The sequence below is a fragment of the Bradyrhizobium sp. STM 3566 genome, assembly GCF_045571445.1.
Classification (GTDB): Bacteria; Pseudomonadota; Alphaproteobacteria; order Rhizobiales; family Xanthobacteraceae; genus Bradyrhizobium; species Bradyrhizobium vignae.
On record NZ_CP120692.1, the window covers coordinates 5,882,114 to 5,939,784 of the forward strand.

Sequence of the window (57,671 nt, forward strand, 5' to 3'; positions counted from 1 at the left end):
GTGTCGATCGACGTTGCGCGCCTGACCCGCGAGATCAAGGTGATCGGCATCGTCTCTTCCCTTCCCAAGGAAGGAAAAACGACCGTCGCGGCGAATTTCGCGCAATTGATCGCTCTCACGGGGCATCGCACGGTGCTGATCGACGGCGACCTGCACACGCGCTCGCTGACGCGAGAGCTCGCGCCCAACGCCAAGAGCGGACTTGTGGAGGCGCTCAACGACCCCGCGAGCCTCGGCTACCACGTGCAGCGGAGCAAGGAAACGGGACTGGATTTCCTTCCCTCCGTCGTGGCTTCCCGCATGGTGAATTCGGCCGACGTGATTGGATCGAAGGCGATGGCCGAGCTGCTCAAGGTGCTGAGAGAGCACTATGAGTATATCGTGATCGATCTTGCCCCGGTGATGCCGGTGGCGGACTCCAAGGCGGTCAGCCTCCTGATCGATGCCATGGTCTACGTCATCGAATGGGGGCAGACGACACGAAGCGCTCTTCAAGAGTCGGTTTCGGGGTCGGAGGTGCTCCAGAAGAAACTGCTCGGTGCCGTGCTCAACCGCGCCAATCCGAAGATGCTCAAGCGCATCGAGGCCTACAAGGGTAAGCACCACAACAGCTACTACGTCGAGCACGCCTAGGCGGAGGCGCGGCGACGCGCCCAGCCGAACCGGAACGACCTCGGGCCCGCTGCCATTTGGCAGCGGGCCTTATTCTTGTTTCGTGGAATTGTCGCTTGAAGGGTACGCCTCCGACGAGGACCGTCTTGCGTGACGGGTGGTAATTCGCGAAGCGTGTGACCTTAAGTCTAGCTTTAAGGTCATCAGGCGATGCGGGTCGAGGTTTTGGGCGGGCTCGAGCGGCGGCGGCGTTGGTCGCAGGACGACAAGGCACGGATTGTCGAGGAGACGCTGGCACCGGGCGCGAAGGTAACTGAGGTTGCGCGGCGCAACGGAGTAGCGGCCAGCCTGGTGTTTACCTGGCGTCGCCAAGCACGGACATCGGAACAAGTTGCGCCATCTTTTACGCCGGTGCAGATCGCCGCCGTAGCAGCCTCGGCTGAAGAAACTCCGAAGCTTTTGCCTACGGTTGATGGCCGAGTTCGTTCGGCGGCAGCTGCGCGTACTGGATTGATAGAGATCGATCTCGGCAACCGACGGTGCATCCGGGTGGATGCGCACGTCGATCCGGAGGCGTTGGCGCGGGTCCTCGATGTGCTTGGACGCCGATGATTTCTGTACCAGGGAATGTGCGAGTGTGGCTGGCTACAGGCTACACGGATATGCGCAGAGGCTTTCCATCGCTGGCCCTCCAAGTGCAGGAGGTGCTGCACAAAGAACCGCTTAGCGGTCATTTGTTTGTCTTCCGTGGTCGCCGCAGCGATCTTGTGAAGGTGATCTGGCACGATGGTCAGGGAGCCTGCTTGTTCACAAAAAAACTCGAGAGAGGAAAGTTTATCTGGCCATCGGTTGCCGGTGAAGCGGTAACGATCTCGCTGGCGCAGTTGAGCTACCTGCTGTCCGGGATCGACTGGCGCAATCCGCAAGAAACCCAGCGCCCGACGCGGGTCGGATAATCGTTTTGGGTTTGAATCTGATGCTCGATCTGATTCAATGACTTCATGACATCGAAGCCGGACGATCTTCCGTCGGATCTCGCAAGCGCCTACCTTGCGCTGCTGGCCGAGCGCGAGGCGTTGCAGGCTGAACGCGATGTGGCAGTCGCGGATGCCGCCAACGCGCGGGCGGAGCTGTCGGACAGCGAGGTGCTGATCGCTCATCTTGAGCTACGGATCGAGAAGCTCAAACGCGAACTGCACGGGCAGCGCTCCGAGCGCACGGCGCGGCTACTCGAGCAGTTGGAATTGGAGCTCGAAGAACTCGCCACCACGGCGACCGAGAATGAGCTGGCTGCGCAGGCTGCCGCGGCAAAAACCCAGAGCGTGAGCGCCTTCACGCGCAAGCGGCCGGTGCGCAAACCGTGGCCGGACGACATCGAACGTGAGCGCGTCGTCATCAAGGCTCCAACGACCTGCGCCTGCTGCGGCGGATCGCGGCTGGCGAAGGTCGGCGAGGATGTGACCAAGACGCTGGAGGAGATTCCGCGTCGCTTTAAGGTCATCGAGACGGTACGCGAGAAGTTCACCTGCCGCGATTGCGAGAAGATCAGCCAGCCGCCGGCACCGTTCCATGCGACGCCCCGCGGCTTCATCGGCCCACAATTGCTGGCGACGATTTTGTTCGACAAATTCGGCATGCATATCCCGCTCAACCGCCAGAGCGTGCGCTTCAAGGCCGAGAGGATCGATCTGCCGCTGTCGACGCTGGCCGACCAGGTCGGCCACGGAACCTTCGCCGTCATGCCGCTGTTCCAGCTGATCGAGCGTCATGTGCTCGCGGCCGAGCGCCTTCATGGCGACGACACCACCATCCGCGTCCTGGCGAAGGGCAAATGCACGACCGGCCGGATCTGGACGTATGTGCGGGATGACCGGCCGTTCGCCGGGCCTGCGCCGCCGGCGGCGGTCTATTATGCCTCGGGCAATCGACGGGGCGAAAATCCTCAGAGGCATCTGGCCGCCTTCGTCGGCATTCTGCAGGCGGATTGCTATGGCGGCTTCGAGCCGTTGTTCGACCCAAAAAGGAAAGCAATGCCGATCACGCCGGCATTTTGCCTGGCCCATGCGCGGCGGGGATTCTTCGAGCTGGCTGACATCGAGAAAGCCGCCCGGGAAGGCAAGGGCAAACCGGTCTCTCCGATCGCGCTGGAGGCGGTCAGGCGTCTGGATGCGTTGTTCGAGATCGAGCGCGCCATCAACGGCCGTAGTGCCGACGAGCGGCGTGCCGTGCGCCAGGAGCGGAGCAAGCCGCTGCTCGACGACATGCACGACTGGCTGCTCCGCGAGCGAGAAAGCCTCTCGCGCTCCGCCGAGGTCCTGAAGCCCATGAACTACATGCTTAAGCGCTGGGACGACTTCGTCCGCTTCCTCGACGATGGCAGGATCTGCTTGACCAACAATTGCGCTGAGCGTGCATTGAGAGGCATTGCCTTGGGAAGGCGCAACTGGACCTTCGCTGGCAGCCAGCGTGGCGCCGATCGTGCAGCTATCATGCTGACGATGATCACGACCTGTCGCCTCAACGACGTCGATCCCAAGGCTTGGCTCGCCGACGTCCTCGCCCGGATCGCTGATCTTCCCACCTCGCGTCTGCGCGAACTGCTGCCCTGGGAATGGAAGCTCCTGCACCAAGCCGGCAAGTCCGCCAATCAGCAAGCCGCCTGACCCTTCACGCAACGCCATCGTAGAACTCGCCGTGCTCGCGCGCATGCGTCAATCAGGCGGCCTTCGTCGTATGCGTACCTTGAAGGCGATCGAGCGCGCCTTGCACGCGAGACAGCCCGAGCCCGTCGGACGGTCGGAGATTGTGCCCAGGCACAGCCGAGCTGCTTGGACGTCCGTATTCATCCGGAATCCACAACTTGCAGTTATTGCTCTAGCCAAAAGCAAGGATTGACCAAGACGGTGCGCCATGGGCAACCATCTGTCGCTAAGACGAGACAATCCGGGCTTGATGCCTCAAAATGACGAAACTTTAGGCATCTTTCCTTCTCGGTTCCCCGGGGCTAATCTCGGCCCATACTCACTCACAGCTCTTTTCCGGTGGGCTCGGATGCTGATCGTCCTTACGATTTTGACTATTTGGGTTCTGCTCAACATTCTCTTCGTATTGGTCGTGATCCCCCCGCGCAAGCCGCTTCGGCAGCCCATGGCAACGACGCTCTCACCGGCGCCCATCGAGCCAAGCCGGCGCGAGATCGAGCAGGATGAACCTTTCTCGATCCGCCACGTCATCGTCTCCCTTGCAATGGGGGCCTTCTTCGTGCTCGTGCCGCCGCTGCTTGCCCTGCGCGATGCGATCATGCGGCTCCTCGGCAAGCCGCCGCGCAATGGAACCTGAGGCGCCTCGGGTCAGCGCTCTCAGGCGGTTGCGACATCAAGCGACTAGTAGGCTTCCTGGAACATCACTGCGGACGCGGTGCGGGCCATGATCTTCAGGTCGAGCCAGATGCTCCAGTTGCTGACGTACCAGACATCGTACTCGACCCGCTTCTCCATCAGATCGATCGTCGGCGTTTCCCCCCTGAATCCGTTCACCTGGGCCCAGCCCGTCAAGCCGGGCTTCATGTGATGGCGGTAGACATACTTGCTGATGAGCTCGTCGTAGTAGTTGTCGTGGGCGAGCGCGTGCGGACGCGGTCCGACCAGTGACATGTCCCCACGCAGCACGTTCCAGAGCTGCGGCAGCTCGTCGATGCTCGTCATGCGGAGGAAACGCCCAATTTTTGTGACACGGGCGTCCTTCTTCGTCGCCTGTGTCACCGTCTCACCATTCTCGCAAACGGTCATGGTTCGAAACTTCCAGATCTCAAACGGCCTGCCGTTGAAGCCGCGGCGCGACTGCCGGAATATGACGGTTCCAGGTGAATCCAGCTTGATCAGCATGGCAACGGTCAGCAGCAGCGGCGTCAGCAGCACGAGCGCGAACAGAGCGACGCCGACGTCGAGACAGCGCTTTTGCAGCCGTTCGAGAATTGTGAGCGGCGGTCGCTGGATCTCGACCGCGACGGTTCCGCTGACCGGCAAAAAGGGACGGGTCACGAGGTCAGCAACCGGGTCGTCCGGCAGCAGGCGAATGGGCTGCGGGACGGCGCGCAAGTATGGCCCCAGCTTGCGCAGCATCGGCAATTCGTTCCAGTCGATCGCAAGCAGATATTCATCGACATCAGCCGAGCGCGACTGACGGATGACGTCGCGAATCTGTCGCTCCCACTGGCCATCATCCCGGTCGTCTCCGAGCACGAAATGGCGCATGACGTCGAAGCCATTCCTGCGCAGATCCTTGAAGCGGCTCGAGGTGAAGTCGAGCGGCTTCAGGCTGAGCAGGATCACCTTGCGATCGACCAACCGGCTTCGCGCAAAGCTCGTGCCGAACACGGCCTGCCAGACGAAGCGCAGGCTGATCAGGCCAAGCCCGCCGATCACGGCGAAGACGATGACGGTGCCGCGCGATAGATTGTCGGTCGATTTCAGCAGGAAGGCCGCAACGGCCAGGATCGTGAGCGACGTCAGCCAAATGAACGCCGCCATTCGAAGCTGCCATACGAGATTGAGCAGGCGGTGCGTGGAATAGACGTCGCGGAAATAGGCGATCCCGACGAACACCACGCCCACGAACAACCCGGCTCCCACCGATGCGCCGTCGGCAGGCGAAGCGACAGCCACACCATACAGCGAAGCTCCCGCCGCATAGCTCAACAGGATCAACAGAAAGTCAGTAGCGATGACGACGATCTGAAAAGGCCTCTGAAGAGCGCTGCCGCGCGCAGATGAAAGCGCATGGGCGTTTTCAGAACCATAAGTTGCAACAGCCATTCGAACCTCTGCCTATCGAGAGAGTGCCTGACGCTCATCGTGATGCTGAAGACTCGTCAATTCCCCGCGCGAAAGTGTTGAGTGATCGCAGCGACATTGTGGCGCTGCACGCAAAACTTTTGCGGCGCACGGACGATGCGTCGTGTCGAAGTACGCAGCGAAATTCGACGCGCCGAAAATGTCGTCACAGTGCTGACATACGAGTGAACGGACTGCCCTATTTTGACTCAAGTTCCGCATCCGATGCGCCTCTCCGCTCAACTTTGAGGCGCTGCATTGCTCCCGCCGAAGCACACAGAGTCGGCTGCGAGAATTTCTTCGGATTTCTATCTGTGGCTGAATATGAAGATTCCACGAGTCATGCAGCTTTGCCGCACACTTCGGCACAGTGATGCAATTCCTGCGGACCGATCTTGTTCCTGCAGTCCGCCACAAACAAGGTCGGCAAAAAATGCCGCCCTTCTTTTGGCATGATCAGGTCGGAGAACGAAGTCGCGGCCCCACCGAATTCACGTTGTTCGTGTTGGATGGAAGCTCTCCGGTGCCGGCGACTTGGGGATAATTTTTCGACCACCCGATCGATGAGCGCCATGAAATCCCTCGCGCGACCACACTCCTCCATTCCCAAGCCGCAATTGCCGGACGGAGTTCGCATCTACGCGATCTCGGATATTCACGGCTGCGCGCATTTGCTCGAGCCCATGCTGCGGGTGGTCGATGCCGACGTCGCCCGCAGCCGGCCGCATTATGCCGTCGAAGTCTTCATGGGCGATTACATCGACCGCGGCCCGGATACGCGCTCCACCCTCGACATCCTGGTCGAGCGGAGCCGCCGGGGAAATACGGTTTTCCTCAAGGGCAATCACGAGGCCTTTCTGGTGAGGGTTTTCGAAGATCCTTCACTGTTCGAGGACTGGATTGCCTTCGGCGGGACCCAGACATTGATGTCATACGGGCTTGCGCCGCCGGATCTCAAGCGCGACGAGCCGGCATCGATCCTGCGCGATTTGATTCGCGCCATGCCGACCGAGCACCTGGAATTCCTGGACAATCTGCGGCTGAGCTTCAGTTGCGGAGACTTCTTCTTTGTCCACGCTGGCGTGCGCCCAGGCGTTCCATTGGCCGCGCAGACCGAGCGCGATCTGCTCTGGATACGCGAGGAGTTCCTGCGGAGCGAGGAGCATTTCGGCAAGTATATCGTCCATGGTCACACGCCGGTCCGCAGCGCGGAGTTCATGGCCAATCGCGTCAACATCGACACCGGCGCCTATGCGACCGGCAACCTCACCCTGATGAGCATCCAGGGAAGCCGCATGATCGCGGTGTGATATGAGGCCCCCCTACCTGCCACTAACGGGCGAGGTGGCTTCGCGGCAACGATGCAGTGGCCTTGGTGTTATCGTGCCCTAGTTGAGCAAAGGCGGCTTCTCCAGACGCGCACGCGTCTGGGCCATCCAGTCGCTCCAGGCTCGCTCGTGCTTGACGTAGAGTTCCACCCAACGTTTGTCATGCTTGGCCTCACGGACACGAGCCGCCTCTCCAAGCAAGTCTGCGCCAGGGCGGGTGTCCGGCTTGTCCAGCGCTTCGAACTCGATCGTTTCCGAGATCGTCAAACCAACGAGCACGCGCTGTCCGGCACCGTCCACGATATAGCGTCGCGGCGCATCCTTCTTGGGCCCACTCATTTCATCATGTCCCAACGTTCCAGTATGAGGCTGGATGCTGCAACGAGTTGGACGATGCCTAGAAGGCTCGTCGGGCGTGGCCGAACGTCGAGGTGGGAGCGGGCTCGGACGTACGGCGTGAGGCGCCGCAGGATGAGTTCACGGTTCTTCGTTGGACGCGCCAGGCGCGCAGCGCGTATCCCAGAATGAGGCCAGCACCAAAGATGGAAGCGGAGACAAACGCAGAAGTCATGGGAGTCGTCCTGGATCGTACGCCTCCTATCAAGAGCGAGCAGTGTGTCGACATCATGGTTCTCGAAGACTCCTCGACGCCGAAAGATTGTTCAACCTGCGATCTCTTCTAGGCAGCCAGATCTGGCGGCACTGCTGCATCTCGCCTCGCCCGGCGGCAATCATCGGACGCTCTATATGAGTGCCGCTCCATATAAGAGAGACGCAAGAGAGACGTTTCTCGCAGCCTGACATGTCCAGACCCGTCGCGGCCGAGCAGGCGTGCGTCGCGAGACCGCGCGCCTCCGCAACGGGAGATTGGGGTCGATCTGTCGGCCGATGCTCTTGCAACCGTAAGGGACCCGTCGCATTATTTCGCATCTCATTCTGAGAGGGATTATTCCAATGAACTTCCGCGCCCTTATTCCATCCATTGCCCTGTCTGCTCTCGGCCTTACCTTGTCGGCATCCGTGGCGTCCGCCGCCGAGCTCTCCGTTGCTCCGGCCCATCATCGGGCGGCCGCCGTCCAAGGCGGACTCGTGCTGTGGGATGATGTCTATCCGCCCGCGATCTATGGCCCCCAGTTGCGCCCGGTCGAGGAAGTCGCAGCCATGAAGGCAGCGGCGCGGCCGGTGTCCCAGCGCTGGTGGGGATATTGGTACGTGCGGTAACGTGCCGGAGCGACGGGCTAACCGCAACCCAGACGCCCTCAACCATCAACCGCCGCGCCGAGCAAACGGTAGCGGCGGTTTTCATTTGGGCGGCTGAGAAGATTGCCAAGGCGAGCGCGGCGACTCGGGCCTGCGTTGCCAGCCTGTCGAGCCCGACCTGAAACGACCGGCGTATCAGATCATACCTCGCGGCCAACCCCGCCTGCGTCGAGCGCGATGCGCCAAATTGCACCACCTTATGATGGTCGCATCGATGCGGTCAGCTGGGGCTGGACAAGCGTCAGAAACGCGCCCAACGCGGCAGGCGGCTTACATGCGCCTCGACCGAATGCAGACGCGTGTACTTACCGAGACAATCGCTAGGGCTGGTTGTTCGGCGGCCTTTCAATGAAGCGCCGGCTGCCGTTGAGAAGCTCGAGGTTGTTGGCGATGACCGGATTGCCTGGATCGAGCGAATAAGCCTTTTCGAACTTCCGTCGCGCCGCACTCAGATTGCCGCGCAGCATGTACGAATACCCCTGATCATTCAGGATTTGAACGGTTTCGCCTCCCAGCCGGATCGCACGGGCATAGGCCTGATCCGCGAGGTCAAACCGGCGGAGGCGGTCATAGCTTGCGGCGAGCCCGATCCAGGCCGTCACGTCCTTCGGTGATTTCTCGACGGCGTCCTTGAAATAACGCTGGGACAGCCCGTAACTGCCGCGGTTGAAATGCTCAAGCCCCAGCCGCACGGGTTCGTCCGACGGGTAGTACTTGACGTCGGTCGGCTCCTGCACGGGGTCGCCGCCCGGCGGATCCACGGGGGCCACGATTGCGGCTTCCCTCGTCGTGTAGTCACAGGCCGCAAGGCCCAGCGCCAACCAGCAACAGGTCAGCATTAAAATGATGCGCCGCATCAATCTTCATCCCCCGCGGCCCAGCGAACCCGCTGCGCCGTTCGCAAACAAAAATTCACTTCCGGCCCCGTTACCTGGCCCCGGGCGCGCCGACCGGTACCGAGACGCCGGCTGACGTACCTGCGCCCAATCCCTCGATGTTGACGTTCTGCGTCGGTAACGTCCGCACGCCCATTTGTTTCGTCGGATCACCATTGTCGGGGAGCTGATCCACCGGCTGTTGCGTTTTGCCGTAGCGTGTGACCGCGGCACCTACGCGCCGGGCGTCGTAGGCGATCCTGCGATCACCGACGTATCGCGGCCATGGATGGATCGTATGGGTGACGGCGTTGACCTCTTTGGCATTGCCGGCACTCATCGTGATGGTGTCGGAACGCTGGAAGTAGCGGTCCACCTCGTCATGACCGGCCACCCCGTAACATCCCCCGAGCAGGAGCGGTGCGAACAGAGCCAGATACCTCATGGTCATCTCCCGCTTGCTCTCAGTTGAGTGTTTTCACGACCGGCTGCTCGACGGCAGCGGCCGGAGCTACAACGGGCGCCCTGACTTCAGGAGCGATGATGTGCCCGTACGGTCCCTTCACGTCGCCACCCGAATTGACATAATCATCGTACCGCTTGCGGACTTCCATCTGGCCGTTGAGGAAGAAATCGACGTCGTTGGCCGGAAGGCGCGAATCGAGCGGTGAGGCCAGTTGCTGGCCGGGTGCCGCCGGCGCGACCAGCCGCGGCGTCACGATGATGACGAGATCGGTTTCCTCCTGCTGGTACGACTTGCTGCCGAACAAGGCTCCAAGCACGGGCACCGAGCCAATCCATGGCAATTGCGAAACGTCCTGGCGATTACGGGTCTGTAGCAGGCCGGCAATTGCAAAACTCTGGCCGTCGCGCAGTTCGACCGTCGTGCGCGCATCGCGGCGGGTCAATGCTGGAACGGTCGTCCCCTGAATGGTGATCGCATTGCTGAAATCAAGTTCGCTGACCGAAGGCTCGACTCGAAGGTTGATCACACCCCGCGAAAGAACGGTAGGCACGAAGGCCAACTCAACACCGAACTTCTTGTAGTCGATCGTGATGGTGGGAAAACCGTTCGACGTCTGGGTCGGTATCGGTACCGGAAACTCGCCGCCGGCCAGGAAGCGGGCGGCATCGCCGGAAAGCGTGGTCAAGTTCGGCTCCGCTAACCGGCGAGCCAATCCCTTGGTTTCCAGCGCCGAGATCAACAAGTCCACCGAGCCGCCGTTGCTCGTTCGGACGATACTGGTCAACAAGCTTCCGAACGGTGCCGGAGCTACACCGCCCGCAGTGCCAATAAGCGTATTCAATGTTCCAAGTACCGGAAGGCTGCCCGTTGGGGGAGCACCGACATCGCCATTGACGCCTCCGATAGGTTGCCGGCCGGTCGCGCCAGTCAGCACTCCGCCACGCCCGGTATTTGCGACATTGGTTCCATTGGCGTTCGCTGCGTAAAGGTTCACACCGAGGTCGCGGCCAGCCTGCCTAAAGACCTCGAGAAAGCGCACCTCCAGCATCACCTGCTGCGGGGCCGCGACGCTCATTGCGTTGACGACAGTGCCTCCCTTTGCAACCGTGCTGGTGGCGATCGCCATGGCCCGCTCGGCCGTAACCGCGTCGGCCGCCGTTCCGCTGAGCACCACCTGCCCCTCGGACGCCGAGACGCGGATCCCGTGTCCGCCAGTGCTGCTGCGGATGTTCTGCTGCAGATTGCCGGTATCGATCACGACCTCGACGTCGAGGATCCCGATCTGCTTCATCGAGGAGTCGAGCAGGATGACGTTGGTGGTGCCGGTCTGCTTGCCTTGGACGTAGATCAGGTGATCGCTCAGTGACTTCACGTCGACGATGTCGGACGAGCCCGCCACGATGGTCGCAAAGGGTGTGTCGACCTTGAAGGTGCGCGACTTGTTGACGACGACCTTGACCCGCTGGACGTCGTTCATTTCGCTGACGATCACGCCGCCGGAGGAGCCCCGCCGGTCTGCGGCGGCTGCACGATCAACGAAATTAAATTGCGCCAGCGTAGCAGCCAGCACGCTCAAGGCGAGGAGCCCTGCCCCTGTCCTACTCGAAACGCGACCCCCATCCATTCCGATTGCCCCCCGCCGCCTTCTGCAGCTGTCCCGTAAATCTACGACCTCGGCAGCCTCACAACTCCACCTCGCGCACGTCGTAGAGTTTACAGTTTCTCCCACTACAAATCCGTTACCGCTACTTCCCAACGCATCTCAGTTGAGGCAGAAATTTACCTTCGGCTCCGCGCGGCACACTCCCAGCTGACGCCGCGAATGATGCGGTAGATCATCATCCCTCATACTACCTCCGTGCAAGGAGAGACGTCTGCTGCAGTGCCGCAAGGCCCGAGAAACCTTACGGATGTTGCCCCCGCGCACCACTTTTCCGCCGAATTGGAACTTTCGTGCAGGCAGGTGCGTGTAGGGACCCTGCCCCTCCTCTCGATCTTCGGAAAAATTGCGCGGACACCGGACCTGGCTTTCATGTTCTTTGTCGGGGCCGCATGCAGGCCGGCACCGCTAGAAGGGAATGCTCGTGGACGCGCTCGGCGCGTTCAATGTTGTGCCCCATATCGGCATCAGCATTTTAAAGGCTGTTTGCGACGCTGTAACGGTCAACTTGTTGGTGCTGGCCCCGACGGTCAGCGTGGGTGTGAGGTGGCCGAAATACAGGAATGGCGCCGCATTCTGCTTGGCCGTTGCGGACAGGGGATCCCCAGTGCAGCCGGCCGGGGACTGCGGCGGGCTTTGAACCATGGCAGGCGTATAGCAGCTAATCATGACCGCCCGGGCACCGGCGCTCGCGAGCGTCCGCAAGGACTGCATCGTGATGGCATAGCGTCCGAGATCGAAGATGGCGAACATCAATGTGAAAAGCGGCACGAACACGATGATAAATTCAAACGACGCGGTACCTCGATTGTCGAGCTTTCTCATCACTGCACCAAAGAGACGACCTGGGTGTAGGCGATTACGGTTGGAGCACATCCATCCGTGCTCAGGTAGCCGCCACCCGTCATGTTGAGTGTTTTGGCGATCACTTGTGAGCAGGTCGTGTTGGTGGGTTGGGCTGTCCCGCCGAACGACACATCTGCCTTTGGAAAGTACATCGCCCCCGCAAGCCGAACCGCGCCGTTGCCGTTGATGGTGACGGCCGCGGTCGATTGATCATCGATCAGAACGCCGTTCAGAGAAGAAGAGAAATTGTTCGTCGCAGGGGCGGAGAGGTTAACCGTGCCACCGTTGATAGTGAACTTCGAATTTCCGAGCAACACGAGCGTCACGTTTGTGCCAGTGACGGTCCCGCCGAGATTAACGTCACCATTGGAAAAGTACGTTCCTGCGGCAAGGATGACGGTCCCGCCGTTAACAGTTATGCCCGACTTAAAGTAGGTTCTTACGGGGGAGCCTGGATTACAAGCGAAGGTGCCGCCGTTGTTAACGGTTATGCTCGTGTTAAAGTAATATGTTGCTTGGGTTGTTGCCGAACAATAGTAATAGTCTCCGTTCGACACATTTGGGATTTTGTACGCCGTACTCGCAGTGTTGGGATTTATCGGAAAACATCTGGAGCCCGCAGGTGCGGAAGCGGGGCAGGTTGATTGTACGGGGGTAACATTGCCAGTTATAGTTGTACTGGTGAAGGTGTTGTTGAACGACGCAGTCTGCAGTCCCTGCAGCGGATCCAACGCAGGAGGCATGAAGTAGTTGTGTGGCACGCTGACATTGCTGCAGGTACTGTTTGGACTACAGCCAGTTGCACCAAACACGGCCCATCCTGAGTCGGGAGGGGTGAAAGATGGTGTGCTGGCAAATTGGACGCTGTAATCCGACATCAGCGGACAACCTGTTCCGTTGTTGCTGGAGTTACCCGAAATTTTGAGCGCCCCTCCGCCATTCGGATTAGGCCCAAGCGCCAGGGCGCACACCTTGCTCGGTAGCTGAACCAGAGCGATGGCTTGAGCGGGGATGTTGATGGTCAAGAACCCCAGCACGGCGGACAAGTAGGCCGGTTGTTGCTGGCTGACCCTGGCGCGAACGGCGTTGCCGGTGCCTGTTGGTGGCGTTGTGAACGTGCCTCCACTGTAGGTGCCGATATCGATCTGCACGGCTCGCGAGACTCTGGTCGGAAGGCTGGGCGGACACTGGCTGTCGGGATAGGGCGTGCTGTCCTTCGGACTCGAGTTGCAAAACCCGTTCTGTGCCGCGAATTCCTTGCCACGATAATCCACTGACTGCGCGTCGCAGCTCGCGCCAGCAATCGTGCACGCAAGCCGCAAGGCGCCCGAATAGGCCCCCGAGTCGGCGGCGTTCTGTGCGTGCTTGCGGGTGACGTACCACGATCCGGCCTCGGCCCCGAGCGCGACCACGCCGATGAGCGGCACGAGGGCAATGCCAGTTGCGAATGCGGTCGAGCCTCGCTGGCAACGGAGCAGATTGCGCATGGAAGCACCTACTGGAAGCGTTCTGAGTAGGCCAGCGTGTATGTACACGTGGTGGGACACAACACGGACCTCCAAAAAGGCACACGCGCCCCAATTGGAGCCAAGGTGATGGTTGTGGAAAACGTGATGTATTTCGGAGAAGCAATATTGCTGGGGGAGCAGGTAGCGCCCGCGTCTCCGCATTTAACCTGAAGGTTACTGATCGTATGACCCGAGACTGTCGTCTGTAGCCCCGACCTCCAGGTCACTGTGCCGTCGGGGCCGAGTGGATTGTAGTATTGGACGTACTGCCCGAAGGAGCGCAACGCGCTCCACGCCGAAATGAACTGGAAGCCCGCGGCGGCGACGTCGGCGAGCGGCACAAGCAGGAAGGAAGCCAGGAATATGTAAACGATCATGGTCTCAAGCGCGACGGCGCCACGCTGATCCCTGATCAAACATCTTCTGAGGCTCATGAACCTACCTCGACCGTTACTCGCCACTCCGGTCGTCGACCGGGTCGACCGCACTCACCAAACGTAAGGGATCAGTCTCCAGCGTGATGCTTCGTAACCGGAATATTCAGGGCAGTTACGCCGAAGCAGATCCTCCTCGTAATGAATTCGGCAGATCTGGACGCCGATATGCAGGACGAGCAGGATCACTGTCAGCGGCGTCAGACTTCTCAGCACCACACCCAACAGTGCAACCTCTTCGGCTAGATAGAGTGGGTGCTTGATCCATCGGTACGGACCCGTTTGCACCACGTTACGCGCCTGCGGCACCAGACTGAACGACCTGCCGAGATGCCTGATGGTGATCAGCATCATGATCATGCCGATCAGCACGCAAGCAGTGGACGCCAGGTTCGGCAGCGCTTTGTCGGTCTCGCCGAAGAAGGCGATGGTCCATGGCATGTAGGTGCCGACGAACGCCGCTATTCTCGGGAGGAGGCCATCCGCTTGCGCCTTTGCCGGCGGCCGCGTGGTGATCAACAGCGCCAGCAGCACGTAGAAGACGGCAAGGCAAAAACTCGACAGGAGCGACGGCCAGGAATCCCCAGCCGACGATCCGAGCTTGATGGCCACGCCAAGTGCCAGCAACATGAACCACATGCCGCCGAACAATTGCATGGCCCGGTCGTAAGCGGAGGTTTTCGACAGGACGATTGTGCTCATGGCTACTTACCGAAGCTGGCAAATGAACGTACGAGGTGCAGGATGGGGCTGCCTCCCAGAATGACGAACATGGCTGGAAGCAGGAACAACACCATCGGAATGGTCAGCTTGGCGCCCAGCTTGTGCGCTCTTTCCTCGAGCTTGGTGATGCGCTCTCGGCGGAGATCGACGGCGATGCTCCGCAGCGCCTGACCGATCGGCGTCCCGTATTGCAGGCTTTGGGCGACCATGATTCCGAACCGGCGCAGCCCATCCGACGTAGCTCCCAGCTTCTCGAACGCCTCGCTGCGGCTAGGCAGTACCCGGAGATCATCAAGAAGATTCCTCAAGACCCCAGCTATGGAGGGATTGGTCTCGTCCATTTCCTGCGCAACGCGTGCCAGCCCGCTCTCCAGGCCCATTCCCGCTTCGCTGCACACGACCAGCAAATCGATCATATCCGGGGTGCCCAGACGAATGGCAGCATCAAACCGCCGCTTCAGTGCGGCCAGGATCAACCGCGGTCCCACGATTCCGACCGCCATGCCGATCAGCGTGAAGACCAGCACGTCCAGCAACGGCTTTCCCAGGAGCTGAGCGACCCCTCCGGAGATGATCGGGCACAAGAACATGCTGACGGCCTTGACGCCGATCCAGGTCGGCAGGGCTCGACGATGATTGAAACCGGCTGATTGAAGAATCGCGCGTAGCTGATCCAGATTTTCCTCCGCGTAGAAGCGGCGGTACCGCATGCCGAGCGACGAGAACCAACCCGTCATGTCTTGGAACGGCGCCGATCGTCCGGCAACGCCCATCACGGCGTTCGACACCCGCACGTCCAAAGCGCGAATGTGCATTTCGCGGATGATCAACACACAGCTCGCAGCACCGGCTGCGAATGCGAGGGCCACCAGACCAAGGCCAAGAGTCATAGTGCCGTTTCCCGTCTGACCATCCAACTTATCACCAAGGCCCCGACAAGCACCGAGACCACCGCGTAAGCCAGCAGCTTGTTTCCAACCGGATCAGTGAACAACAGATCGACCGTTTGCGGATTGGCTGCGTATAGCGCCCCGCCCCCGAGCAAGGGCGAGATTGTCAGCGCCCGCGAGGAAAAGATCACCTCTCCCGCCAGGGCCTTGGCCCGCGCGGCCAGTGCAACGCGTTGCCTCACGGTGTCTCCCAGGTTCTGTAAGGTCTCCGCAAGGCTACCACCCGACTTCAACTGAACCGCAAGGGTCACCGCGAACATCGCATATTCCGCCACTTGGGTTCGCCGATAGACACTTTGGACGGCGTCCTCGGGAGATCTTCCGAGATTCACCTCGCTGCATACGATGGCAAACTGCCCAGCCGTTGGCTGTGGCATGTCGCGCGCGAGGGCGCGAAAAGCTTCGTGCACGGGCAGACCCGATCGAACGGTGCTCGTCACCAGCTGGATCGCATCAGGCAGCTGTCGAAAAAGTTGCCTGGCAAAGCGGCGCTGCTGCCATCCAAAGAGGCCGCGAACCACGACTATGGCGGCAATGGCCGCCGCGACGGACAGGTAGAGAATGGAGAATCCCAGCAGGCGATTGGTGTAGAGGATCGCTGCTGCTGCGATGGCACCGGCCAGCAACACATAGGCTGGATGCCAGATGTAAGGTATCTCGCGATTGTAATTGGCCAACCGATGGAGCAACAGCGACGGAGACCCGGCCTCCAACCGGCGAATGGATGGTAGGTTGGCCGGATGGGAAGCTGGCAGAGCAACCGCCAGCCGGCGATTGATGCGTCGCTCCCGAGCGTCGAGCCACAGCGCAATGGCTGCTGCGCACATCGCGAGCGCCAGAAAAGACGCGATTACCGACTCCGGCATCATATTTGCCTCATTGCCTCGGCCCATGCTCCATCCAGTCCATAATAGACAAGACGGCTCTTGAATTTCGGAGTGGCAAGGTTGCACCTGTAGGTGCCCGATAGGCGACCCTGCTCATCCTCCTCCTTGTATTCGAAGGCTGCGATGTCATTGGTGGTGATCACCTCCCCTTCGAGGCCGATGACCTCGCTGATCTGAACGATACGGCGCTGTCCGTCCCGCATGCGTTCGACCTGCACAATGAGATCCAGCGCAGCAACAATCTGAGCTCGAATGGCGCGCGACGGCAGGTTGACCTGTCCCATCTGCACCATGTTTTCGATGCGGGTCAGGGCATCCCGGGTACTATTCGCGTGGACCGTGGAGATCGAACCATCATGGCCGGTGTTCATCGCCTGCAGCATGTCGAAAGCTTCTGCGCTGCGGACCTCGCCAACGACGATCCGGTCGGGACGCATGCGCAGGGCGTTCACCAGCAGATCCCGTTGCGTCACCTGCCCCGTGCCCTCCAGACTGGGAGGCCGGGTCTCCAGGCTGATCACGTGCGGCTGCTGAAGCTGCAACTCCGCCGCGTCCTCGATCGTGACGATGCGTTCGCTGTGATCGATGAATTGACTCATCGCGTTCAGGAGCGTCGTCTTGCCGGAGCCGGTACCGCCGGAGACCAGAACATTGAGCCGAGACCGGGCGGCGATCTCCAGCAGTTTTCCGATGGCCGCGGTCATTGAGCCATTTTCGATCAATCCGGCGATATCCAAACGGTGGCTTGGAAATTTCCGGATCGAGATGCACGGACTATGGATCGCCAGCGGCGGGAGAATGATGTTGACGCGGCTGCCATCCAGCAGGCGGCAGTCCACCATCGGGCTGGATTCGTCGACGCGCCGGCCAACCTGCGCGGCAATCTTCTGAGCGACGGAGGCGATATGGTCATTGTCGCGGAATCGCACCGCAATTCGTTCCAGCCTGCCGCTGCGCTCCACGTAGACGTTGCTGGGACCGTTCACCATGATATCGCTGATCGATTGATCGAGCAGCAGCGGACGGAGCGGCCCGTACCCCGTCATGTCGTCGGCAATCTCGTCCGCGAGCTGAAGCTGCTCGCGCCCCGATAGCTCGAGCCGCTCCTGGTTGGCGATTTGATGGATGATTTCCTCGATCTGCCGCCGAAGAACTTCGCGCGAAACGGTTGCCGCCACCGCGGGCTCGATCTGCTCGATGACCCGTTCACGCAACGAATCCGGTATTATCGGGTGGTGGATCGGAAGTTCGTCGCGCCTGGACGCGGATGCGGGCAGGCTTGACACAGGTGGAGGCGCGCTTGGCGCAGATACAGCAACGTTGGGCATCGACGGAGGCAAGCCTGCCGGAGGACCAGGCAGCTCAGTCCCCAATGCAGCTACAAGAACGGACGCCTCTTCCTCACGTCTTCCAAATATTTTCATCGCAGATGTGCTGTGAGCACCCTCCTCCACCAGCTCTTCCGCTCGGCGCCGACACCGCTGATCTCCCGTACAATCGGTGCCAGGTGACGTCGCAATTTCCTGACGTGCTTCAGAGCGGGAATTCCGAGATTGAGCGCTTCGGTCATCCCCTTGCCGAGATCGGGAACGACGATGTCCGGCTCTGCGCCCATCGCCTTGACAACTGCCTCCCTCGGGAGTCCACCGGGACGACCGGCGCGGTTGAGCAAGGTAAAGACCCGATCTTTGCCGGCGATGTTGACGACGGCGGTGCGCAGTGCGTGGGCATTGCGAAGTCCGGTCACCTCGGCTTCGAGCAGCACCATCACGTGACGGGAAAGCTTGATTACCGGATAGATCGACGGGGGAAACGGGACGGGCACATCGACGACGATGTAGTTGAATCGTTGACGGAGCAGACCCAGCACGTGTCGTACGCCGGCTTCCGTGATTTCGAGCTGCGCATCGAGATCCTCGTCCGCCGAGACCAGACAGACCCGCTCGTTGACTTCGATTGCTGCCCGCTCGAGGAACAGCGTGTCCGCCCTCATCGGGTTCTCCAGGGCGATGCGCAGCCCCGGCCCGGGACGGACACCCAGCATCACGGCGGCTTCGCCGCCCTGCAGGTGAAGGTCCAGCAGCGCCACTTTGGCCTTGGTGGTTTCGGCGAGTTGCAGTGCCAGATTGATCGCGATGCTCGTGGCGCCGGCCCCGCCCTGCGCCCCACAGATCGAAACCACGTGACCGCCACGATCGATCTGATTGGCGGCAACGTCGCCCAGCAGCTTGGGGCGCAACTGGTCCAGCACCAAATCGCGCGTGAGCGGCCGCGGCAGATACTCGGCCAGGCCGAGCTCCAGAAGCTCACGGTAGAAGGTGATCTCCCTGTTCTCGCCAATCACAGCTACGCGGACATCGGGCGGACAGACGCCGGCCAGCCTTTCCAGTTCAGTGAAGGGATCATCGATGCCGCTGATGTCTGTTACCAGCGCGAACAGGTCTGTGTCGGATTCCAGCATCCGTATCGCATTGCGGATCGTGCCGCGCCTGATCGAGAGGTTGGCGCCTTCGAGGCCCTTGCGCAAGGCCGCGGCGCTGATCTCGTCGTTTACGAAACAAACGATGCGGTTACGCGTGACGATCGATGTCGATTCTTCGGGCGGAACGGCTAGGGCAATGTTCATCAACGTTTCTCCGAAAACCTGTTGTCATAACTTTCGGCCGTTGCGGTCTGGTGCACGACTTCCGGGGTCCCCTCGCAGCTGACGAGAGCGTCCTCGTCCTGCTTCCTGACCGTGTATTGCTTGGCTTCGCCGCCCGAATGAATGACGACTGCCGTTCTCTGACGTGCGATTGCGTACTGGCGAGCCAGTTCCGGGGACACATCACAGCTGGACATCGCGCCAGTGTCGGCCTTGTCCCATTGATCGACTGCTGCACGCACGGCCAGAGACAGTGTTCCGAGCTGCTTTGCCACGGTGACTTTCTTGACCTGCTCCTGTGCAAGCTCCAGGGACACGGTTTGCGTTTGCTTGCCTGCCATTCCGCCAATCGGTCGTGCACCCTGCACGATCTCCTGGTCGATCGCGATGACCCGAACGTTGCGCAGAACGGTCTCGCTCAGGGCTCGACGTGCGGTGTCGGCCTTCTCGAACACCTGGGTCAACACGACGTCCACGTGATCACCCGGCCTGATCAGGCCGGAGACACCCGCCTCCTCGTCAACCTTGATGCTGATGGCACGGCTGTCCGGTGCCAGGACGCTGGCCAGGAAGCCTCGATCCCGCGGACGCAGGATGTCCTGCAACGTCACGGGACTACCTGCTTCAACGAACCTGCGGATCAGAGAACCGGGAAGTCCGGCCTTGGACTCCGGTGTTTCAAGAATCGCGCCCTGGGGAATGCGCTCCGGTGGCACCGACCGCACGGTGAAATCTTCTTCGCGGGCCAAAGTCCCCTTCGGCAAGGAACGCGCCGCGACGAAGTATCCGCCGGTAGGCGCCGGTGCCGGAGCCGCCTCCGTGACTTGCGCCGGGGCCGGAGCGGGCGCCTTCGGCAAATTCATGTTATAGGCGACGAGCGCGAACGCCGTGGTTGCGAGCAGAAGCACCATGATGATCGACAGACGCAACGCAGATGACATCTCACAATCCTTTGCTCAAAATCGTCCAGATGCCCCCGCACGCTATTGCAACTCCGTAGGGCAGCGGGGCGTGTCGCAAATGGCGCCAACGTTCGATCGCGTAAACCCGGCGTGGGAGTGACGATCTGGTGGGTGCCAGTTTGGGATGAGGGAGGTGGCGCATCATCAGATGCACCATGGCAAGAACGCCGCCGGCCAGCGCAGTTATGGTCACGAGCTGAATCTGGCCGGTCAGGGGAAATCCGATCGCCAACGCAGTCAGCAATTTGACATCGCCGCCGCCAATCCCTCCGCGCGCGTATAGGACGAACAATAGCAGAAAGAGGATCGCGGCCGATATCAGCGACTCGGCAACTTGCATTGGATTGGCCAATTGACTGGCGATCCCGAGGGCCGCCAGGGCCAGACACATTTCGTTTCGGATCAGCCGCGTCGCGACGTCGATCGTTGCGACGTAGAGCAACAATACGATTTCAAGAAACGAGGCTGTGGGAGCAATCCAACTCATGAAAATGCACGCCTCAGAAAAGTGGAACGCGCACGAGATAGGGGGAGTTCGAGCAAAGGGGGGCGCACTGGGTTGCCCCCCTTCCGGGTTCAAATGGCCGTATCAACCAGCGATCGCATTAGCGAAAGTGGCGGTGATCTGGCCGATCCCGTTCTGCAGCGCCAAGCCGATCTGACCGCCAGCTCCACCGCCGAACACAGCGCCGACTGCGCCAACGATGCAAACCGCGACGATAATGTACTCGAACGAAACCACGCCCTCCTGGTCGGCGCGCAGACGCTTCATGGCTTCGGTGGTCTTGATGTAATAGTGCAGCATAGGGAAAGCCTTTCTTTGAAGATGGATTGCAGGACACCCTTGGCAAAATTCAGCGGCTGCGAACGACAAGCGCCGCCACTCGAAAACTCTTCATTAAATATTATATTTAGTCAATAATTAATATGTTGCTGATTTTAAATTTTCGGGTCCCTCACCAGGCGAATCTGACAGGTGATCCATAAATTCGTTTTGTTACAGTTGCTTACGCGGATTAACCATTAATCATTGAGATTCACCGGAATAATACGGACAGCAGCCGCAGATCACGCGAGCCCTCTCCGTTTCGACCACATTAAATGACGCGCCTTTATTTTATTCACATCCAAATTCAAGAACGCCCGCCCCAAAATGTAAGAGGCCGCCGGCGATCAATTCTGGCCTTGTTCCCGGCGCGATCGCGACTGCGGCGCTCAATTGGGCTGCCGCTTTTGGACCAAAGCCTGGTCGATTAGGAAATCGTCCAGCCTGCGCCCCCCTCGCAGTTGCGGCCGCAGCCAGCGGGGCAGCCTGCCGCGGCCCGACCATGTCTGCGCCGGGTTCTTCGGATTGCGATATTTGGGACGCACCGGCGGATAGGGACGGCGCTTGCGATCAAACCGTGTGGCCTCGTCGGCCCGTCCAATCTTCTGGAGCCGTTCCTCCAGCCGTGCGTGCCGCACCAAAATTCTTTGAACGAGGCTGGCGGCCACCTGTTGGTGAAGTATGCACAGCTCGTCGAGAGAGAGCGAATTGAAATGCGCGGTATTCATGGCTTGATCCGAATTCCTGAGAGAAGGCGCAGGCAGACAAATCGGGAATGACGGCGCAGACAAGCCGTCAGTTAGATCCAAGCCGCATAATCCACATTTAAATGCGTGAGATTGCAGAGAGCAGGGCTGACGGCGGTAACATCATGGCGGAGCATTTAATTACCGCGAGGGGTAACGCGCGTTGAGGCCGCGATCGGGATCATGACATCCAGAAACTTGCGGCCCGCCAGCTGCGCTTTGGCCCTTTAATTGGGCGCGTAGCCCCGTGCTGCACCCGGGAGTGCTGGGCGGGCTTATTAATTCGGCCGGCCTGCAACACAATTAATTCATTGCGCTGCCAGATTTAAGTCGTATCGGAGCCCATATCGCTGCGAAGGCTCGTGCCGGGTGGGCGTATCACCGGGAGTTTCCGATGTCCGGTCATTTGCGATGTTATTTCGCCAGTTTGGTTCTTCTTGGAGGTCTTGCCGCGACACCTGCGCTCTCCAATCCATTCACAGACTTGTTCGATCCTGCTCGCGAGCCCGCTGCAACGTCTTCGGCGCAGCCGGAATGCTTGGCAAAGCCCGGCAACCCGCCCGGCGCCGGCCAGCGTTGGGTCTATCGGCGGGACGGCCGCCGCAAATGCTGGTTCTTGGCCGAGGGCGTCGCGACGCTGCGAAAACCGGTTCATAGTCGCATCGCCAACCGCACCGTCAGGCCCGACGAGAAGGTGGCCGCGCGGCAACGGCGGAGCCCGGTGAGCGATGCGCGCGCCGAGGTACTAAGCTCCGCGACGGCCGGCGAGGCTCAGCCGACTCCGCCGGCACGCGAAGTGAGGGTGGCTGATGCTGCTTCTGTCGTCGATGCGGGCACGCCGATCCTGATGCCGGCGGCACCCATCTCGGATCCTTCCAGCGACCAACTCACGCCCAAGCGTTCCACGCCGCCCCAAGTTGACGTGGAGAAGCTTTCCGCTGCCGCGCGAGCCGACTTATCTCCAGCTATGCCGATGGGCGCGCGCGATGAAGAGGCGCCCGACGAGGCGCGCAGCCGGACGGTAACTTGGCTCGGTGTGCTGCTGATGACGCTCGGGGGCTTCTCGCTCTTGAGCGCGAGTCGCACGCTTCGACAGGCGGTGAGATTGCGCCACTGAAGCGTGCCACACCGCTGACCCTGACGCTCACCGCGAAGTCGATGAGTTCACGCGGGCTATAGCTGAATTGCCACACGTACAAAGGTTCCGCGCACTGCCACAGAGTTTCTCCCTGACTTGCACGGACATTCGATTACGATGACGGTCCCCTTTCTTGGGATCGGACTACCATCATGCGGTACAAAGTGTTCGTGGTGGACAGCAGCCGCCGAGTGATCTGCGCCGCAAAGCTCGACTGCATCGACGAGCAGGCAGCACGGCATCGAGCCGGGCAAATGTCTGGCGAGCACGACGTGGAGCTTTGGGAGGGTGACCGGCTCGTTGCGGTTTTTCAAAGTGCCGCGTCGAACGGAAATCGGTGCGGCCGTTCTGTCCTGAATAAAAGGCCGGTCTCGCCGCCGAGTTAGTACACGGCGCTTGTTCTGTTGCCCGCTTTGACACACCGTCTTCTGCCGATTGTTCTCGCTTCTACACGCCGGAGCTTGGTTCGAAGCTTCTCCACTTCTCTAAGCTCCACCACAAGCGCTTGGCGCCGTTCACTCAGAACGGCACAGCTGTAAACCTGACGCGGACTGGACATGACCGCCTCGAACTATGACTTGAACTAAGAAGGCGATGAAAGGGCAAGCAACGAAAAATCGCTCACTCCAAGCTCACTGAGTCAAGGCCGCAGCCGCCAGATGCTCCCAGTACTCTGCCTCGGCGAGCAGTTTCCAGCTTCTCTCGGGTTGGCGCGCGGCGGTCTGTCGGCAAAGTAGCGCCATGGCGCGAAAGCGGCGGGCAGCTTCCATTCCAACCTCCCATTTTCCCCAAGCATATTTTTTGATTATATGCCGAGGTCAGCACCATTATCAATCAAGCTCGAGTTTATCATTTAAGCGCGATGTCGCCGGCTTGCACGACCTCGCAAGATCCTGTGCCGGCGTTGGTCCGAGCAGCGACCGCGACGTCGGATAACGCCCGTATGAATCCGGTGTTTCCTGCCCGAAGCGACGCAAGCGTCTCTTTGCTGCTGATTCTCATGCATTAATCATTAAATGCAGGGGATGAATAAATAAATGGACCGTCGCATTATTTTAATCTAGGTTTAATTAAATCCCGAGCCAAACGATCGTGATCGCTCCTGATCACGGACGGCACTCGGGAGCTGAAGAATGCTGCAGATCAATGAAGAATGCTGCAGATCAATATTGTCAACGTGGGCGGACGAGGACCGCACACGAATGGGCAGGGGGAATACAGCTCTAAATCTTTTCGCGTAACTTGGCAGCAGGTGGGCCAGATCGGCGCTAACGAGCGGACATGTCATTCGTCCGAGCGAACGCTCGCGGTTTGCGTGAATTGATGTGGCGGCGACACTCTCTGCTCTGCATTGGCAGACGAGGGCCCGCGAATGAGATTGAGACGCGTGCGTTTTGTGTGGGAGTCCGAGACCATCTTCGGCCGGGCTCAAATTGAAGCCGATCTTCAGGCGATTTCACGTTCTTTTCTGTCAGCGTGTGATCCTTCGATCGCGCGCAGTGTGCCGTTCGCGAACGATCCCGTCGCGCACGGTCCGGCGCCCAAGGGCAATCTCTCGTTCCTGTCAGGCCGCGATCTCCTATTGCGAGCTCGGAGCGACGCCAGCTCCAGACAAGCTTGAGTTCGTCGCATGCATTCTTTGCAGATTTTCTCAGCCCTCAGCATGACGACAGTCTTGCTCGGCAGCACAGCATTTTTCTTCAACGGTGTAGGCAAGGCATCGGCCGACTATCACCGCGCAATTGTGCAATTCCAGGTCCGTGAACGCGGACGGCGTATCATCCGGAGGATTTAGCTATGGCGACGCAGACCACGGGCGGCGGCAGCACGGTTTCGTTTGGAAATACTCCGCAGGCCAACGCCGACGTTTTCTCGTTTACGGAAGACGCCAGCAACATTCTCATCTTGAACGTGCTGGCAAACGATCTTGGCGGCGCGGCCAAGACGCTGTTCTCGCTGGACGACGGAACGAGCGCCTCCGCGTCCACCAAGAGCTACGCCCCTGCGGATTTGCTGGTCAAGGATGTGGCGTACAGCAGCGATGCGGCCGGCATGGCCGGAACCGGTGACCGCAGCGCGCTCGGTGCGCGCATCTGGATCGAGTCGGACGGCACCGTTCATTACGACAAGGGCGATATCAACCCTCAGCTTCAAGCGCTAGCGGCCGGGCAAACGCTGACCGATACATTCACCTACGCAATTCAGATGGGCAACGGCACGCTGAGCTGGGCGACGGTGACGCTCCAGTTCAATGGCGTGAACGACGCGGTCTATATGACCTCGAGCCCGCAGAGCGGCTCGGTGGTGGAAGACGCGCCGTCGAAACCGGACCCGTCGGATTCCCTGAATACCGCAGGCAGCATCGGCTTCACCGATGTGGATCTGAGTGATACCCACACAGCGACGTTTGTAGCGTCGCCCGCGAATACGACCTCGCTTGGCACGTTTTCGCTCGATCCGGTCAACGAGGCGGCCAATGCCGCGAACGGCTCGGTGCAGTGGCACTACAATTTGAACAACGCGGCTGCCCAATACCTCGCTGCGGGCCAGACCGTCACCGAGAGCTTCGTGGTGACGATCAATGACGGCCACGGCTCGACAGCTACCCAGACGGTCACAGTCACGATCACCGGCACCAACGATGCGGCCACGGTCTCGTCGGACTCGAAGTCCGTCACCGAAGGCAATACTGCCGCCGCGCTGAACACTTCCGGCCAGCTGACCATCACCGATCCGGATACCGGTCAGGCCCATGTCGTGGCGCAGACCAACGTCCATGGCACCTATGGCGACTTCACGATCGATGCCAACGGGGCCTGGAGCTATACCGGCAACGGCGCCCACAATGAGCTCACCGCCGGGCAGCAGGTGCAGGACCAGTTCACGGTGGTGAGCCAGGACGGCACCGCCACCGGCACCGTCACGGTGACCATCACCGGCACCAATGATGCGGCGACGGTCTCTTCCGACACGAAGTCCGTCACCGAAGGCGACACGGCCGCGGCGCTCAACACCTCAGGGCAATTGACCATCACCGACCCCGACACCGGCGAAGCCCATGTCCTGGCGCAGACCAATGTCCACGGCAGCTACGGCGACTTCACGATCGACGCCAATGGCGCCTGGAGCTACAGCGGCAACGGTGCCCACAATGAGCTCACCGCCGGCCAGCAGGTGCAGGACCAGTTCACGGTGACCAGCCAGGACGGCACGGCCACCGGCACCGTCACGGTGACGATCACCGGGACCAATGATGCGGCGACGGTCAGCTCGGACTCCAAGTCCGTCACCGAGGGCAATGCAGCCGCCTCCCTCAACACCTCCGGCCAGCTGACCATCACCGACCCGGATACTGGCGAAGCCCACGTCGTGGCGCAGAGCAATGTCCACGGCACTTACGGCGACTTCAACATCGATGCCAATGGGACCTGGAGCTACACCGGCAACGGCGCCCACAATGAGCTCACCGCCGGCCAGCAGGTGCAGGACCAGTTCACCGTGACCAGCCAGGATGGCACCGCCACCGGCACCGTCACGGTGACCATCACCGGGACCAACGATGCCGCCACGGTCTCGTCGGACTCCAAGTCCGTCGCTGAGGGCAACACCGCAGCCGCGCTCAACACCTCGGGCCAGCTCAGCATCACCGACCCGGATACTGGCGAAGCCCACGTCGTGGCGCAGAGCAATGTCCACGGCACCTACGGCGACTTCAGCATCGATGCCAACGGGGCCTGGAGCTACACCGGCAACGGTGCCCACAACGAGCTCACCGCCGGCCAGCAGGTCCAGGACCAGTTCACGGTGGTGAGCCAGGACGGCACCGCCACCGGCACCGTCACGGTGACCATCACCGGCACCAATGATGCGGCGACGGTCAGCTCGGATTCGAAGTCCGTCACCGAAGGCGACACGGCCGCCGCACTCAACACCAGTGGCCAGCTCACCATCACCGACCCCGACACCGGCGAAGCCCACGTTGTCGCGCAGAGCAATGTCCACGGCAGCTACGGCGACTTCTCGATCGATGCCAATGGCGCCTGGAGCTACACCGGCAATGGCGCCCACAATGAGCTCACCGCCGGCCAGCAGGTCCAGGACCAGTTCACGGTCGTGAGCCAGGACGGCACCGCCACCGGCACCGTCACGGTGACCATCACCGGCACCAACGATGCCGCGACGGTCTCTTCCGACACGAAGTCCGTCACCGAAGGCGACACGGCCGCGGCGCTCAACACCTCAGGGCAATTGACCATCACCGACCCCGACACCGGCGAAGCCCATGTCCTGGCGCAGACCAATGTCCACGGCAGCTACGGCGACTTCACGATCGACGCCAATGGCGCCTGGAGCTACAGCGGCAACGGTGCCCACAATGAGCTCACCGCCGGCCAGCAGGTGCAGGACCAGTTCAAGGTGACCAGCCAGGACGGCACGGCCACCGGCACCGTCACGGTGACGATCACCGGGACCAATGATGCGGCGACGGTCAGCTCGGACTCCAAGTCCGTCACCGAGGGCAACACCGCCGCCGCGCTCAACACCAGCGGCCAACTCACCATCACCGACCAGGATAGCGGCGAAGACCATGTCGTAGCTCAGAGCAACGTTCATGGCACCTACGGCGACTTCAGCATCGATGCCGACGGAGCCTGGAGCTACACCGGCAATGGCGCCCACAATGAGCTCACCGCCGACCAGCAGGTCCAGGACCAGTTCACGGTCGTGAGCCAGGACGGCACCGCCACCGGCACTGTGACGGTGACCATCACCGGGACCAACGACGCGGCAACGGTCAGCTCGGATTCGCAGGCCGTCACCGAGGGCAACACCGCAGCCGCGCTCAACACCAGCGGCCAGCTGACCATCACCGATCCGGATACTGGCGAAGCCCACGTCGTGGCGCAGAGCAATGTCCACGGCAGCTACGGCGACTTCACGATCGATGCCAATGGCACCTGGAGCTACACCGGCAACGGCGCCCACAATGAGCTCTCCGCCGGGCAGCAGGTGCAGGACCAGTTCACGGTCGTGAGCCAGGACGGCACCGCCACCGGCACCGTCACGGTGACGATCACGGGCACCAACGATGCCGCGACCGTCTCTTCCGACACGAAGTCCGTCACCGAAGGCGACACGGCCGCGGCGCTGAACACCTCAGGGCAATTGACCATCACCGACCCCGACACCGGCGAAGCCCATGTCCTGGCGCAGACCAATGTCCACGGCAGCTACGGCGACTTCAGCATCGATGCCGACGGCGCCTGGAGCTACACCGGCAACGGCGCCCACAATGAGCTCACCGCCGGCCAGCAGGTGCAGGACCAGTTCACCGTAACCAGCCAGGATGGCACCGCCACGGGCACTGTGACGGTGACGATCACGGGCACCAACGATGCCGCCACGGTCTCGTCGGACTCCAAGTCCGTCACCGAAGGCAACACCGCGGCTGCGCTCAACACCAGCGGCCAGCTCACCATCACCGACCCGGATAGCGGCGAAGCCCATGTCGTGGCGCAGAGCAATGTCCACGGCACCTACGGCGACTTCAGCATCGATGCCAACGGCGCCTGGAGCTACACCGGCAATGGCGCCCACAATGAGCTCACCGCCAGCCAGCAGGTGCAGGATCAGTTCACGGTGATGAGCCAGGACGGCACCGCCACCGGCACTGTGACGGTGACCATCACCGGGACCAACGACGCGGCAACGGTCAGCTCGGATTCGAAGGCCGTCACCGAGGCCGACACGGCCGCGGCACTCAATACCTCGGGCCAACTGACGATTGTGGATCCCGACACCGGCGAAGCCCATGTCGTGGCGCAGAGCAATGTTCACGGCAGCTACGGCGACTTCTCCATCGATGCCAGCGGCGCCTGGAGCTACGCCGGCAACGGCGCCCACAATGAGCTCACCGCCGGGCAGCAGGTCCAGGACCAGTTCACGGTGGTGAGCCAGGACGGCACTGCCACCGGCACCGTCACGGTGACCATCACCGGGACCAACGACGCGGCAACGGTCAGCTCGGATTCGAAGGCCGTCACCGAGGCCGACACGGCCGCGGCACTCAATACCTCGGGCCAACTGACGATTGTGGATCCCGACACCGGCGAAGCCCACGTCGTGGCGCAGACCAACGTTCATGGCACCTACGGTGACTTCAGCATCGACGCCAACGGAGCCTGGACCTACGCCGGCAACGGCGCCCACAATGAGCTCACCGCCGGCCAGCAGGTGCAGGACCAGTTCACGGTCGTGAGCCAGGATGGCACAGCGAGCGGCACGGTCATGGTGACCATCACCGGCACCAACGACAACGCGACGGTCTCGTCGGACTCCAAGTCCGTCACCGAAGGCGACACGGCCGCGGCGCTCAACACCTCCGGGCAGCTCAGCATCGCCGACCCGGACACCGGCGAAGCCCACGTCGTGGCGCAGACCAACGTTCATGGCACCTACGGTGACTTCAGCATCGATGCCAATGGGACCTGGAGCTACACCGGCAACGGCGCCCACAATGAGCTCTCCGCCGGGCAGCAGGTCCAGGACCAGTTCACGGTGGTGAGCCAGGACGGCACCGCCACCGGCACCGTCACGGTGACCATCACGGGCACGAACGATGCCGCGACCGTCTCGTCCGACGCGAAGTCCGTCACCGAGGGCAACACCGCCGCCGCGCTCAATGCAAGCGGCCAGCTCACGATTGTGGATCCTGACACCGGCGAAGCCCACGTTGTCGCACAGAGCAATGTCCACGGCACCTACGGCGACTTCACGATCGACGCCAATGGCGCCTGGAGCTACATCGGTAATGGCGCCCACAATGAGCTCACCGCCGGGCAGCAGGTGCAGGATCAGTTCACGGTGACCAGCCAGGATGGCACCGCGAGCGGCACCGTGACGGTGACCATCACCGGCACGAACGACGCCGCGACGGTTAGCTCTGACTCGAAGTCCGTGACCGAAGGCGACACCGCAGCCGCGCTCAACAGCAGCGGCCAGCTCACCATCACCGATCCCGACACCGGCGAAGCCCACGTCGTGGCGCAGAGCAATGTCCACGGCAGCTACGGCGACTTCTCCATCGATGCCAACGGCGCCTGGAGCTACACCGGCAACGGTGCCCACAATGAGCTCACCGCCGGCCAGCAGGTCCAGGACCAGTTCACGGTGGTGAGCCAGGACGGCACCGCCACCGGCACCGTCACGGTGACCATCACGGGCACGAACGATGCCGCGACCGTCTCGTCCGACTCGAAGTCCGTCACCGAGGGCAATGCCGCCGCCGCCCTCAACACCAGCGGCCAGCTCAGCATCACCGACCCGGATACTGGCGAAGCCCACGTCGTGGCGCAGAGCAATGTCCACGGCAGCTACGGCGACTTCACGATCGATGCCAACGGGGCCTGGAGCTACACCGGCAACAGCGCCCACAATGAGCTCACCGCCGGGCAGCAGGTCCAGGACCAGTTCACGGTGATGAGCCAGGATGGCACGGCCACCGGCACCGTCACGGTGACCATCACCGGGACCAACGACGCGGCAACGGTCAGCTCGGATTCGAAGTCCGTCACCGAGGGCAATGCCGCCGCCGCGCTCAACACCTCCGGCCAGCTCAGCATCACCGACCCGGATAGCGGCGAAGCCCACGTCGTGGCGCAGAGCAATGTCCACGGCACCTACGGCGACTTCTCGATCGATGCCAACGGCGCCTGGAGCTACGCCGGCAACGGCGCCCACAACGAGCTCACCGCCGGCCAGCAGGTGCAGGACCAGTTCACCGTGACCAGCCAGGATGGCACCGCCACCGGCACCGTCACGGTGACCATCACCGGGACCAACGATGCCGCCACGGTCTCGTCGGACTCCAAGTCCGTCACCGAGGGCAATGCAGCCGCCTCCCTCAACACCTCCGGCCAGCTCACCATCACCGACCCGGATACTGGCGAAGCCCACGTCGTGGCGCAGAGCAATGTCCACGGCACTTACGGCGACTTCAACATCGATGCCAATGGGACCTGGAGCTACACCGGCAACGGCGCCCACAATGAGCTCACCGCCGGCCAGCAGGTCCAGGACCAGTTCACGGTCGTGAGCCAGGACGGCACCGCCACCGGCACTGTGACGGTGACCATCACCGGGACCAACGACGCGGCAACGGTCAGCTCGGATTCGCAGGCCGTCACCGAGGGCAACACCGCAGCCGCGCTCAACACCAGCGGCCAGCTGACCATCACCGATCCGGATACTGGCGAAGCCCACGTCGTGGCGCAGAGCAATGTCCACGGCAGCTACGGCGACTTCACGATCGATGCCAATGGCACCTGGAGCTACACCGGCAACGGCGCCCACAATGAGCTCTCCGCCGGGCAGCAGGTGCAGGACCAGTTCACGGTCGTGAGCCAGGACGGCACCGCCACCGGCACCGTCACGGTGACGATCACGGGCACCAACGATGCCGCGACCGTCTCTTCCGACACGAAGTCCGTCACCGAAGGCGACACGGCCGCGGCGCTGAACACCTCAGGGCAATTGACCATCACCGACCCCGACACCGGCGAAGCCCATGTCCTGGCGCAGACCAATGTCCACGGCAGCTACGGCGACTTCAGCATCGATGCCGACGGCGCCTGGAGCTACACCGGCAACGGCGCCCACAATGAGCTCACCGCCGGCCAGCAGGTGCAGGACCAGTTCACCGTAACCAGCCAGGATGGCACCGCCACGGGCACTGTGACGGTGACGATCACGGGCACCAACGATGCCGCCACGGTCTCGTCGGACTCCAAGTCCGTCACCGAAGGCAACACCGCGGCTGCGCTCAACACCAGCGGCCAGCTCACCATCACCGACCCGGATAGCGGCGAAGCCCATGTCGTGGCGCAGAGCAATGTCCACGGCAGCTACGGCGACTTCTCGATCGATGCCAGCGGCGCCTGGAGCTACAGCGGCAACGGCGCCCACAATGAGCTCTCCGCCGGCCAGCAGGTGCAGGACCAGTTCACGGTGATGAGCCAGGATGGCACCGCCACCGGCACCGTCACGGTGACCATCACCGGGACCAATGATGCCGCGACGGTCAGCTCGGATTCCAAGTCCGTCACTGAGGGCAACACCGCCGCCGCGCTCAACACCTCGGGCCAGCTCAGCATCATCGACCCGGACACGGGCGAAGCCCATGTCGTGGCGCAGAGCAATGTCCACGGCAGCTACGGCGACTTCTCGATCGATGCCAACGGGGCCTGGAGCTACGCCGGCAACGGCGCCCACAACGAGCTCACCGCCGGCCAGCAGGTCCAGGATCAGTTCACGGTGGCGAGCCAGGACGGCACCGCCACCGGCACCGTCACGGTGACCATCACCGGCACCAACGATGCCGCCACGATCTCGTCGGACTCCAAGTCCGTCGCTGAGGGCAACACCGCCGCCGCGCTCAACACCAGCGGCCAGCTCAGCATCACCGACCCCGACGCGGGCGAAGCCCATGTCGTGGCGCAGAGCAACGTTCATGGCAGCTACGGCGACTTCTCCATCGATGCCAATGGCGCCTGGAGCTACACCGGCAACGGCGCCCACAACGAGCTCACCGCCGGGCAGCAGGTGCAGGATCAGTTCACGGTGATGAGCCAGGACGGCACCGCCACCGGCACCGTCACGGTGACCATCACCGGGACCAATGATGCCGCGACGGTCAGCTCGGACTCCAAGTCCGTCACCGAAGGCAACACCGCGGCTGCGCTCAACACCAGCGGCCAGCTCACCATCACCGACCCGGATAGCGGCGAAGCCCATGTCGTGGCGCAGAGCAATGTCCACGGCAGCTACGGCGACTTCTCGATCGATGCCAACGGCGCCTGGAGCTACACCGGCAATGGCGCCCACAACGAGCTCACCGCCGGCCAGCAGGTGCAGGACCAGTTCATGGTGGTGAGCCAGGACGGCACCGCCACCGGCACCGTCATGGTGACCATCACCGGGACCAATGATGCGGCGACGGTCAGCTCGGACTCCAAGTCCGTCACCGAAGGCAATACTGCCGCCGCGCTGAACACTTCCGGCCAGCTGACCATCACCGATCCTGATACCGGTCAGGCCCATGTCCTGGCGCAGACCAACGTCCACGGCACTTACGGCGACTTCAACATCGATGCCAATGGCACCTGGAGCTACACCGGCAACGGCGCCCACAATGAGCTCTCCGCCGGCCAGCAGGTGCAGGACCAGTTCACGGTGGTGAGCCAGGACGGCACCGCCACCGGCACCGTGACGGTGACCATCACTGGGACCAATGATGCGCCGATCGCCGTCAATGACACCAGTGCCAGTCCGGGTGCCACGGCAGCGACCGAGAAAGGCGGCACGGCGAACGGATCGGGGGGCATTAACGGCAGTGGCAATGTGCTGACCAATGACACCGATGTCGACAGCGGCAGCCTGACGGTCAGTGCGATCCGCACCGGCGGCATCGAGGGGGCCGGCACGGCCGGCACTTTGGGCGTCGGCCTGGTGGGCGCGCATGGCACGCTGGCACTCAACGCTAACGGCAGCTACACGTACGTGGTCAACGAGAACGACGCAACCGTGCAGGCGCTCAACGTCGGCCAGTCGACGACCGACACCTTCAACTACACCGTAACTGACGGCAGCCTAACCGACACAGCGGTGCTAACCGTTACCATCAGCGGCGCCAATGACGCGCCGGTCAACACCGTTCCGGGGCAGCAGGCCGTTGGAAACGGTAGCGGTGGTGGCTCAACAGCCACTTTCACGCTGAGAGTCAACGATGTCGACAACGGCATCGAGACTGTTTCACTCTCACTGGGCAGCTCTTCGCAAACATCGACCGGCATCTTGACGCTCTCCACCACATCAGGCCTTACATTCAGTTCCGGTGCCAACGGCACCAAAACGATGACGTTCTCCGGTTCGATCTCCGACATCAACGCGGCCTTGGCTGGCGTGACGTTTAGTGGCGGGTCAAACAACACCACGCGGACTTTGACCATGACAACGACCGACGGAGGAGGCCTCGCCGACACTGACACCGTCACGATCGTGAAAGGGAGCGGCGCCACTGTCCTTGCGCCTGCCGGTATCACTGGCGAGGCCATCTACCTGGCTCTGAGCGATCCCTCAGATGATCCCAACGACGTCATCACCGTCACGATCAGCGGGGTGCCCTTGGGCTGGAGCCTTAGTAACGCTACGAACAACGGCGATGGCACCTGGACTGCTCACACAAATGATGTGCAGTCGATGACAATCACTTCGCCGCTGGATTTCGCAGGCGCCGTAGTGCTGAACGTCACGCAGACCTGGACGAACACCGATGGCACTACGGGAACGGCAACCGTGGCCGACAATGTCGAAGCCTATGCGAAGGCATCACCCATCTTTGCTGTGTCGAGCGACGATCATCTGACGGCTTCGAGCGGGAACGACCTGCTGGTGCTCGCGCAGCCGATCGGTCATGACGTGGTTTATAACTTCGACGCGATGCATGACCAAATCGATCTGATCGATTACGCCACCTTCACCTCGTTCGCCGACGTTCAGGCGCATACTGTGAGCGACGCCAGCGGCAACGCCGTGATCGAGTTGGGAGAAGGCCAATCGATCACTTTGCAAGGTCTGGATCCGACATCGCTCACATCGAGCAATTTCGTGTTCGATCAAACCCCCGTTACGGAAAATTCCGGCAGCCTGGTGATAGGCGACGGCGCGTTGCTTCCGTTGAGCGGCACCATCGACAACACGGGTACAATTGAGTTGAACTCGACCGGAAACAGGACAAGCCTGGAGCTGATCGAACACGGCATCACGCTCCAGGGGCATGGGCAGGTCGCGCTGTCCGACAGCGATCAGAACCTGATCACCGGAACGACCTCCGACGTCACGCTGACGAATGTGGACAACACGATCGCCGGCGCGGGCCACCTCGGGGACGGGATGATGGGGCTGGTCAACAAAGGCACGATTGTCGCCACCGGCGTCAATGTGCTCGATATCGATACCGGGACAAACGCGATCGTCAATTCCGGAACCCTTGAGGCGACTGGAAGCGGCGGGATGGTCATCGCCAGCAACCTCGATAATTCTGGGCTGCTGTGGGCGCATGGAGGCAACATCACCGTCAATGGCAGCGTCACTGGCGGCGGCACCGCCTTGATGGACGGCGTAGCCACGTTCGAATTCGGAGCCGCATCATCGACCAAGATAACGCTTGATGCCGGGGCCACCGGGACAATCGTGCTCCACGACTCCTTCGACTTTAGCGGGCTCGTGTCCGGATTTGACGGGAATGACCACCTCGATCTCCTCGATGTGGCGTTCGGGGTCGGCACGACCGCGAGTTATGTCGCAAATCAGGCCGGCACTGGAGGAACCCTGTCGGTGACTGACGGAGTCCATACCACCGACATCACCCTGTTGGGCCAGTACGATGCCGCGGGCTTCCACACGGAGGCAGACAAGAACACGGGAACGCTTGTCAGCTATCACGACTATCTGGTCTGACGTTGCGAGGCGATGGATTGGGCGAATGTTCGGCCCGGCGCGCCTGCCGAACATTCGCCTGGTATCTCGGCCCGCGACCATGATGATCCCCGACTTCCAAAAAACCGCATTCGAGTACATCGTCGGGCCGCTCGCAATGTCATTCAATCGGTCGTTCCGACAGAAATGACCCCACCGGGCAAGGTGATGGACGAGACATCATCAGCTGCCGCGCCGACCCGAGTGGGGAATCGGAGATGCAGAACACCTCCGCGGAGCGGCACCAGGATCAGTTCCCTGCTACGAGAAAATTGCAGAGGAGAACCCGCACAGGGGGTCAGAAGCCGATGGATGACTTCGGCAACGGTTGCCCCGCTCGATGTGCCGCCAAACGCTGCTGTTCCGTGGAAACCATTCGATTTCATGAGAAAGGGAAGTATTGCGGATGCGAAACATTCGGGGAGCCCAGCTCCCCCTCATACATTCGTTTGATCCTCTGGCGCATCACACCGTAACACTCACAAGCGACGTTCTCGAGCCGCGTTCGGTGGACCTCCAAGACGCCGCGCCGCTCCGATATGATGCATCCGATTGCCCGAAGTTTACGCATCGTTAGAGACACGGTCGTTCGCCGCACGCCAAGAAGTTGTGCGAGCGCCTCCTGGGTCAATCTAATCTCGCCGTTGGCGACGCGGTCATGTATCTCGAGCAACCAGCGGGCCATACGGCATTCCACCGGGTGCACCGCGTTGCAGGCAGCCACATTCTGAAGCTGCAACAATTGAGTGCGGAGATGGAGGCGCAGAACACGCTTGATGGCGCCGCTCTGCTCATAGGCTTGCTGCAACCGTGGGACAGGAATCTGCAGCGCAGCTCCGGCCACATAGGCCGTTGCCGTGACTGGCGAGTGCGAGGGACTTAGAATGGCGAGAGCGCCGACCGCTCCTTCCGAGCCCATGAGAGTGGAAGCGACAATGTGTCCGTCCGACATCTCGACCAGGAACGCCAAGACGCCGCTAACGGGAAAATAGACCTGTTTGAGCTCATCTCCGGTTCGCACCAGCACAGCGTCAGATTCGAACGCTATCTTCTGAACGTGAGGCTCAAGCAGGTTGAGATCCGCAGGCGGCAAAGCCGCCAAAAGCCGATTCCCGGGGCCGGTCTGGAGCGCCATTGCGGATCTTCCCTCGAGCACGCCGAAGCTCCCAAAGCGTCAAACCACCGTTCGGGCCGCCTGTTCCAAATTTTCCCGATATGCCCACGCGCGATATGGTCCGGCCACGGCTTCTCGCCGTTGCGCCGCTCGGCACCGGGCGCTTTTTTGATTTCGTACTCGCCGAACACGCCAAGCCCCCGACTCAGGTACGGAGGGTCATCATCACGGGCGCTCTGGTGCTGATTGGTTCTGGTCGGCACTCAGAACATTTCCGAACTGCTCCCAGGAGCTTCCAGTCCAGCGTTGCAGCTGAAGCTGCGTGTACGCCATACTGTTGCTCGGGCCGGTGTTGATCGCGATACCGGGCATCAGCGTCGGAAGCACGAGCCCCTTGATGCTGCGCGCCTGCTTCAGGATGTTCTCGCGCGACAGGTCGTTGCCGCATTGCTTGAGCACCTGCTCCAGGATCTGGCCCTGCTGGGTTCCGAACAGGTAATTGTTGTCGCCAATGTCGGAGCCGGGAAGATATTTCTCGAAGTGCTCGCGATACCATTTCATGCCCGGGTCGTCGGCCCACCTCTTGTCGTTCGGATCCTTTGTGACGGTCGCGGCGATAACCCCGACCGCCTTGTCCGGTCCGGCCGGCACGATGGTTGCGGAGACTGAGCTCGAGACATAGTTGATGATGGTGAGCGGCGACCAGCCGATCTCGCTCGCCTTCTTGATCGCCTGGGCGGTGAATTTCGGCGTGCCCGCGATCACGAAGGCCTGGGCTCCCGAGGCCTTGAGTGACACCACATGGGACTCAATGGTGGGTTCGGTAACTTCGTATGGCGAGGCGACCACCTTCCGATCGAAATCGGCTCTTAACGCCTCCTTGAACGCCGCGACGAAATCGCGGCCGAGGTCATCATTCTGGTAGAGGATCGCGATCTTCGCGTCGGGCGCCGTCCCGGTGATGTACTTCGCGTAGATCTTGCCTTCGGTGTTGTAGCTCGGCAGTCCCGTGGTCGTCATCGGAAAGTCGGTGAAATTGGCAAACTTGGTCGCGCCGCTGACGACGAAGAGGTGTGGCACCTTCTTGCCGTTCACATATTTGACGGTCGCGCTGAGACCAGGTGTCCCGAGCGGGCTGAACAGCAATGCCACCTCGTCACCTTCGATCAGCTTCCTGGTCTGTTCGACGGCCTTCGGCGGGCTATAGGCATCATCATAGGTCACGAGGTTGATCTTGCGGCCATTGACGCCGCCATGGTCGTTGATCGAGCGAACGTACGCAATGAGGCCCTTGCCGGTGTTGCTGAGCGGAGAAGCGGGGCCGCTGAACGGGAATGTCGCCCCGATCTTGATCTCCGATTCCGTGACACCGGGCGTATCGGCATGAACCGGCATCTCCGCAAATGCCGCGAGCGCGGCCACGGCAAGTACGAATCTCCTCATCAACATCTACATTTCCTCCTAAGCTTGTTATGATTTGATCGGCGACGCCTATTCCCTTACGAACACCAGGCTTCGCCGAACGGCCTGATCTCCACATTGAACGACCAGGCGCTGCGATCCTGGTGAACAACGTGCCAGATCTCATCCGCGATCGCTCGCGGCTTGATGAAGAAGTCGTCCGGCCGGTCCGGCCAACGCTTTCTCGTCCATTCGAGATCGATCACGGCATCGATTACGACATAGGCGACGTGGACACCCTGCGGTCCGAGATCACGCGCGATTGCCTCGGCAAGGATGCGTTGCGCCGCCTTGGTCGGAGCGAAACCGGCAAAGCCCGGCTTGCCTCGCCACGCCGACGTATTTCCGGTCGCGACGACGGCGCCGCTGCCCGCCTGTATCATCGCCGGGGTAAACCGCCGCGCCAGATACAGCAGCCCCATCGTGTTGATCTGGAAGTTGCGGTTGAGTATCTCCGGATCGATTTCGCTGAACCTGCCGAACGCCCCGCCGACGGCGTTATGGATGACGACGGCGGGACTGCCCAGATCTCGTTCGACGGCGGATGCCACGGCCTCAACTTGCGCGGCATCGGACACGTCGCATGGATAGGCCTTTGCGCCCGGCAATTGCTGCGCCAGCGCGGCGAGGCGTTCCTCGTTCCTGGCGAGAAGAGCGAGGCGATATCCTCCCTCGGCAAATCGTCTCGCCAGCGCCGATCCCGTGCCTGGCCCAACGCCGGATATCAGACAGACAGGTGCGCTCATGCGATCAGACCTCCATGTCCGGCCGGCAAGTCATGCCGGCTCGCGACCTTGCCGTGCCCAGAAGCGCAGTTCAGGCGACTGCGCGCGCCTTCTCCGTCTCAACCTTGCCGTCCAGGAAGCCGGTCAGCCGCTGACGAATGATCGTCTCCGCTTCGCTCATGATGCGATCGATCAGCTCCTTGACTGTCGGAATGTCGTCGATGAGGCCGACCACCATCCCGCAGCTCCAGGCGCCGGCGTCCATGTCGCCGTCAACCATCACCTTGGCATAGACGCCCGCGACCTGGTCGTGGATGTCGTCGATCGTCAGGCTGGCGCCCTTGCTGCGCTCGATCTCGACGAGCTGGGCGACCCCTTTGTTCTTGAGGACGCGCTCGGTATTGCGCAGCGCGCGCATGACCAGCACGGTGTCGAGCTCGCTCGCCTTGACGATCGCCTGCTTCACATTTTCGTGGACCGGCGCTTCCTTGGTGGCGACGAAGCGGGTGCCCATGTTCATGCCCGAGGCCCCCATCGACAGCGCAGCGACCAGGCTGCGCGCATCGGCCATGCCGCCCGAGGCCACGAACGGGATTTTCAGCGCATCGGCCGCCCGCGGCAAGAGGATCATGTTCGGGATGTCATCCTCGCCGGGGTGCCCGCCGCACTCGAAACCATCGACGCTGACGGCGTTGCAGCCGATCTTCTCGGCCTTGAGCGAGTGCCGGACCGATGTGCATTTGTGGATCACCTTGATGCCCGCCGCTTTCAGCGCGGGCATGTACTGTTCCGGACTGCGGCCAGCCGTCTCCACCGCCTTGACGCCGCCCTCCCTGATGGCTGCGATGTATTCGGGATAAGGCGGCGTCGAGAAGGTCGGCAGGAAGGTGAGGTTCACGCCGAACGGCTTATCGGTCATGTCGCGACACCGCGCGATTTCCTTCGCCAGCAATTCCGGTGTCCGCTGCGTCAGGCCGGTGATGATGCCAAGGCCGCCGGCATTCGATACCGCAGCGGCGAGCTCGGCAAAGCCGACATAGTGCATGCCGCCCTGGATGATCGGATGCTGGATGCCGAACAGTTCAGTGATCGCTGTCTTCACGAATGATCTCCCCGCCCTTGCCGCTCAGTGGATGATTTCGAACAGACCGGCGGCTCCCATGCCGCCGCCGATGCACATGGTCACGACGCCGTATTTCGCCTTGCGCCGACGACCCTCTATCAGAAGGTGCCCGGTGAGGCGCGAGCCGGTCATGCCGTAGGGGTGACCGATCGCGATCGAGCCGCCATTGACATTGAGCTTGTCCGGATCGATGCCGAGCTTGTCGCGGCAATAGATCACCTGCACCGCATATGCTTCGTTGAGCTCCCAGAGATCGATGTCGTCGATCTTCAGGTTGTGGCGCTTGAGGAGCCGCGGGATCGCGGCAACCGGGCCAACGCCCATCTCGTCCGGCTCGACGCCGGCAGCGACGAAGCCGCGGAAGATGCCGATCGGCTTGAGACCCTTCCTAGCCGCGATCTTATCGCTCATGATCACGCAGGCCGAAGCGCCGTCCGAAAGCTGGCTGGCATTGCCGGCGCTGATGGTCTTGCCCTCGAACACCGGCTTGATCCTGGCGAGGCCCTCGGCGGTGGTTTCCGGACGCGGGCCTTCGTCCTTGGTGAGCGTCACCTGCTCGTAGGTGACCTCCTTGGTGTCCTTGTTGACGAGCGCCATCCTCGTCGTGAACGGTACGATCTCGTCGTTGAAACGGCCGGCCTGCAACGCAGCGCCGACGCGGCGCTGACATTCGAGGCTGTATTCGTCCTGCTGGTCGCGGCCGATCTTGTAGCGCTCGGCGACGACCTCCGCGGTGTCCAGCATTGACATGTACATTTCAGGCTTCATCGCCATCAGCTCGTCATCGACGGCGTGGAACTTGTTCATGTGCTCGTTCTGCACGAGGCTGATCGACTCAATCCCGCCGCCGATCGCGACCTCGACCCCGTCAAGCATGACCGACCGTGCGGCCACCGCGATAGCCTGCAGGCCCGACGCGCATTGCCGGTCGATGGTGGTGCCGGCAACGGTGACCGGCAGACCGGCGCGGATCGCGCCCTTGCGCGCCACGTTCATCACCATGGTGCCCTGCTGCATCGCGCAGCCCATCACGACGTCCTCCACCTCATCGGGCGCAATGCCGGCGCGCTTCACCGCTTCGGCGATCACGTGCCCGGCCATGGTCGGACCGTCCGTGTTGTTGAGGGCGCCGCGATAGGCCTTGCCGACAGCCGTCCTTGCGGTGGAAACGATGACTGCTTCAATCGTCATGCTGACCCCTTCTGTTTACGCGGCCGCGTCCAGCTGCGCGTAGCGCAGCACGTGGAACGCCGGATCGCCGAACTGGATGTTGATGGAGGAGATACGCTTGAAATAGTGCCCGACATTGAACTCGTCGGTCATTCCCATGCCGCCATGAAGCTGCACCGCCTGATCAGCGACGAACTTACCGGCATAGCCAATCTTCGACTTGGCGCCGGAGGCGAGCCGCGACAGGCCGGGATCACCGGCGCTGAGGTTCAGGCTGAGATGTTGCATCAGGGAGAGCGCCTCCTGATGAGCAATGAACATGTCGACCATGCGATGCTGGAGGACCTGGAAGGAGCCGATGGTCGTGCCGAACTGCTTGCGGGTCTTCGAATAGTCCAACGTCGCGGAATTCAGCTCGCCGATGGCGCCGACCGCCTCGGCGCAGAGCGCGGCGATGGCGCGGTCGCGACCGGCTTCCAGCAAGGCAACGCCCTTGCCTTCCCGCCCGAGCAATTGCCCGCGGACCTCGCGCAGGCTGATCTCGGCGGCCCGGCGGCCGTCGATCGTCTTGAAGCTCTGGAGATCGAGTCCAGCGGCACGCTGGTCGACCACGAACAGGCTGACGCCGGCGCGGTCACGGTCGTCACCGGACGTCCGCGCCGAGACGATCAGATAGTCGGCCCAGGGCGCAGCGATCACCATCGTCTTCGTGCCGCTCAGAACGTAGTCGTCGCCCTCGCGCCGCGCCGTCGTCGTGACATCGGCAAAGTCGAAGCGGGAAACCTCTTCCGTCCAGGCCAGCGCCCAGATCTTGTTGCCGTCGACGATGCCGGGGATGAAGGCCTGCTGCTGCTCGGGCGTGCCGGCATGTTCGATCAGGCTGCCGGCCAGCACTACCGTCTCGAGGAAAGGCTCGACGACGAGGTGACGGCCGAACTCATGCATGATGATCATGGTCGACAGCGGACCGCCGCCGAGACCGCCGGCGTTCTCGGAGAACGGCGCGGCGAGCAGGCCGAGTTCGGCGAAGGCCTCCCATTGCGTCCGGCTGAAGCCCTCCTCGCTCGCCACGATCTTGCGCCGCGCCTCGAAATCGTACTGGCCGCGCAGCAGGCGCTGCACGCTGGATCGCAGCAATTCCTGCTCTTCCGTGAACTGAATATCCATCCGCTCCTCCCGATCCGCCGTGGCTAGAGCCCGAGCACGGCTTTGGCGATGATGTTGCGCTGGATCTCGTTGGATCCGCCGTAGATGCTGAGCTTGCGCGAGTTCAGGTATTTCTCCGACGCGGTATGAGCGTGCTCAGGGCCCGGCATGAAACGGTTGGCGCTGGCCGGATGCTCGCGGATGGCAAGACCGTAATTGCCGATCGCGCGATGGATGAGCTCGGTGATATCCTGGAATATCTCAGTGCCGCGGATCTTGAACAGCGAGGCCGCCGGACCGGGATCGATGCCGCGCGCCATCTGTGCCACCACGCGAAGCTCGGTTGCCTCCAATGCCAGCACGTCGAGCTCGATACGGGCGATGTCGCGCAGGAACTCGAGATGCGCGGGATCATCGGCCGGTATTTCCGCTTTCACGATCTGCTTTAGCTTCTGGATGTACCGGGTCGACCGGCCGATACCCGCCATGCTGGTGCGCTCGTTGCCGAGCAGGAATTTGGCGTAGGTCCAGCCCTTGTTCTCCTCGCCGACCAGATTCTCGACCGGCACGCGGACATTTTCGAGGAAGACGTCGTTGACCTCGTGGCTGCCGTCGATCGTGATGATCGGCCGCACGGTGACGCCGGGCGATTTCATGTCGATCAGCAGGAAGGAGATGCCGGATTGCGGCTTCGCGTTCGGATCGGTCCGCACCAGGCAGAAGATCCAGTCGGCGTGCTGCGCCAGCGTGGTCCAGGTCTTGTGACCGTTGACGATATAATGATCGCCCTCGCGCACTGCCTTGGTTCTGACGGTCGCAAGGTCCGAGCCGGAGCCCGGCTCCGAATAGCCCTGGCACCACCAATCCTCGCCGGACAGGATCCGCGGCAGGAATTTTTTCTTCTGCGCCTCGTTGCCGAAAGTGTAGATGACGGGGCCGACCATGGTGACGCTGAACGCCAGGGGCGGCAGCGTCCCCGCCCGGGAGGTCTCCTGTTCGAAGATGAAGCGCTGCGTGATCGACCAGCCGGGGCCGCCATACTCCTTCGGCCACAGCGGCGCGATCCAGCCCTTCTCGTAGAGAATGCGATGCCAGAGCAGCGACTGCTCCTTGGTCAGATCGGTCTCGGGGTTCGGAACGCGCATTTCCTCGGGGTAATGATCCCTGATGAATGCGCGAACCTCGTCGCGAAACGCCGCATCTTCCGGCGACAATGCCAGCTCCATCGGACCGGCTCCTTACCACTTCTCGCCGAACGGACGGATCTCCAGCTCAAATGTCCAGGCGGTCTTTGGCTGCTGGTAGAGCTGCCAGTAGGCGCCGGCGACCGCCGCCGGGGGCATCAAGAGGTCCGGATTGTCAAGCGCGTTGGGGCCAAGCGCCTCGATGCGGCGCTGGCGCACCCATTCCGTATCGACGCCGGAGTCGATGATGAGATGCGCGACATGGATGTTCTTCGGACCGAGCTCGCGGGCCATCGCCTGCGCGACAGCCCGCAGGCCAAACTTCGCGCTGGCGAAGGCGGCATAACCGCTGCCACCGCGCAAGGACGCGGTCGCCCCGGTGAAGAAGATCTTGCCGCCGCCGCGAGCCGTCATCAGCCGCGCTGCCTCACGTCCCGCCAGGAAGCCGGAATAGCATGCCATTTCCCAGACCTTGCGGAACACCCGCTCGGTGGTATCGAGAATCGGGAAATTGACGTTGGCACCGATATTGAAGATGCAGACTTCGAGCGGCGCGTGCTTATCGGCGTCGCTCAGGAAGGAGATGATCTCCTCCTCCTTGCGGGCGTCGAGTGAACGGGCGTGGATCTCGCCGCCGGCGGCTTCGATGTCCTTGACCAGCGGCGCCAGCTTGTCGCCGTTGCGGCGGCCGGCATAGATCGAAAATCCCTCGACCGCGAATTTCTTGGCGATCTCGGCACCGATATAGTCCCCTGCACCGATCACGGCTGCGGTGGCGTTTCTCTTTTGCATGGCCTTTTCCTTCGTTCCGAGAGAACTTCTTGTCAGGCAAAGCGTCAGCCTGGACTGCGCAGCGACTCAGCCAACTTGTGCTTCAGGATCTTGCCCGTCGACGTCGCCGGCAGCGCGTCGATCAGGATGATTTCCGACGGTCGCTTGTATGAGGTGAGTTGCGGAGCTATGTGGGCCATGAGATCCTGCGCCGTCGCCTTTGAACCGCGGATGAGCTGCACGAAGGCGACAACCTCTTCATTGCCCTCGACCGGCCGTCCGACCACGGCGCATTGCACCACCGCGTCGTGCGTGCTCAGCACAGCCTCGATCTCCGCCGGGTAAACGTTGAATCCTGACCGAATGATCATCTCCTTGGTACGCCCAACGATGTAGAGAACATCGCCTTCAAAGCGAGCCAGATCGCCGGTATTGAACCAGCCATCCGGATCGATCGCCTTCGCAGTCAGATCGGGTGCGCGATAATAGCCGCGCATCACGTTCGGCCCACGGACGTGGAGTTCACCGACCGCATCTCCCGCCACTGGTTTGCCGTCGCGGCCCACGAGCTTGGTCTCCACGCCCGGCAGGACTGTCCCCACCGCATGATCCGCCCTCGGGGACTCGATCCGGACGCCCGAGATGCCCGGCGAGCATTCCGTGATCCCGTAGCCATTGAGCAGCGGCAAGCCCAGCTCCTGCTCGACGCGCGACTTGAGTTCGAGGTCCAGCGGCGCGCCCGCAACCGCGATCAAGCGCAGGCAGCCACGATCGAGCTTCGGCAGGCCGGCATTGCGGCGGTACTCCAACAGGCGCTGATAGGTCGCAGGCACACCGTTGAGGATCGTGATGCCCTCCTCCGCCATCGCCTTCGCCAAGGCTGCCGGATCGTATTTTGCGACCAGGCGCACCCTCGCGCCGACCATCAAGGTCATGGTGAGCAGGGAGATCCCGACGATGTGCGAGATCGGGAGCACGCAATACTGCACGTCGGCCGCGGTCATCTTGCGCCAGCCGGCCGTGCCCCGCGCACTGAACAGGAGATTGCGATGGGTCAGCATCACGCCCTTGGGCGTGCCCGTCGTGCCAGACGTGTAGATGAGAACCGCGACTTGCTTGGCGCCATCGGCTTCGACCGGCTCCGCCGCCGTGTCCGCGTTCAGCGCAGTCACGCCGATATCGCGCAGCGGCCCAAGCTCCTGCTGCGGCGCATCGCATCTAACGGCATGGGTGGCTGCTTCCTGCGATACCCCGGCAGTGAAAAACACCCGCCTTGCGCCGCTGTGATCCCGGATCTGGTCGACCTCTCGCGGCGACAGCCGCGGATTGACCACGATCGCCCAGGCATCGAGCAAGCTCGCGGCGAGCAGCAGACAAGCGAGCGGGATCGAATTCTCGCTGACGATCATCACGCGGTCGCCGGCGCGGATGCCAAGCGTACGCAGCGTGTCAGCTGTGGCCTGAACCGCTCCATCGAGTTCGCGATAGGTCAGCGTCGCGGTGTCATCGACCAGCGCCATGCGATCCGGCGTTGCTGCGACATGCGGCGCCATCACGTGATGGATCCGGTTCGGCAGACCGTCCACACTCGCTATTGTCTCTTGGGTCAATGAGACCACGGCACCCTCCCTGAGAAACGGCTTTTTTGCCTTTTGGTTTTGCCTCGACGTTATGATCACGCGGTCTTGCGCCGCGCGCTGGCGAGTTGGGCGAGGATTTCCTCTTCGACGTCGCGCAGACTATCCTTACCGAAATAGATTTCGTCGCCGACAAAGAAGGTCGGAGAGCCGAAGCTGCCGCGCTCTACGGCGCGCGTGGTGTTCTCGATCAGCTTCTTCTTGACGTCATCCTGCTGGGCGCGCGCGATGATGCGGTCAATGTCGAGACCGGACGAGAGGAACGCCTCGCGGAACACCTGCGGGTCGTCCATCTTCTTGGGCTCGCCCCACATGTGGTGATAGGCCGCGCGGAAATAGGACTCGAACAGGCCTTCGAATTCGGCCGCGACGACACCGCGCATCAAGCTCAACGTGTTCACCGGAAAGAACGGGTTCGGCGTGAACTTCGTGATGTTGTGGCGACGCAGAAAGCGCGTGGTCTCTAGCGCATTGTATTCCGGCTTGTTCTTGATCCCGCGCAGCGAGTCCGCCGGCGACATGTTGCCCGTCGCCTTGTAGACGCCGCCAAGGAGCACCGGGACATAGTTGAACTTGACGCCGGTACGCTTCTCGATTTCCGGCAACGCGAGCTCGGCGAGATAAGCGTTGGGACTTCCGAAATCGAAGTGAAACTCGACCTTCACCGCAGCAACCATGGCAACGCTCTTCCCTTCGACGCATCAGCGGTTCGACCGCCGCCTCGTTTGAATCTCGTCCGAACCATAAGTTCTATTACAGAACTGTCAATATGATATTCGTCATCCAATACCTGCCAGACAGGCATCCTATTGAAATCATATAAGTTCTGTTTTAGAATTTATTTTGCTGCAGCCGGAAAACGCGGAGGAAGTTGATGAAATGGGATGCACTCGAAGAGGAGCCGTGCTCCCTGGCCCGCACCGTCGCGGTGATCGGTGATCGTTGGAGTTTGCTCGTCCTTCGCGAGTGTTTTCTTCGCGTCCGCCGGTTTGACGACTTCCAGGCGTCGCTGGGGATTACTCGCCATCTGCTCGCCGACAGGCTGAAGAAGCTGGTGCGTTTCGGCGTGCTGCGAAAAATCCCCTATCGGGAAGCACCAAAGCGTTACGAGTACATCCTGACCCAGAAGGGCCTGGATCTGTACCCGATCATCATGTCGATCGTGCACTGGGGCAACGTGCATATGGTCGACTCGCGCGGCCGACCGATGCTGCACGAACACAAGAGCTGCAAGAGGATGTTCGATCCCGTGATGGTCTGCTCGGAATGCGGTGAACCGCTGGCGGCCAAGGACGTCCATGTGCATCCGGGCCCTGGTGCCCGGCAATCTTCGCCGGTTCATGCAAAAGCACAAGAACGAGCCAAGAGTGGTCGAGAGCGGGCTTGAGGCGGCCCCGAGCGATCCGTGCGTGGTTCGTCCGCTTGTGGCTCGGCTGACCTTAGTTCATTGCCTTGCTATGGCTGCTTCCGGTAGGAGAGACGACGGGGTCATGCGAACCCCGAGGGGAGCAACTATTGATCTTCCGGCTGGCGATTTTGCGTCTTGGAGCCCTGCCGCCTGGCGCCTCCCCCAAATGGGCTAGGCCGAGAAAAATCAGTGGCCAGCTACAACCTTAACCGCCGCAACGCCGGGCAGCCGGTGGCGTCGACTTTTGTTTGTCTCGCTCTTAAGCGCCCTTTTGATAAGAGCGGCCGAACCAAGTGTGGCCGACGGCGATAACAGGGAAAACTCGCCCCCCAGTTAGAAGGCCTCCGCTCCGTTCCACCCAAGCCAACGCGACATTAAAAACGCCCGCTCAATAGTGCAAAAGGCGGCCGGCGATCAATTCCCTGCTTACAGGGAATTTTGCAGGGAAAACCCGGCGGGCGAGCCTGCGCTCGGCGTCGAAACGCGCCAGGGAGTGCCGTGAAAACACGGCATTTTGGCACTGAACCGTCAAAACTGGATCAGGGAAAATTTCAAAGGCGATCAGGGAAAGCGGCCGCCCCGAACAGGGACTCTCGGGTGCCGTGGCACGCGCGCCTGATGGCAACGCGCTGCGGCAATTCAGGCCTGAGCGGATGAGCGCATGCGGGACTATGCGACCGTAAACGGCGTGTCGGCGCGTGGCGGCTCGCTCGATGGACCGGGACCGGAACCGGGACCGGTGATCGCCGGCGGCATCCTCGACGTCAATGGGCTACACCAATTATGGTACGGCGCCCGACAACGTGTTGCTCGCCTTCTGCGTGGATGGACAACAGGCGGGGAGTTTTCGCGCAGCCCGGTTGGAATTCACGAGAAAACTCCGCTATGCGCCGTAAGCAGCCCTCCTCGCTCGCGGAGCCACGCTCGAAGACGTGCATGCGCGATATAGCAGTCGGCCTAGCTCTGTCCGCGTCAGCCGCGCTTCTTCTGAGAGGACGGCTTAAACTCCACGACCTCGTGCTGGTCGCAGGGATTCGACGGCTCATTTTGTTTCACGATTAGCTCAAGCTCAAGAGCTTCGATAGCGAATTCATCCGCCATGCGCTTGAACAGCTCGCGCTTTTCAACGTCCGTCGCCTGCTGACTCATCAGCGCAAAGTCTCTGGCGTTAGCGCGGACCTTCTCCAATCGTCGCCGGAGGTCCTTCATGGTGTTCCGGCTCAGCTTCTAAGCTCATCGGCCAAACAAACACCTTGCTTGTTCGGATGACGCCGGAGTCAACTGCCGAAACGGGATATTGGTTCTTTGCGAACTGCGAATTCGCCGGTTATTCACCCTGCGATATCTCGCCACGGTCACCTGCTGGAACAAATCCAGGACTCCAGCTGCAGTTTCGGGATTGCGGGCTGAGGACGACAGCTGGCATTTGGCGACCGGCTCGCAGGCCGAACCATCCCTGTCCGGCTCTCGCCGGATGCTGCATAGGAATCCCGTACCTGAAGGCGCATCAATGTTCGAAAGCGCACAGACCTGAGTTTTGCGCCGGACTAGGCTGCGACCAATCCCAGACCCTCGCGAAGCGCTCGGGGCCCGAACGGCCTCGGCATCTTGGTAGGGGCTGTCAAATCCATGCTTTGCCCGGGCTGCGCTGAAGTGGTCCGCGCGAGCGTAGTGCTGTCGGCTGCGTCACGGCTATGAGACAGGAGGTAAGCTCGGCAGATCTTAGATCAAACGATGGTCGTTCCTCGTGCGTACTGTCCTTCTCATTGTGGGAATATGGCTACTGGTCAACGTTCTGTTCGTCGTGGTTGTCCTGCCCTCGCGCAGGCCGGTTGCTCCTGCGCGAGCGTCACGGGGAACTCCGTCCCCGGCGCCGATCAACAACAAGGCCCGTCGATCGGACGACCACGAGCCACCCCTGCGGCGCGTTAGGGCGCCGAGTGCAATCAGATTTCTTTTCGTGCTCCTCCTTCCAGTCATTCAAGCGTGGGATGCAGTTAGGCGACGCTTCAGAGGGCACCACGACTAAGATGGCATGGCCGCGGTGAACCTCGAGAAGCGCGGCAGTCCGGGTGACACGTCGGGCTAACCAATCCTTGCGCCAAGGCGAAGCGGGCGGGCGCGTCGCACGTAAGATCAGTGACGAATTTACCCTTACAGCGCAAAGCCTCGACCAATCTCCCGCATCAACCTGAACGCGGCTTCAGTATGCGCAACCGAGAGCTCTCGGCCGAGAGCGAAGTGGCGCCGTTCAGCAAGCCTTGGACGAAGGCTTGAGTTCACGTCCCCGCGAGTGCTCAGCATCAAAGTCCAAAATGCTCGCTTCAGGTTTCGCGGAACGCGCGCGAGAAGCTGTCGAAGACCGGCTTCATGATGTACTCGAAAAACGTACGCTCTCCGGTCTTGATGTAAACGTCCGCGGGCATCCCTGGTGTCGGGATGAATTCAGGCATTTGCCTGAGAATATCGTCCTGGTCCAGGCGCACCCGAATGACATAGAATTCCCGACGCGTGTCACCGTCGGGACGGGCTTCGGTCTTCACTTGCTCCGCCAGGGCGTCCGCTGACACATAGATGACGCTCGCCCCGACCATGGGCGTGATGCGCTGGTTGAGCGCCGACAACCGCACCAGCGCTTCCTGACCTACGCTCACATGCGAAATGTCCTTCGGGTTCACATGCGCCTCGATGATGCGCTCATTGCCGATCGGTAGGAGTTCAAGGATGACCGCGCCAGGAGAAACGACGCCGCCCGGCGTATGGAAATTGTTCTTCACCACGATGCCCCGAACTGGCGAACGAACATCGATCCGGTCGACCACGTCCTGCGCTGCGCGAATCTGTTCCTCAACATCGTCCAGATCCGCCTCGGTCTCGCGTAATTCTTTGATCGCATCCCGGAGCGCCGTCGCATGGAGCTGCGCTATTCTCTCGTTCGCTTGAGCGATCCTTTCCTTCGAATCGGCGATGCGCCCGAGATACTCGCCGAGCTCGCCCCCGAGACCCGCCTCGGAACGCCGCAGCGCCAGCACATCCGACTTGCGGACCAACTGCTGGCCAAGAAGCGAATTCTTGTCCTTCAGCTCTTCGGCGAACAAACCAATACGCTCTTTGGTGGACTGAACTTGCGCCTGATATCCGCGGATGCTTTCCTCCAGCCCAGCGATCTGCTTCACGAGTACGCTTTCCTCGGTCAGCAGACTGGCCCGGCGCGCCTGAAGCTCGGCACGTTGCCGCTCAAGAATCGCTTTGATTTCTGGATCACGTGCACTCTCGCTGAATGCGGCCGGAGGTTTGATAGTATCCGAAGAGCTCATTTCAGCTTCTAGACGCGCCTTCATGGCGAGCAGGCGATACTTCTTCAAAACCAGCCGTCTCAGTTTGGCGTTGGCAGCGGTATCGTCCATGCGGACGAGGACCTGGTTGGCCTCGACGACATCCCCGTCCTTGACCGCAATCTCGCGGATGATGCCGCCCTCGAAGTGCTGGACAAGCTTGTTCTGCCCGGTAGCCACAAACGTGCCCGAAGCGACGACCGCACTGTTGAGTGGGGCAACTGCGGCCCAAACGCCGAAACACCCGAGCCAAACAACCAAGATGGCAAGGCCGGTGAAGATGGGCCATTTGGCGCTCAGCGGAACACCGCGGTACCACTCACCGATGTCGTCCTTTACTCTCATGCTATCCTCCCGCGCTGATCACCCGCCCGAGGATTCGATGCGCTGCGGCTGCTCCGGCGCATCTCCGCCGGGCCTGCCGGGCGACCGAACCAAGCGATGCAACACCTCGCTCGGAGAGCCGAACGCTTCCGCGCGTCCGGCCCGCAGTATCAGCACTTTGTCAACACTGTTCAGGAGCGCCGGGCGCAGGGTTACGACCACTGCGGTGACCCCCCGCCGCTTGGCGCGCTGCAGGGTCTCGGTCAGAGCCTGCTCGCCCGCTGCGTCGAGATTCGAGTTGGGCTCGTCGAGCACGACGAGGGACGGATTGCCGAAGAATGCCCGGGCAAGCGCGATGCGCTGCTTCTGTCCTCCCGAGAGCGGCCCGCCACTGCGGTCGAGCACGGTCTCGTATCCTTGCCTCAACTGGCAGACCATGTCGTGAATGCCCGACAACATCGCCGCCTCATAGATGCTCTCGTCGGGCAAATCGTCGCGCATGCGGCAGATGTTCTGCTTGATGGTACCGGGAAATAGCTCGACCTCCTGGGGCAAGTAGCCGGTATATTCCCCGAACTGGCGGCGATCCCAGTTGCGCAGCTCTGTTCCGTCCAGCCTGACCTTTCCCGCTGTCGGCACCAGACATCCCACGAGAATGCGCGCGAGAGTCGACTTGCCCGATCCGGACGGTCCGACAATGGCCAACGACTCTCCGGGCGCGAGCTCGAGCGACACACCATTGAGTACCGGCTCCTTCGAGCCGGGCGGCAGATACAAGACCCGATCAACGCTCAGGCGCCCTTGCGGTCTTGGCAAGCGCAGCTTGGGCGTCTCGCGCTGGAATGACTCGACTGCCTGCTTGACGCGGGCATAGGCCGATCGCGCCTGCACGCAGCTGCGCCATCCCTCGATCAAGCCTTCGAGCGGCTGCAGGGCGCGGCCGGCAATGATCGAAGCCGCGATCATCATGCCGCCGGTGATCTCGGCGTGGAGGGCCAGATAGGCGCCGGTACCGAGAATCGTGATCTGGGCCACGAGCCGGACGAACTTCGACGCACCGCTGATCCAGAAATTCCGGTCAAGGGCCTGGCTCTGGACCGTCAGCGCCGGCGCCTGCCGGCGCCCCCAGTGGAGAATGCTTTCGCTCAGCATTCCCATCGCATTGATCACCTGCGAATTTCGCGCCAGCGACTCGGCCGCCGCATCGGCCTCGGCGGCATGCAGCCCTGCCTCGCTCAGACGTTCCGAGGTCGCTTTCTGGTTGATCAGCGCAATCAGTGCGAGGACCAGGCCCGATACCACTGCGATCCAGCCCAGATGTCGGTGAACGAGGAATATGACTGCGAAGTAGAGTGGTGAGAGTGGCGCGTCCATCAGCAGAAGCATGATAGGGCTCGAGATGAAACCCCGCACCTGGTGAAGGCTGCGGATCGCCTGGATCGTTCCGCCCTCGCCGGCCCTGGCGTTGTTGATGCTGCTCGCCAACACGGCGCCGCCGAGCACCGCCTCCATCTTGGTCGCAAGACGCCCCAGCACCTGCCGACGCAGAATGTCCACGATCGAGAGGATACCGATGAACGCCAGCGCGAGAGCAGAGAGCATCAGCAGTGTCTCGAGACTACGGCTCGTCAGCACGCGATCGGATATTTGAAAGAGGTAAATCGGCAACGTGAGCATCAGCAGATTCACAACGACCGAAAACGCCGCGACTGCTATCAGGTTGGTGCGCGCAACCGAACGCCAGGCGGCCAGCGCGTTGACAGGTCCGACATAGTCGCGGGCCTCGCCGTTGGGTGTGACGCGAAGTTGAGCTCTGGAGTGGGTGCGCTGCGGATCGTCCAGTGTCTCGACAGCAGCCATGTTTGCCTCCCACTAGAGGACGGCATCGTGAGTTCCAAGGTGATCGATCTGAGTAGCATCCACGATATCGGGAGGCGGCGGCGCGGGATTTTGGACATCGGCAGCCACCGGTGCCGGAATATCTTGGGCCGGTACGGCGTCCGCCTGAGACGTAGCCGTCTGCGGGGGCGCGATGTCGCCGCTGAGCGAGACGCCATAGTCTGTATACTGGGTTCCGTTGAACAGCGTATCTGCCGGAGGCGGTGGCGCATCGTTCAACGCGATCACATCGCCCGCGACGGTGGTCGTCACCGCAGCATTCGATGTGTCCGTCACGACGTTCTGCGGGGCAGCGGTCACGGATCCCGAACTCTCGATCGGAGCGTCAGCTGTGCTGGCGAGCGCAAGAAGGGTGTCGGCCGATCCAGACGTTTGAGCGCTGCCGGTGTCCGGCACGGCCGTCTCTACGGGCTCGGTCGTGGGGTTGCTGAGCGAGTCTCCGGCGCTGGTGAGCACCGGCCCGCTCGCGTCAGCGACCGGCGCCGTACTCACTGCAGCATCGCCCGCCACACTGCCCGTGTCGGCCGGATGCGACACGTCGCTCGGGGGATCGGTCGCAGCCCCAGCCGTTGTGGCGAGCACCGGCTCGCCTGTGTCAGCGACCGGCGCCGCACTCGCAAGAGAATCGCCCGCCACACTGCCCGTGTCGACCGGATGCGCCACGTCGCTGGTCGGATCGGTCAGAGCCGCAGCCGTTGTGGTGAGCACGGGCTCGCTCGTGTCGGCGACCGGCACCGTACTCACTACAGCATCGCCAGCCACACTGCCCGTGTCGACCGGTTGCGCCACGTCGCTCGACGCATCGGTCAGCGGAGCAGCCGTTGTGGTGAGCACGGGCTCGCTCGTGTCGGCGACCGGCGCCGCACTCGCATGAGCATCGCCCGCCACACTGCCCGTGTCGGCCGGTTGCGCCACGTCGCTCGACGCATCGGTCAGCGGAGCAGCCGTTGTGGTGAGCACGGGCTCGCTCGTGTCAGCGACCGGCGCCGCACTCGCATGAGCATCGCCCGCCACACTGCCCGCGTCGACCGGATGCGCCACGTCGCTGGTCGGATCGGTCAGAGCGGCAGCCGTTGTGGGGAGCACCGGCTCGCTCGTGTCAGCGACCGGCGTCGCACTCGCAAGAGCATCGCCCGCCACACTGCCCGTGTCGACCGGATGCGCCACGTCGCTGGTCGGATCGGTCAGAGCGGCAGCCGTTGTGGTGAGCACCGGCTCGCTCGTGTCAGCGACGGGCGCCGCACTCGCAAGAGCATCGCCCGCCACACTGCCCGTGTCGACCGGATGCGCCACGTCGCTGGTCGGATCGGTCAGAGCGGCAGCCGTTGTGGTGAGCACCGGCTCGCTCGTGTCAGCGACGGGCGCCGCACTCGCAGTCACACTGCCCGTGTCGGCCGGTTGCGATACGTCGCTCGTCGCATGGGTCAGAGCCGCAGCCGTTGTGATGAGCACGGGCTCGCCCGTGTCAGCGACCGGCGCCGTACTCGCCAGAGCGTCGCCAGCCATAATCGCAGTGTCGGCCGGATGCGAGAGCTCGCTCGCCGGATCGGTCGGAGCGGCAGCTGTTGTGGCGAGCACCGGCCCGCTCATGTCAGCGACCGGCGCCGCACTCGCCAAAGCATCGCCAGCCACACCGGTGGGCTGTGATACATCACCAGGTGCACCGTTGGCCGTATCCACTGCCAACCCCACGATCTCAAAGGCTGGTGCTGAACTCGCCAGGGTGTGAGCTCCCGTGCTGTCCGATGCAACCGTTTGCGGCAACGTGGTCGACTGACTGTCTGGAACAGTCGTCGGGCCAACCACCTCGTTGCTCAGCGTGCTCACGGTGTCGGCGACGGCCGTGAGCGTCGGCGGCACCGCATCGACCGACGCGATTGCGCCGACGACGTCGTTGGGCAGCGTACTGACGGTGTCGGTCACCGTCGCGAGTGCGGGCGGCACCGCCGCTTCGACCGCCGCAATCGTCCCAACCATGTCGTTGGGCAGCGTGCCCGCAGTGTCGGCCAAGGTCGTGAGCATCGGCGGCACCGCCTCAACCGGCGCGATTGCGCCGGCCGCGTCGTTGGGCAGCGTGCTGACGGTGTCGGTCACCGTCGTGAGCGCCGGCAGCACCGCCGGTTCGACCGCCGCAATCGTTTCACCCACGTCGTTGGGCAGCAGCGTGCCCGCGGTGTCGGCCAAGGTCGTGAGCGTCGACGGCGCTGCCTCGGCCGGAGCGATTGCGCCGGCCAAGTCGTTGGCCAGCGTGCTGACGGTGTCGGTCGTCGTCGCGAGTGCGGGCGGCACCGCCGCCTCGGCCGCCGCAATCGTACCAACCACGTCGTTGGCCAGCGTGCTGACGGTGTCGGTCGCGGCGAGTGCCGGCGGCACCGCCGCTTCGACTGGCGCAATCGTAGCAACCATGCCGTCGGGCAGCGTGTCCACGGTGTCCGCCAACGTCGTGAGCGTCGGCTGCACCGCCTCAACCGGCACGATTGCGCCGGCCGCGTCGTTGGGCAGCGTGCTGACGGTGTCGGTCATCGTCGCGAGTGCCGGCGGCACCGCCGCCTCGGCCGGCGGGATTGCGCCGGCGACATCGTTGGGCAGCGTGCCGACGGTGTCGGTCACCGTCGTGAGCGCCGGCGGCACTGCCGTTTCGACCGCCGCAATCGTTCCAACCACGTCGTTGGGCAGCGTGCCCGCGGTGTCGGCCAAGGTCGTGAGCGTCGGCGGCACCGCATCGATCGGCGCGATTGCGCCGGCGACGTCGTTGGGCGGCGTGCTGACGGTGTCGATCACCGTCGTGAGCGCCGGCAGCACCGCCGGTTCGACCGCCGCAATCGTTTCACCCACGTCGTTGGGCAGCAGCGTGCCCGCGGTCTCGGCCACGGTCGTGAGCGTCGACGGTGCCTCGGCCGGAGCGATTGCGCCGGCCGCGTCGTTGGCCAGCGTGCCGACGGTGTCGGTCGCCGTCGTGAGCGCCGGCGGCACTGCCGTTTCGACCGCCGCAATCGTTCCAACCACCGTTCCAACCACGTCGTTGGGCAGCGTGCCAGCGGTGTCGGCCAAGGTCGTGAGCGTCGGCGGCACCGCATCGATCGGCGCGATTGCGCCGGCGACGTCGTTGGGCGGCGTGCTGACGGTGTCGATCACCGTCGTGAGCGCCGGCAGCACCGCCGGTTCGACCGCCGCAATCGTTTCACCCACGTGGTTGGGCAGCAGCGTGCCCGCGGTCTCGGCCACGGTCGTGAGCGTCGACGGTGCCTCGGCCGGAGCGATTGCGCCGGCCACGTCGTTGGCCAGCGTGCTGACGGTGTCGGTCGCGGCGAGTGCCGGCGGCACCGCCGCTTCGACTGGCGCAATCGTAGCAACCATGCCGTCGGGCAGCGTGCCCACGGTGTCCGCCAACGTCGTGAGCGTCGGCTGCACCGCCTCAGGCGGCGCGATCGCGCCGGCCACGTCGTTGGGCAGCGTGCTGACGGTGTCGGTCATCGTCGCGAGTGCCGGCGGCACCGCCGCTTCGACCACCGCAATCGTTCCAGCCACGTCGTCGGGCAGCGTGCCCGCGGTGTGGGCCAGGCTCGTGAGCGTCGGCTGCGCCGTCACCTGGAGCGGCGCGATCGCGCAGACCTCGCCATCCGGTAGCGTGCTGACGGTGTCGCTCGTCATCGTGAGCGCCGGCGGCACCATCGCCTCGACCGGCGCAATCCCTAGCACCACGTCATTGCTCAGATCACCGACCATTCCAAGCAGGGGAAAGGAGCTGACGATCGACGGGCTAGACGAGCCGCAAAGCAAATCAGATCGAATGGATTCGAGCGTTGACCCACCAGACACTTCAGTGCTTCCGACGTCCGACTCTGCTGACGGCGAGTTCACGCAACTGACGTTACTAACGTCGGCCGAGGTGTGAGCATGGTGCTTGCAGGACTCGGCATCTTCGCTACCTCCGCCCTCACCCCCATAGTTCGCAGCGGCGATCGCGTCGCCACGAGCGGTGCTCGGTCTCGGCGTGTGTTCATGCGGCTCCGCCGGGAGGCCGGTCGGATCGAGCTGAGCCACATGCGTCTCCGACGAAGCGGCCAGCCCCTTAGGCCTCTCATCCTCCGGGCCCGGTTTCGCAGGATCGGTCGCAGGCAGCTGGTCGTCCGTCGCTTGCGGCCCCGCTCCTGCCTGAGCGGTTGTCGCGTCTTCTTGCTCGGCCAGCGCGGATTTGAACGGAGCCGCAAGGAACTCTTCGCAGGCGATCAGCGGGGCAATGAAGAACGACCAGGTCAAGAAACTGAAAGATCCGGATCGCTTGTCAGCGCGCTGCACTCCGGCTTCGAAAATCTTCCGCTCTTGCTCGAACAGTTCGCGCTTTTCCACCTGCTGCATGACCGCCGCCTTTCTCGTTCAAAAACCACTCTCGCCCGGCAGTATTCACCGCCAGCGTCTCTTCGGCATGTCAGGCGTTCGTGTCGTGCGGCGTATCCGTCGCCGTGTCGAAATGCCCTACGTCGAAGTGATCCGTTGGGCCCATCAAATCGATGGCGTATTCGAGTGCATCGTCGCAAGACATCGAAGCGAGCGCGCCCTGTATGTCACCCGAATGATCGGGACCGTGCGAGCTGAAATCACCCGCGAATTCACCATGGGAGAAGTCGAACTTGGCTAGCGCTTCACCCGGACTGCGATCGGTGTCGCCCCTGCTGCCATCGTCAGCCCCCTTGTCCCAATAATCCTTGGGCTGGTATTCGCCGTCCTTGACGTCCTTCCAGCTACCATCGTGCGCTGGGTAGTCGCCCTTGGCGTCTTTCGGGTAGGCGCCCATGCCGCTAAGCTTGGAATAATTGTCCTTTCCGTCGTTGTTCGAATACTCGTCGTTACCCCTACGATCGTCATTCCACTTTGACTGCTTGCCCTCGCCGCAGTCGTCGGGCTTGGTCGACGTGCATTCCTCGGGTGGGACGCCGGTTCCCGCAAGCTTTCCGAGCCCGAGAATGCTCGTAACGCTGCTCAGGATAGACATGGCTTCGCTCCTCGCTTCAGCTTTGCGACGGCACGAGGGTCACGCGCGCGTGCCCTGCCGGGATCACCACGCGGTCACCCCTACTGTCGCCGAAGCACACCCGTGGATGCATCGGCGAAGAAATAAGTTCACGCCTCATTCGAGCTGCCG

Annotated in this window: 43 protein-coding genes (2 of these 43 running past the window's edge); 10 read left to right on the forward strand and 33 right to left on the reverse strand. The window is 62.2% G+C overall.

Translation table 11 applies throughout. From position 1 onward, the window contains the following. The 5 genes from P6U27_RS28420 to P6U27_RS28440 form a co-directional block, all read left to right on the forward strand. A protein-coding gene (locus P6U27_RS28420) for a Wzz/FepE/Etk N-terminal domain-containing protein (protein ID WP_407192892.1) crosses the window boundary here: on the forward strand, positions 1-633 show its 3' portion. 1,569 nt of this gene lie to the left of the window's left edge; 633 of the gene's 2,202 nt are visible here — the last part of the coding sequence; the start codon falls outside the window, past its left edge; it ends in the stop codon at positions 631-633. Positions 634-822: 189 nt separating this feature from the next. Continuing rightward, a complete protein-coding gene (gene tnpA / locus P6U27_RS28425; protein WP_074448291.1) occupies positions 823-1,224 on the forward strand; it encodes an IS66-like element accessory protein TnpA in 402 nt (133 codons plus the stop codon). Then, the gene (tnpB, locus tag P6U27_RS28430; RefSeq protein WP_035701064.1) at positions 1,221-1,568 is read left to right on the forward strand and encodes an IS66 family insertion sequence element accessory protein TnpB; all 348 of its coding nucleotides are present in this window, start codon (positions 1,221-1,223) and stop codon (positions 1,566-1,568) included. The genes tnpA and tnpB overlap by 4 nt, the downstream gene beginning before the upstream one ends. Before the next feature lie 45 nt (positions 1,569-1,613). Continuing rightward, the gene (gene tnpC / locus P6U27_RS28435; protein WP_122401599.1) at positions 1,614-3,275 is read left to right on the forward strand and encodes an IS66 family transposase; all 1,662 of its coding nucleotides are present in this window, start codon (positions 1,614-1,616) and stop codon (positions 3,273-3,275) included. Positions 3,276-3,663: 388 nt separating this feature from the next. Continuing rightward, a complete protein-coding gene (locus tag P6U27_RS28440) occupies positions 3,664-3,951 on the forward strand; it encodes a hypothetical protein (protein WP_209296464.1) in 288 nt (95 codons plus the stop codon). 44 nt (positions 3,952-3,995) lie between these two features. On the opposite strand, the gene P6U27_RS28445 is transcribed toward P6U27_RS28440, so the two are convergent. Continuing rightward, positions 3,996-5,426, reverse strand: coding sequence for an undecaprenyl-phosphate glucose phosphotransferase (locus tag P6U27_RS28445; RefSeq protein WP_407192893.1), 1,431 nt, complete (start codon positions 5,424-5,426; stop codon positions 3,996-3,998). 590 nt (positions 5,427-6,016) lie between these two features. Here P6U27_RS28445 and P6U27_RS28450 point away from each other — a divergent pair. Further along, complete coding sequence (locus P6U27_RS28450; RefSeq protein ID WP_407194491.1) at positions 6,017-6,754, forward strand: metallophosphoesterase; 738 nt, start codon at positions 6,017-6,019, stop codon at positions 6,752-6,754. Between the two features lie 78 nt (positions 6,755-6,832). Here the strand turns inward: P6U27_RS28450 and P6U27_RS28455 are convergent, their stop codons facing one another. Further along, on the reverse strand, positions 6,833-7,111 hold the full coding sequence (locus P6U27_RS28455; protein WP_407192894.1) for a hypothetical protein: 279 nt from the start codon (positions 7,109-7,111) through the stop codon (positions 6,833-6,835). Positions 7,112-7,726: 615 nt separating this feature from the next. On the opposite strand from P6U27_RS28455, the gene P6U27_RS28460 reads away from it, so the two are divergent. Further along, positions 7,727-7,993, forward strand: a complete 267-nt coding sequence (locus tag P6U27_RS28460; protein WP_129144950.1) for a hypothetical protein — start codon at positions 7,727-7,729, stop codon at positions 7,991-7,993. A 359-nt stretch (positions 7,994-8,352) separates the two neighbouring features. Here the strand turns inward: P6U27_RS28460 and P6U27_RS28465 are convergent, their stop codons facing one another. The 14 genes from P6U27_RS28465 to P6U27_RS28530 form a co-directional block, all read right to left on the reverse strand. Continuing rightward, positions 8,353-8,889, reverse strand: coding sequence for a tetratricopeptide repeat protein (locus P6U27_RS28465; protein WP_122404933.1), 537 nt, complete (start codon positions 8,887-8,889; stop codon positions 8,353-8,355). A gap of 70 nt (positions 8,890-8,959) precedes the next feature. Then, positions 8,960-9,358: a hypothetical protein gene (locus P6U27_RS28470; RefSeq protein WP_209296460.1), complete on the reverse strand. Its 399-nt coding sequence runs from the start codon at positions 9,356-9,358 to the stop codon at positions 8,960-8,962. Between the two features lie 13 nt (positions 9,359-9,371). Then, positions 9,372-10,997 carry a type II and III secretion system protein family protein gene (locus tag P6U27_RS28475; protein WP_407192895.1) on the reverse strand — a complete coding sequence of 542 codons (1,626 nt, stop codon included), beginning with the start codon at positions 10,995-10,997 and terminating at the stop codon, positions 9,372-9,374. Positions 10,998-11,441: 444 nt separating this feature from the next. After that, entirely contained in the window at positions 11,442-11,861 is a 420-nt protein-coding gene (locus P6U27_RS28480) for a TadE family protein (RefSeq protein ID WP_407192896.1), read from the reverse strand. Then, on the reverse strand, positions 11,858-13,366 hold the full coding sequence (locus P6U27_RS28485; RefSeq protein WP_407192897.1) for a pilus assembly protein TadG-related protein: 1,509 nt from the start codon (positions 13,364-13,366) through the stop codon (positions 11,858-11,860). The genes P6U27_RS28480 and P6U27_RS28485 overlap by 4 nt, the downstream gene beginning before the upstream one ends. Positions 13,367-13,875: 509 nt before the next feature. Continuing rightward, complete coding sequence (locus P6U27_RS28490) at positions 13,876-14,478, reverse strand: methyltransferase family protein (protein ID WP_407192898.1); 603 nt, start codon at positions 14,476-14,478, stop codon at positions 13,876-13,878. 47 nt (positions 14,479-14,525) lie between these two features. Continuing rightward, entirely contained in the window at positions 14,526-15,434 is a 909-nt protein-coding gene (locus P6U27_RS28495; protein WP_407192899.1) for a type II secretion system F family protein, read from the reverse strand. Continuing rightward, entirely contained in the window at positions 15,431-16,363 is a 933-nt protein-coding gene (locus P6U27_RS28500) for a type II secretion system F family protein (protein ID WP_164937092.1), read from the reverse strand. Before P6U27_RS28500 ends, P6U27_RS28495 begins: the two co-directional genes overlap by 4 nt. Continuing rightward, on the reverse strand, positions 16,360-17,805 hold the full coding sequence (locus P6U27_RS28505; RefSeq protein WP_129144989.1) for a CpaF family protein: 1,446 nt from the start codon (positions 17,803-17,805) through the stop codon (positions 16,360-16,362). Before P6U27_RS28505 ends, P6U27_RS28500 begins: the two co-directional genes overlap by 4 nt. Next, positions 17,802-19,007 carry a pilus assembly protein CpaE gene (locus P6U27_RS28510; RefSeq protein ID WP_122404943.1) on the reverse strand — a complete coding sequence of 402 codons (1,206 nt, stop codon included), beginning with the start codon at positions 19,005-19,007 and terminating at the stop codon, positions 17,802-17,804. The genes P6U27_RS28505 and P6U27_RS28510 overlap by 4 nt, the downstream gene beginning before the upstream one ends. After that, positions 19,007-19,966, reverse strand: a complete 960-nt coding sequence (gene cpaB / locus P6U27_RS28515; protein ID WP_407192900.1) for a Flp pilus assembly protein CpaB — start codon at positions 19,964-19,966, stop codon at positions 19,007-19,009. The genes P6U27_RS28510 and cpaB overlap by 1 nt, the downstream gene beginning before the upstream one ends. 1 nt (position 19,967) lies before the next feature. Next, positions 19,968-20,474, reverse strand: coding sequence for a prepilin peptidase (locus tag P6U27_RS28520; RefSeq protein WP_164937091.1), 507 nt, complete (start codon positions 20,472-20,474; stop codon positions 19,968-19,970). A 102-nt stretch (positions 20,475-20,576) separates the two neighbouring features. Further along, complete coding sequence (locus tag P6U27_RS28525; protein WP_122404946.1) at positions 20,577-20,792, reverse strand: hypothetical protein; 216 nt, start codon at positions 20,790-20,792, stop codon at positions 20,577-20,579. 410 nt (positions 20,793-21,202) lie between these two features. Beyond that, positions 21,203-21,622, reverse strand: coding sequence for an H-NS histone family protein (locus P6U27_RS28530; RefSeq protein ID WP_283809904.1), 420 nt, complete (start codon positions 21,620-21,622; stop codon positions 21,203-21,205). 475 nt (positions 21,623-22,097) lie between these two features. On the opposite strand from P6U27_RS28530, the gene P6U27_RS28535 reads away from it, so the two are divergent. Continuing rightward, positions 22,098-22,676, forward strand: a complete 579-nt coding sequence (locus P6U27_RS28535) for a hypothetical protein (RefSeq protein ID WP_245509602.1) — start codon at positions 22,098-22,100, stop codon at positions 22,674-22,676. A 653-nt stretch (positions 22,677-23,329) separates the two neighbouring features. Here P6U27_RS28535 and P6U27_RS28540 read toward each other — a convergent pair. Next, positions 23,330-23,467, reverse strand: a complete 138-nt coding sequence (locus tag P6U27_RS28540; RefSeq protein WP_164937090.1) for a hypothetical protein — start codon at positions 23,465-23,467, stop codon at positions 23,330-23,332. Positions 23,468-24,494: 1,027 nt separating this feature from the next. Between P6U27_RS28540 and P6U27_RS28545 the strand changes: the two genes are divergently transcribed. Then, positions 24,495-35,213 carry a VCBS domain-containing protein gene (locus P6U27_RS28545; protein WP_407192901.1) on the forward strand — a complete coding sequence of 3,573 codons (10,719 nt, stop codon included), beginning with the start codon at positions 24,495-24,497 and terminating at the stop codon, positions 35,211-35,213. A gap of 400 nt (positions 35,214-35,613) precedes the next feature. Here P6U27_RS28545 and P6U27_RS28550 read toward each other — a convergent pair whose 3' ends face one another. The 10 genes from P6U27_RS28550 to P6U27_RS28595 all read right to left on the reverse strand — a co-directional run bounded on the left by P6U27_RS28550 (position 35,614) and on the right by P6U27_RS28595 (position 46,239). Beyond that, positions 35,614-36,366, reverse strand: coding sequence for a Crp/Fnr family transcriptional regulator (locus P6U27_RS28550; protein ID WP_129145966.1), 753 nt, complete (start codon positions 36,364-36,366; stop codon positions 35,614-35,616). A 204-nt stretch (positions 36,367-36,570) separates the two neighbouring features. Next, positions 36,571-37,794: an ABC transporter substrate-binding protein gene (locus P6U27_RS28555; protein ID WP_407192902.1), complete on the reverse strand. Its 1,224-nt coding sequence runs from the start codon at positions 37,792-37,794 to the stop codon at positions 36,571-36,573. Positions 37,795-37,844: 50 nt separating this feature from the next. After that, positions 37,845-38,552 carry an SDR family NAD(P)-dependent oxidoreductase gene (locus tag P6U27_RS28560; RefSeq protein WP_129145968.1) on the reverse strand — a complete coding sequence of 236 codons (708 nt, stop codon included), beginning with the start codon at positions 38,550-38,552 and terminating at the stop codon, positions 37,845-37,847. 70 nt (positions 38,553-38,622) lie between these two features. Then, entirely contained in the window at positions 38,623-39,633 is a 1,011-nt protein-coding gene (locus P6U27_RS28565; RefSeq protein ID WP_122404954.1) for a nitronate monooxygenase family protein, read from the reverse strand. 24 nt (positions 39,634-39,657) lie between these two features. Further along, positions 39,658-40,845: an acetyl-CoA C-acyltransferase gene (locus tag P6U27_RS28570; RefSeq protein WP_407192903.1), complete on the reverse strand. Its 1,188-nt coding sequence runs from the start codon at positions 40,843-40,845 to the stop codon at positions 39,658-39,660. Positions 40,846-40,860: 15 nt separating this feature from the next. Next, on the reverse strand, positions 40,861-41,991 hold the full coding sequence (locus tag P6U27_RS28575; protein ID WP_407192904.1) for an acyl-CoA dehydrogenase family protein: 1,131 nt from the start codon (positions 41,989-41,991) through the stop codon (positions 40,861-40,863). Between the two features lie 23 nt (positions 41,992-42,014). Continuing rightward, on the reverse strand, positions 42,015-43,196 hold the full coding sequence (locus tag P6U27_RS28580) for an acyl-CoA dehydrogenase family protein (RefSeq protein WP_407192905.1): 1,182 nt from the start codon (positions 43,194-43,196) through the stop codon (positions 42,015-42,017). Positions 43,197-43,208: 12 nt separating this feature from the next. Further along, positions 43,209-43,946: an SDR family oxidoreductase gene (locus tag P6U27_RS28585; RefSeq protein WP_122404958.1), complete on the reverse strand. Its 738-nt coding sequence runs from the start codon at positions 43,944-43,946 to the stop codon at positions 43,209-43,211. A gap of 44 nt (positions 43,947-43,990) precedes the next feature. Continuing rightward, positions 43,991-45,544, reverse strand: coding sequence for a class I adenylate-forming enzyme family protein (locus tag P6U27_RS28590; protein WP_407192906.1), 1,554 nt, complete (start codon positions 45,542-45,544; stop codon positions 43,991-43,993). Between the two features lie 56 nt (positions 45,545-45,600). Then, a complete protein-coding gene (locus P6U27_RS28595) occupies positions 45,601-46,239 on the reverse strand; it encodes a 2-hydroxychromene-2-carboxylate isomerase (RefSeq protein ID WP_407192907.1) in 639 nt (212 codons plus the stop codon). A 197-nt stretch (positions 46,240-46,436) separates the two neighbouring features. On the opposite strand from P6U27_RS28595, the gene P6U27_RS28600 reads away from it, so the two are divergent. Next, on the forward strand, positions 46,437-46,949 hold the full coding sequence (locus tag P6U27_RS28600; RefSeq protein ID WP_129145972.1) for a helix-turn-helix domain-containing protein: 513 nt from the start codon (positions 46,437-46,439) through the stop codon (positions 46,947-46,949). A 993-nt stretch (positions 46,950-47,942) separates the two neighbouring features. Here P6U27_RS28600 and P6U27_RS28605 read toward each other — a convergent pair. The 6 genes from P6U27_RS28605 to P6U27_RS28630 form a co-directional block, all read right to left on the reverse strand. Beyond that, positions 47,943-48,179: a hypothetical protein gene (locus tag P6U27_RS28605; RefSeq protein WP_122404961.1), complete on the reverse strand. Its 237-nt coding sequence runs from the start codon at positions 48,177-48,179 to the stop codon at positions 47,943-47,945. Between the two features lie 1,115 nt (positions 48,180-49,294). Next, positions 49,295-50,650 carry an HlyD family type I secretion periplasmic adaptor subunit gene (locus tag P6U27_RS28610; RefSeq protein WP_122404962.1) on the reverse strand — a complete coding sequence of 452 codons (1,356 nt, stop codon included), beginning with the start codon at positions 50,648-50,650 and terminating at the stop codon, positions 49,295-49,297. A gap of 18 nt (positions 50,651-50,668) precedes the next feature. Beyond that, positions 50,669-52,489, reverse strand: a complete 1,821-nt coding sequence (locus P6U27_RS28615) for a type I secretion system permease/ATPase (protein ID WP_209296623.1) — start codon at positions 52,487-52,489, stop codon at positions 50,669-50,671. A gap of 12 nt (positions 52,490-52,501) precedes the next feature. Further along, entirely contained in the window at positions 52,502-56,887 is a 4,386-nt protein-coding gene (locus tag P6U27_RS28620) for a beta strand repeat-containing protein (protein WP_407192908.1), read from the reverse strand. Between the two features lie 70 nt (positions 56,888-56,957). Continuing rightward, on the reverse strand, positions 56,958-57,521 hold the full coding sequence (locus tag P6U27_RS28625; protein WP_407192909.1) for a hypothetical protein: 564 nt from the start codon (positions 57,519-57,521) through the stop codon (positions 56,958-56,960). Positions 57,522-57,656: 135 nt separating this feature from the next. After that, positions 57,657-57,671, reverse strand: partial view of a sigma-70 family RNA polymerase sigma factor gene (locus P6U27_RS28630; protein ID WP_407192910.1) — the 3' end only. 603 nt of this gene lie beyond the right edge of the window; 15 of the gene's 618 nt are visible here — the last part of the coding sequence; its start codon lies off the right edge, out of view; the stop codon is at positions 57,657-57,659.

Coding starts and splice junctions, on each gene's coding strand:
- tnpA (WP_074448291.1), top strand. CDS start 823: ATGCGGGTCGAGGTTTTGGGCGGGCTCGAGCGGCGGCGGCGTTGGTCG.
- tnpB (WP_035701064.1), top strand. CDS start 1,221: ATGATTTCTGTACCAGGGAATGTGCGAGTGTGGCTGGCTACAGGCTAC.
- tnpC (WP_122401599.1), top strand. CDS start 1,614: ATGACATCGAAGCCGGACGATCTTCCGTCGGATCTCGCAAGCGCCTAC.
- P6U27_RS28440 (WP_209296464.1), top strand. CDS start 3,664: ATGCTGATCGTCCTTACGATTTTGACTATTTGGGTTCTGCTCAACATT.
- P6U27_RS28445 (WP_407192893.1), bottom strand. CDS start 5,426: ATGGCTGTTGCAACTTATGGTTCTGAAAACGCCCATGCGCTTTCATCT.
- P6U27_RS28450 (WP_407194491.1), top strand. CDS start 6,017: ATGAAATCCCTCGCGCGACCACACTCCTCCATTCCCAAGCCGCAATTG.
- P6U27_RS28455 (WP_407192894.1), bottom strand. CDS start 7,111: ATGAGTGGGCCCAAGAAGGATGCGCCGCGACGCTATATCGTGGACGGT.
- P6U27_RS28460 (WP_129144950.1), top strand. CDS start 7,727: ATGAACTTCCGCGCCCTTATTCCATCCATTGCCCTGTCTGCTCTCGGC.
- P6U27_RS28465 (WP_122404933.1), bottom strand. CDS start 8,889: ATGCGGCGCATCATTTTAATGCTGACCTGTTGCTGGTTGGCGCTGGGC.
- P6U27_RS28470 (WP_209296460.1), bottom strand. CDS start 9,358: ATGACCATGAGGTATCTGGCTCTGTTCGCACCGCTCCTGCTCGGGGGA.
- P6U27_RS28475 (WP_407192895.1), bottom strand. CDS start 10,997: ATGGATGGGGGTCGCGTTTCGAGTAGGACAGGGGCAGGGCTCCTCGCC.
- P6U27_RS28485 (WP_407192897.1), bottom strand. CDS start 13,366: ATGCGCAATCTGCTCCGTTGCCAGCGAGGCTCGACCGCATTCGCAACT.
- P6U27_RS28490 (WP_407192898.1), bottom strand. CDS start 14,478: ATGCAATTGTTCGGCGGCATGTGGTTCATGTTGCTGGCACTTGGCGTG.
- P6U27_RS28495 (WP_407192899.1), bottom strand. CDS start 15,434: ATGACTCTTGGCCTTGGTCTGGTGGCCCTCGCATTCGCAGCCGGTGCT.
- P6U27_RS28500 (WP_164937092.1), bottom strand. CDS start 16,363: ATGATGCCGGAGTCGGTAATCGCGTCTTTTCTGGCGCTCGCGATGTGC.
- P6U27_RS28505 (WP_129144989.1), bottom strand. CDS start 17,805: ATGAAAATATTTGGAAGACGTGAGGAAGAGGCGTCCGTTCTTGTAGCT.
- P6U27_RS28510 (WP_122404943.1), bottom strand. CDS start 19,007: ATGAACATTGCCCTAGCCGTTCCGCCCGAAGAATCGACATCGATCGTC.
- cpaB (WP_407192900.1), bottom strand. CDS start 19,966: ATGTCATCTGCGTTGCGTCTGTCGATCATCATGGTGCTTCTGCTCGCA.
- P6U27_RS28520 (WP_164937091.1), bottom strand. CDS start 20,474: ATGAGTTGGATTGCTCCCACAGCCTCGTTTCTTGAAATCGTATTGTTG.
- P6U27_RS28525 (WP_122404946.1), bottom strand. CDS start 20,792: ATGCTGCACTATTACATCAAGACCACCGAAGCCATGAAGCGTCTGCGC.
- P6U27_RS28540 (WP_164937090.1), bottom strand. CDS start 23,467: ATGGAAGCTGCCCGCCGCTTTCGCGCCATGGCGCTACTTTGCCGACAG.
- P6U27_RS28545 (WP_407192901.1), top strand. CDS start 24,495: ATGGCGACGCAGACCACGGGCGGCGGCAGCACGGTTTCGTTTGGAAAT.
- P6U27_RS28550 (WP_129145966.1), bottom strand. CDS start 36,366: ATGGCGCTCCAGACCGGCCCCGGGAATCGGCTTTTGGCGGCTTTGCCG.
- P6U27_RS28555 (WP_407192902.1), bottom strand. CDS start 37,794: ATGTTGATGAGGAGATTCGTACTTGCCGTGGCCGCGCTCGCGGCATTT.
- P6U27_RS28560 (WP_129145968.1), bottom strand. CDS start 38,552: ATGAGCGCACCTGTCTGTCTGATATCCGGCGTTGGGCCAGGCACGGGA.
- P6U27_RS28570 (WP_407192903.1), bottom strand. CDS start 40,845: ATGACGATTGAAGCAGTCATCGTTTCCACCGCAAGGACGGCTGTCGGC.
- P6U27_RS28575 (WP_407192904.1), bottom strand. CDS start 41,991: ATGGATATTCAGTTCACGGAAGAGCAGGAATTGCTGCGATCCAGCGTG.
- P6U27_RS28580 (WP_407192905.1), bottom strand. CDS start 43,196: ATGGAGCTGGCATTGTCGCCGGAAGATGCGGCGTTTCGCGACGAGGTT.
- P6U27_RS28585 (WP_122404958.1), bottom strand. CDS start 43,946: ATGCAAAAGAGAAACGCCACCGCAGCCGTGATCGGTGCAGGGGACTAT.
- P6U27_RS28595 (WP_407192907.1), bottom strand. CDS start 46,239: ATGGTTGCTGCGGTGAAGGTCGAGTTTCACTTCGATTTCGGAAGTCCC.
- P6U27_RS28600 (WP_129145972.1), top strand. CDS start 46,437: ATGAAATGGGATGCACTCGAAGAGGAGCCGTGCTCCCTGGCCCGCACC.
- P6U27_RS28605 (WP_122404961.1), bottom strand. CDS start 48,179: ATGAAGGACCTCCGGCGACGATTGGAGAAGGTCCGCGCTAACGCCAGA.
- P6U27_RS28610 (WP_122404962.1), bottom strand. CDS start 50,650: ATGAGAGTAAAGGACGACATCGGTGAGTGGTACCGCGGTGTTCCGCTG.
- P6U27_RS28615 (WP_209296623.1), bottom strand. CDS start 52,489: ATGGCTGCTGTCGAGACACTGGACGATCCGCAGCGCACCCACTCCAGA.
- P6U27_RS28620 (WP_407192908.1), bottom strand. CDS start 56,887: ATGCAGCAGGTGGAAAAGCGCGAACTGTTCGAGCAAGAGCGGAAGATT.
- P6U27_RS28625 (WP_407192909.1), bottom strand. CDS start 57,521: ATGTCTATCCTGAGCAGCGTTACGAGCATTCTCGGGCTCGGAAAGCTT.